Origin of the sequence: Escherichia sp. E4385 (genome assembly GCF_963883145.1) — a bacterium.
Classification (GTDB): Bacteria; Pseudomonadota; Gammaproteobacteria; order Enterobacterales; family Enterobacteriaceae; genus Escherichia.
The window spans coordinates 171,349-229,019 of sequence record NZ_CAWOOJ010000014.1 but is presented as its reverse complement, the minus strand read 5'-3'; the positions used below and the strand labels follow the sequence as shown (position 1 = coordinate 229,019).

The window sequence follows — 57,671 nt, the reverse complement described above, 5'->3', positions numbered from 1 at the left end:
TGGTGCAACAACTACCATACCTTCGACTTCACCAACTCAGGTGAATCCGTCTTCGGCAGTTCCAGCTCCTACGCAATATTAAGCGAAGTTAACCCTCTCCGCCCGGAGAGGGTTAGTAGTTCCAGCGATAACGCTGTAAGTCGATTTGTCCGTTTCCCGATACCATCACGCCTTCTGCCAGTAATGCCTGGCGCTGACGCTGTAAATCTGGTCCGGTTAATGAGATTGTGCCGTGGCGGTTAACCACCCGATGCCAGGGCAAAGTGCTGCCTTCGGGCAGGCGCTTTAACACACCGCCCACCTGGCGCGCGGCACGGGGCGATCCTGCCAGTTTCGCGACATCGCCGTAAGTAGTGACATACCCTTCGGGAATAGCGGCTACGATTTGCCACACGCGTTGGGGAAATGAATCTTCTTTTTCCATCTTTTCTTCCTGAGGTAATTTTTCAGCATAATCTGGAAAAACGTCCGAGTGAAGTCGCATTGCGCAAGAAACCAGCATCTGGCACGCAATGGGTTGCAATTAGCCGGGGCAGCAGTGATAATGCGCCTGCGCGTTGGTTCTCAACGCTCTCAATGGGGGCTCTGTTGGTTCTCCCGCAACGCTACTCTGTTTACCAGGTCAGGTCCGGAAGGAAGCAGCCAAGGCAGATGACGCGTGTGCCGGGATGTAGCTGGCAGGGCCCCCACCCATTTCTGCCTCCCCACCGTTTCGTCAAAAAATCCCAATGTGGCTAAACTTTAACCACGACTGATGCCGCAAGAATTTTCTGGCTGCACGGTACGCTTCGGAGGTATGTCTGATGAAGTATGTTGATGGTTTTGTGGTTGCTGTTCCTGCCGACAAAAAGGATGCCTATCGTGAAATGGCCGCAAAGGCCGCGCCGCTGTTTAAAGAGTTTGGCGCCCTGCGCATTGTTGAATGCTGGGCCAGCGATGTACCGAATGGCAAAGTGACCGATTTTCGTATGGCGGTCAAAGCGGAAGAGAATGAGGAAGTGGTTTTTAGCTGGATTGAATACCCTTCAAAAGAGGTCCGCGACGCTGCCAATCAGAAGATGATGTCGGACCCACGGATGAAAGAGTTCGGCGAGTCCATGCCGTTTGATGGTAAACGAATGATCTACGGTGGGTTCGAGTCAATCATTGACGAGTAGCGTGACGGGCTGTGCGGCGTGCCGCCAGCCCCAAAATTCACAGATGGTGTTCTGCCCAGCGTATAAACTCCTCTTTCGGTAATGCTTTGCTGTACAACCATCCCTGGCCGTAATGCACGCCATGCTGGCGTAGCCACTCTTCCTGTTTGCTGGTTTCGATCCCTTCCGCCACCATTTTAAGTTTCAGCGTTTTTGCCATTTCGATGATATGCGGTGTGACATTTTTATATTCCAGCGCATCAACGAAGGATTTATCGATCTTCAGAATATCGACATCCAGATCCTGCAAATAACTTAAGCTCGAATAACCGGTACCAAAATCATCAAGATAAATTTCATGACCAACCTGTCGATATCGGGAGATTACCGGGGCGCTGATTTTGGGATCAGCAAACTCGCGTTCAGTGAGTTCAAGAGCGATCTGTTTGGGATTGACCTGGTAGTGATTGATCATTTCACGCAGCAATTGCGGGATTTTTTCCGAGGTGAGCACAGTGGATTCAAGATTGATCGAAATATGTTGCTGCGGATGCTGACGCAGCCAGTCGCCCATATCTTCAAAGACCGTTTTGATAATAAGCAGAGTCAGAGATTCTGACAGGCCCGTTTGTTGCGCCAGCGGGATAAAACTATCCGGTGACAACCAGCTACCGTCTGTCTGCGGCCAGCGCGCCAGCGCTTCGGCTCCGACAATCTTTCCATTCGATAAGGAGATAATAGGCTGATAGTGCACGCAAATATCGCGGTTTTCGATAGCATCCTGCAGGCGATGATGCGGTGACTGGATACGGCGTAAAATCCGCAGGACGAACATTGCCGCCAGTAGGCCAATTAACAATCCGACAGGCAACCAGATAAAGACCTGCCGATGCCAACCTTTTTGTAACGTTTTTGTCGAAGCCCAGGTGATTATGGAAATATTCATCTCGGGGAGAGGCAGGATATCGTAAATGATTCCATTCTTTTCGATGTGTTCACCCGGTGTTTTTTGCAGCTGGGTAATAATTCCCTGGGCTATTTCGTCACTGCTGGTAATGATAATGTTATGCACATTGCCAATAATCGCGGCATCAATTTGCCACGAGCTATAAGGAATCACATCTATAAATGAGGCGGGGTCAATCATCACTATGTAATGTGCAGTTCCCATTGCAACCATGTAGCGGGTAATACCTAAATCGTTGTGCGAGGTTAACCATACCCGATAACCATCGTTCGATATTTTACCTGGCTCGGGGAAGGTATCTGGCGGACTTTCATGTTCCAGAGAAGAGCACTGAGGCACGTTGTTATCGACATAGACCACTTCCTGAATATAACGATAACTATAAGATACCCGGCGCATTTCCATTAGATGAGCCTTGCTACAGGCTGCGCCTTGCCATTTTTCCAGTTTTTGTAGTGCATCTTTCCCTTGCGACGCCACTTTGTTGGCGCGAATAGCGACGCGGGATGAGTAGGTATGTAGCTCCTCAACAAATGACGTTTCTACCTGTTGATGAGCCAGCCAGATGCTTAAGCCCACTGGTAGAAGTACGGAAAGGATCAGTACTCCTGAAATTAGGCTGACCAGATGTCGTGTTCTCACCAGCATGTCCTTATTTACGCAGTGTAGGGAAAGTATATCCGATAGCGAATAAGGGCATGCAAAAGATAAGTGATGCGGGGGAGTTTCGTTAAATGAGTTGTGGCAACGATTGTTGTCAATTCACCAGGCGCGGATGTTTACGCCTGGTGAGGGCGATACAACTTATGGTGTCGCTTCGGTGCGGGCGAGAGTGAAAATATCGTAAAAGGACAACTCACCTTTACGAGCGATCATTTTCTGCAACTGTTCTTTGTGGATGTTCGCGACACGCGGCGAGTTCAGAATAGCGTCGACCAATGCAGTTGGAACAAAGCGTGTATTGTACCATTCGCCGTTGTAGCAGACCCGGAAATCAAGAACGTCGATATCTTCGTAATGGTAACGCGGATAAACGTCAAAAAAGAAGAAACCGTTAAGCAGGATGAACAATACCACCAGGAGCCAGACTGAACCAACCAGCGTTTCAGACTGTAACATCACAGCCAGAGTGGCAAAAAAAGCGACATACATACCGATAAACAGCCCCGGATGTTTACGGATAAAACTGATACTAAAGCGAGGTTTATTATCGCGTTTTTCGTGTGCATTTAGTGCATCAATTGTTTCGGTCAGCAGGCGTTGTATTTCAGTCATCTTTTGCCTTTGTGGTATCTGCAACTTTTCAGGGAACACCCTATTTTAACGTGGGAATCATATGATGAAAGTAACAGATTAACCACAATTTTGCATAACAGTTGCAACTATGGTTACAGTTTTTTAATGACAGTGGCCGGGTTACCGCCCACGACAACGTTAGCCGGAACATCTTTTGTGACGACGGCACCAGAGGCCACCACGACGTTATCGCCAATGGTTACACCAGGGTTGATGACAGCACGTCCGCCAATCCAGACGTTATTACCGATAGTCACAGGTTTCCCCAGTTCAGCGCCACCATTACGGGCTACTGGGTCAACAGGGTGCGTTGCGGTATAAATGTGAACACCTGGTGCCAACATGCAATTATCACCGATACGAATTGGGCAGACATCGAGCATCACGCAATCGAAGTTGGCGTAAAATCCTTTGCCCAAAAAAATGTTATAGCCATAGTCGCAGCGAAAAGAGGGTTCAATATAAGCATCTGCTACCTGACCGAATAAATCGGTGAGAATTTTCTGGCGTAATGTTTGTTCTTCCGGTGCGGAGTGATTGTATTGGTGAATAAGCTGACGAGCGCGCAGGCGATCGCGAGATAACTCCTCATCTGCCGAGCGATACAACTCACCAGCAATCATTTTTTCTTTTTCTGTGCTCATTACTGACCTCCCGTTGCTGAAAATGCGGCAACACGGTAATGCGAATAGTCAGTTAAGAGAACGTTCCCGTTTTCCGAATGTGATGAAGGTCACATGCAGTATGCTTTCATTGCGAATAATATAATAATGTTAATAAACAGTCGGTTACATTTTCGAATGTCTGCTATTTAATTACCGAATAAATTTCCATACAGAGGAGGGGATCTTGTCGTACAGTTTATTCATGGTCAATTCTGCGAGGCGGTGATCTGCGGCTGAGTAAAATACCGCCAGTTCATTATCTGATAATTCGTATTTATTTTTCTCGATAACACGCTCTAGCGTGTCAATTGTCTGGCAACGACGCAGACGCATCAAATAATCGGTTTTCGTTAAAGGTTTATCGGACATACTTCTACCCATGGTTGTAATAATTCTAACAAGATAAACTCGCAGGATTCTCTTTAGTGGCATTCACAAAACAACGGAACAGTCGGTTACCTGACTTCCGCCATTTCTGGAGATCCTGCATATTAATACCATAACTACTGAACAACATAAAGGTGTCGTCCAGATATTCATCTATCTGCTCAATGAGCTTATTGTCTTCATTATACTTAATTTTGTAATTAAGTGCGAAGGTTGCTATATGTTCAATGAGTTCATTAAGCTGCAGATTGATGGCCGAGGTAGGGTCGTTAACCCAACCATGGTTACTTTCTTCAAGGTTTGCAAGACAGTCATGATACAAGGTTTCGCAGAGAAATTTAAGCTGCGCGACATCATGTCTTTTTGGTGAGTATTCATCCATAACGCGTCCCCCTTCTTAGCGGTTGAACTAACGGACACCTTTTGGGATGGAAAACTTACAGACCTGGCCTGCCCTCTCACTTGTTAGATTAACTATAAGCTACTCTTTGGCGGTTTTCATCGTATTATTACGAAAAATTACAATTAGGAGGAGGGGAGGGAAAAGACTCTCTTCCTCATTCCAGCGCTGACGACGTAATGGCTAAAGCACTTTGTCTGATGCTATTCATAACATAATGTAATCAGGATGTTTGAGAGTGATAAAATGGTCTGACGATTTGTCACACTAATACCCAGGATTACTCTGATTATGATGTAATTGACATGAACAAATAAAGAATTGCCGCAAATAATTAAGAATAGCCTCTAGATGCCTGGGGGTTATTAAATCCATCGGTACGACTTAATATAAATTAACTAACAATAAGTATTTTTTATGAATTTTATGCGGTGTTAAAACTAACTTACGTTTGAAATCATTAACTATAAACATTTCAACATTAAGATTACGCGTATAAAAAAGGCCGCTTGCGCGGCCTTAGTGATTACGACGTTAATCAATGATGATCGACTGTATGGTTATGTTCGATATCTTCATTTTTGCGGCTAAAGCGGCGGCGAACCACCACGAAGAACACCGGAACGAAGAAGATCGCCAGTACCGTTGCGGTCACCATCCCGCCCATTACACCAGTACCTACTGCGTTCTGCGCGCCGGAACCAGCACCGGTGCTGATAACCAGCGGCATAACACCGAGGATAAATGCCAGTGAAGTCATCAGGATTGGGCGTAAACGCATCCGCACCGCATCCAGAGTTGCTTCAATCAGACCTTTACCTTCTTTATCCATCAAGTCTTTGGCGAATTCGACGATAAGTATCGCGTTCTTCGCCGACAACCCAATGGTTGTGAGCAGGCCCACCTGGAAGTAAACGTCGTTGGTCAGGCCGCGGAAGGTGGCTGCCAGCAACGCACCGATAACCCCCAGCGGCACGACCAGCATAACGGAGAACGGAATCGACCAGCTCTCGTACAATGCCGCCAGACACAGGAACACGACAATCAACGAAATCGCATACAGCGACGGCGCCTGGTTGCCGGAGAGACGTTCCTGATAGGACATCCCCGTCCAGTCGTAGCCAACACCGGTAGGCAGTTTGCTCGCCAGTTGTTCCATCAGCGCCATTGCTTCACCGGTACTCTTACCTGGTGCCGCCTGGCCTAAGATCTCCATGGATGGCAGGCCGTTGTAACGTTCCAGACGCGGCGAACCGTACTCCCAACGCGAAGATGAGAATGCCGAGAACGGCACCATCTGGCCATCAGCAGCACGCACATACCAGTTACCGATATCTTCCGGCAGCATGCGGTATTTTGCTTCTGACATGACGTAAACTTTTTTCACACGACCGCGGTCGATAAAGTCGTTCACGTAGCTGCCGCCCCATGCAGCGCCCAGGGTAGTGTTAATATCGTTAATAGAAACACCCAGTGCCTGAGCTTTCTCCTGGTCGATATCAATCTTGAACTGCGGAGTATCTTCCAGACCGTTTGGACGCACGCTGGTCAACAGATCAGGATGTTTCGCCGCTTCGCCCAGCAGCTGGTTACGCGCTTGAGTCAGTTTTTCGTGACCGAGGCCCGCCTGGTCAATCAGCTCAAAGTCGAAGCCGGTTGCCGTACCCAGTTCCACAATCGCAGGCAGGTTAAAGGCGAAGACCATCGCATCTTTAATCTGCGAGAAAGCGCGCGTTGCACGCGTGGTAATCGCTTCAACTTTGTTTTCATCACCCGGACGGTCAGCCCAGTCCTTCAACGAAACGAACGCAATACCGGTGTTCTGACCACGTCCCGCAAAGCCGAAGCCGTTAACGGCGAATACCGACTCAACGTTGTTCTTCTCTTTGGTCAGATAGTAATCCGTCACCTCATTGAGCACTTTCTGCGTACGTTCCTGCGTCGCACCCGCTGGCAGTTGGACCATGGTCATAAATACACCCTGGTCTTCATCTGGCAAGAAGGAACTTGGCAGACGTACAAACAGATAAGCCATGCCGACCACAATGATCAGATACAGCACCAGATAACGCCCCGTACTGCGCAGAATACCGCCTACGCTGTCGGTGTAGTGGTGCGTGCTCTTCTCGAACATGCGGTTAAACCAGCCGAAGAAGCCTTTTTTGCCTTCGCCGTGATCGCCTTTAGCGATAGGTTTCAGCATAGTGGCACAAAGTGCCGGAGTCAGGATCAACGCCACCAGCACTGACAGCGCCATTGCCGAAACAATGGTAATGGAGAACTGACGATAGATTGCACCAGTAGAGCCGCCGAAGAAGGCCATCGGGATAAATACCGCCGACAGTACCATCGCGATACCCACCAGTGCGCCCTGAATCTGCCCCATCGACTTACGTGTGGCTTCTTTCGGCGGCAGACCTTCTTCCGCCATCACACGCTCAACGTTTTCTACCACGACGATGGCGTCATCCACCAACAGGCCGATGGCGAGCACCATCCCGAACATCGTTAGCGTGTTTATCGAGAAGCCAAAGGCGGCAAGGACAGCAAAGGTCCCCAGCAATACCACCGGTACGGCAATGGTCGGAATCAACGTCGCGCGGAAGTTCTGCAGGAACAGATACATAACCAGGAACACGAGGATGATCGCTTCGACCAGGGTTTTAACCACTTCGTGAATAGAGATTTTCACGAACGGCGTCGTGTCGTACGGATAAACGATTTTCAGACCTGACGGGAAGAATGGCTCCATCTTCGCCAGTTCAGCACGGATTGCCGCAGCAGTTTCCAGCGCGTTCGCACCGGTTGCCAGCTTGATACCCAGACCAGAAGCCGGTTGTCCGTTAAATTCCGCGATGATGTCGTAGTTCTCACCACCCAGCTCAATCTTCGCCACATCACGTAGCAGCACGCGGGAACCATCCTGATTCACTTTCAGCAGAATTTTGCCGAACTCTTCAGTAGAGGTCAGACGCGTCTGAGCAATAATAGAGGCGTTAAGCTGCTGGCCTTTCACCGGCGGTGTACCGCCGAGCTGACCGGCTGCGACCTGGGCGTTCTGTGCTTTGATAGCGGTAATGACATCAACCGGCGTTAGCTGGTATTTGTTCAACTCATTCGGGTTCATCCAGATACGCATCGCGTACTGTGAACCGAACAGCTGAACGTCACCAACGCCCGACGTACGGCTAATGGCATCTTTCATATTTGCCGCTACGTAGTCGGAGATATCTTCCTGCGTCATGGTGCCGTCAGTGTTGATAACACCGACAACCATCAGGAAGCTGCTGGAAGATTTCTCAACGCTCACCCCTTGCTGCTGTACTTCTTGCGGCAGCAACGGCATCGCCAGCTGCAGTTTGTTCTGCACCTGAACCTGCGCGATATCCGCATCAGTACCAGACTCAAAGGTCAGGGTGATCTGCACAGTACCCGTGGAGTCACTGTTAGAGGACATATACATCAGGTTATCGATACCGTTCATATTCTGTTCGATAACCTGTGTCACCGTGTCCTGCACTGTTTTCGCATCAGCGCCGGGGTAGGAAGCGGAGATCGTGACCGCCGGTGGTGCAATCGTAGGATATTGCGCCACCGGCAGTTTGAGGATCGCCAGCCCCCCTGCCAACATGATAATGATGGCGATCACCCACGCAAAAATCGGGCGATCGATAAAGAAATTAGGCATGTCTTAACGGCTCCTGTTTAAGTTAAGACTTGGACTGTTCAGGCTGAGCACCGCTTGCGGCTTGCTGGTTATTATCAGCGGTAACTTCTTGTGCTTTTACCTGGACACCAGGACGCACTTTCTGCAGCCCACTTATTACTACGCGGTCGCCTGCTTTCAGACCTTCTGTCACCAGCCACTTATCGCCAATAGCCTGGCTTGCGACGATTGGGCGGGTTTCCACTTTGTCATCCGCGCCAACCACCAGAACGGTAGCCTCACCGCGTGGTGTACGAGTTACACCCTGTTGCGGAACTAAAATGGCGTTAGGATTAAGCCCTTCTTCCAGACGAGCGCGCACGAACATACCCGGCAGCAGAGTGTGATCCGGGTTCGGGAAGATAGCGCGTAAAGTGATAGAACCGGTGGTCTGATCGACAGTCACGTCAGAGAACTCCAGCGTACCGTCCTGCGGGAACTTAATGCCGTCGCTGGTGATCAGCGAGACTTTGGCCTTGCCGTTCTCTTGCTTCAGCGTACCGTTTGCCAGTTCCTGTTTCAGACGCAGGAAGTCGTTGCTGGACTGGGTAACATCCACATAGATAGGATCAAGTTGCTGCACGGTTGCCAGCGCAGTCGCCTGACCGTTTTGCACCAGGGCGCCTTCCGTCACGTTCGATTTACCAATACGGCCAGTAATCGGAGAGGTGACTTTGGTGTAAGCCAGATTGATCCGCGCGGTTTCAACAGCCGCTTTTGCCGCAGTGACAGCCGCATTTGCCTGTTGCGCATCAGCCAGCGCCTGATCGTACTCTTGCTTACTGATGTACTGAGTACCCAGCAGTTTCTGGTAACGATTAACAGTCAGTTGCGCGATATTGGCTGCCGCCTGCGCTTTCGCCAGATCGCCTTTTGCACTGTCGTACGCCGCCTGGTAGGTAGCAGGATCAATCTGATAAAGAGAGACACCTGCTTCGATGTCGCTACCCTCTTTGAAATTACGCTTCAGGATAATCCCGCTAACTTGAGGACGAACTTCTGCGATCCGGAAAGCACTGGTGCGGCCCGGAAGCTCGGTTGTGATCTGCAGAGGTTCAGTTTTGACTGTTACTACCCCAACGGCGGGCATCTGCTGGCCACCTTGTTGGGCCTGTTTGTCGTCACATCCTGTAAGCGCTAAGCTGCCTGAGAGCATCAGAACGATCGCCAGAGGCGTAAACCCTCTGTTTTTGTTCATATGTAAACCTCGAGTGTCCGATTTCAAATTGGTCAATGGTCAAAAGTCGATAAACCCATTGCTGCGTTTATATTATCGTCGTGCTATGGTACATACATTCATAAATGTATGTAAATCTAACGCCTGTAAATTCACTAACATATGGCACGAAAAACCAAACAAGAAGCGCAAGAAACGCGTCAACACATCCTCGATGTGGCGCTACGTCTTTTCTCACAGCAGGGGGTATCATCCACCTCACTGGGAGAGATTGCAAAAGCGGCAGGCGTTACGCGCGGTGCAATCTACTGGCATTTTAAAGACAAGTCGGATTTGTTCAGTGAGATCTGGGAGCTGTCAGAGTCCAATATTGGTGAACTAGAGCTTGAGTATCAGGCAAAATTCCCTGACGATCCACTCTCAGTTTTAAGAGAAATACTAATTCATGTGCTTGAATCGACGGTGACGGAAGAACGGCGTCGATTATTGATGGAGATTATTTTCCACAAATGCGAGTTTGTCGGAGAAATGGCGGTTGTCCAACAGGCACAACGAAATCTCTGCCTGGAAAGTTATGAACGTATAGAGCAAACGTTAAGACATTGTATTGAAAAAAAATTATTACCAACCAATTTAATGACGCGCCGTGCGGCGATAATTATGCGCGGTTATATTTCCGGCCTGATGGAAAACTGGCTGTTTGCACCACAATCTTTTGATCTCAAAAAAGAAGCCCGCGATTATGTAGCCATCTTGTTGGAAATGTATCTTCTTTGCCCGACTCTTCGTACTCCCACCGCCAACGAAAAATCCTGAATCAGACTCCAGGATTTATCCTGGACATTTTCGCTGTTGCTATTCTGGCTCTCTACACCGTGATATTCTAGCCACCCGACTCGTTCAGGTCGTTCTTCAGGTTCAGAAACCTTCATTCATCATGACTATGTTCCAGTATTACAAACGATCACGGCATTTTGTTTTTTCAGCATTTATTGCTTTTGTTCTTGTCTTGTTATGCCAGAACACGGCGTTTGCGCGGGCGTCATCGAATGGTGATCTACCGACGAAAGCAGACCTGCAGGCACAACTTGACTCACTGAATAAACAAAAAGATCTTTCTGCCCAGGACAAGCTGGTGCAGCAAGATATTACTGACACGTTAGCCACCCTCGAGAAAATCGATCGCATAAAAGACGAAACGGTGCAATTACGGCAAAAAGTTGCCGAAGCGCCAGAGAAAATGCGTCAAGCGACCGCAGCGTTAACTGCGCTCAACGATGTGGATAACGACGAAGAAACCCGCAAAATTCTGAGTACGCTATCGTTGCGCCAGTTGGAGTTACGTGTCTCCCAGGCGCTGGACGATTTGCAGAATGCACAAAATGATCTGGCTTCTTATAACAGCCAGTTAGTTTCGTTACAGACGCAGCCTGAACGCGTGCAAAATGCGATGTATACCGCCTCGCAGCAATTGCAACAAATTCGCAGCCGCCTGGATGGAACCGAGGTCGGCGAAGCCGCCTTACGTCCCAGCCAGAAAGTGTTAATGCAGGCACAGCAGGCTTTGCTGAATGCCGAGATTGACCAACAGCGTAAAAGCCTGGAAGGGAACACAGTCTTACAGGATACCCTGCAAAAGCAGCGTGATTACGTGACGGCGAACAGTACGCGACTTGAACATCAGCTACAACTGTTGCAGGAGGCGGTGAACAGCAAGCGCCTGACATTAACCGAAAAAACGGCGCAGGAAGCCGTTACCCCGGATGAAGCTGCGCGTATTCAGGCTAATCCGCTGGTGAAGCAGGAGCTGGAAATAAACCAGCAATTAAGCCAGCGTCTGATTACCGCTACCGAAAACGGTAATGTCCTGATGCAGCAAAACATCAAAGTCAAAAACTGGCTGGAGCGGGCGCTGCAATCGGAACGTAACATCAAAGAGCAGATTTCTGTCCTGAAGGGCAGTCTGCTGCTTTCACGCATTCTTTATCAGCAACAACAAACGCTGCCCTCGGCGGATGAACTGGAAAATATGACCAACCGCATCGCGGACTTGCGTCTCGAACAGTTTGAAGTCAACCAGCAACGTGACGCGCTGTTCCAGAGCGATGCGTTCGTCAGCAAGCTGGAAGAAGGTCACGCCAACGAAGTCAACAGCGAAGTTCACGATGCGTTATTGCAAGTGGTTGATATGCGTCGCGAACTGTTGGATCAGCTTAACAAACAGTTGGGTAACCAGCTGATGATGGCCATTAACCTGCAAATCAACCAGCAGCAGTTAATGAGCGTATCGAAAAACCTGAAATCCATCCTGACTCAGCAAATTTTTTGGGTGAACAGTAACCGTCCGATGGACTGGGACTGGATCAAAGCGTTCCCGCAAACCCTGAAAGATGAGTTTAAATCGATGAAAATTACGGTGAACTGGGAAAAAGCCTGGCCCGCCGTATTTATCGCTTTCCTTGCCGGTTTGCCGCTGCTGTTGATTGCAGGGCTGATTCACTGGCGTTTAGGCTGGCTGAAAGCATATCAACAAAAACTGGCTTCGGCGGTAGGTTCCCTGCGTAACGATAGCCAGCTCAATACGCCAAAAGCGATTCTTATTGATCTGATCCGCGCACTGCCGGTGTGCCTGATTATTCTCGCTGTCGGCCTGATTCTACTGACGATGCAACTCAACATCAGTGAATTATTGTGGTCGTTCAGCAAAAAACTGGCGATTTTCTGGCTGGTGTTTGGCCTGTGCTGGAAAGTGCTGGAGAAAAACGGTGTTGCCGTGCGTCACTTTGGTATGCCGGAACAGCAGACCAGCCACTGGCGTCGGCAAATTGTCCGCATCAGCCTCGCGTTGCTGCCGATCCATTTCTGGTCTGTGGTGGCAGAACTTTCCCCGCTGCATCTGATGGATGATGTGCTGGGGCAGGCGATGATTTTCTTCAACCTGCTGCTGATTGCCTTCCTGGTGTGGCCGATGTGCCGCGAAAGCTGGCGTGATAAAGAGTCGCACACCATGCGACTGGTCACCATTACCGTGCTGTCGATTATCCCGATTGCGCTGATGGTGCTGACCGCTACAGGTTACTTCTACACCACGCTTCGCCTCTCCGGGCGTTGGATTGAAACCGTTTATCTGGTGATCATCTGGAACCTGCTCTACCAGACAGTATTGCGCGGTTTAAGCGTAGCGGCGCGGCGTATCGCCTGGCGTCGTGCGCTGGCGCGTCGGCAGAATCTGGTGAAAGAGGGCGCAGAAGGTGCCGAACCGCCGGAAGAACCCACCATCGCGCTGGAGCAGGTTAACCAACAGACGCTGCGTATTACCATGTTGCTGATGTTTGCGCTGTTCGGTGTCATGTTCTGGGCAATTTGGTCCGATTTGATCACCGTGTTCAGCTATCTCGACAGCATCACGCTCTGGCATTACAACGGCACTGAAGCTGGCGCTGCGGTGGTGAAAAACGTCACCATGGGCAGTCTGTTGTTTGCGATTATCGTCTCAATGGTGGCCTGGGCGTTGATTCGCAACCTGCCTGGTTTGCTGGAAGTGCTGGTGCTGTCGCGCCTGAACATGCGCCAGGGGGCATCGTATGCCATCACCACTATCCTTAACTACATCATCATTGCCGTTGGTGCGATGATGGTGTTCGGATCGCTGGGCGTCTCGTGGGATAAACTCCAGTGGCTGGCAGCAGCATTATCCGTAGGTCTTGGTTTTGGCTTACAGGAGATCTTCGGTAACTTTGTCTCCGGTTTGATCATCTTGTTCGAACGTCCGGTGCGCATTGGCGATACGGTAACCATTGGTACCTACTCTGGGACGGTCAGTAAGATCCGTATTCGTGCGACAACGATTACCGATTTCGATCGCAAAGAAGTGATCATCCCGAACAAAGCGTTTGTTACCGAGCGTCTGATCAACTGGTCGTTGACTGATACCACCACGCGTCTGGTGATCCGTCTGGGCGTGGCCTATGGCTCCGATCTGGAAAAAGTCCGCAGAGTTCTGCTCCAGGCAGCGACTGAGCATCCAAGGGTGATGCACGAGCCAATGCCAGAAGTCTTCTTTACTGCATTTGGCGCCAGCACGCTGGATCACGAACTGCGCTTGTATGTTCGTGAACTGCGCGACCGTAGCCGCACCGTCGATGAACTGAACCGTACTATCGATCAGTTATGCCGTGAAAACGACATCAACATTGCCTTTAACCAGCTTGAAGTGCATTTGCATAACGAGAAGGGCGATGAAGTGACGGAAGTGAAACGTGACTACAAAGGTGACGATCCGACGCCTGCGGTAGGATAATAACGAAAGGGGCGGCATTTAGTTGCCCCCGAGATTGCTGACAAAGTGCGCGTTGTTCATGCCGGATGCGGCGTGACCGCCTTATCCGGCCTACGAAACCGCGAAAATTCAATATATTGCAGGAGCGGTGTAGGCCTGATAAGCGTAGCGCATCAGGCAGTTTTGCGTTTGCCCGCAATCTTAGGGGACATTTAGCGGCCCCATTTATTTATCACTTTGCGCCTCATCATCGCGCGTTAATTTCTTTTCATAATCACGCTTTACAATATCCAGCGCGCGCAGCACGGTGCTGGCAGGGATTTGATTTTCTTCCAGTAGCACAATTAAATCGACGGCCAGTTTGACATCGTCAGGGGCATTTTCCAGTGACATACTTTCTCCATTGTTAGCGGGTTAAACGCGCTAACCTGTTTTCGATTTTTTCCAACGCATGACGGCAACGCGCCAGGCGCGCTTCATAGGCTTCCACTTCACGATGTAGCGTTTGCTGTTCCACGAGATCGGTCGCCCGCACCAGACGGGCTTTACGTTCGGCAACCATTTCACGTAGCCGTCGTTCAAACTCCTGATGCTGAATACGTTTACGCTGCCAGCGGGCAATTTTTGGTGGTGCGCTATCCCACTCGCGTAGCGACCAGGCTGCGGCTTCACGCGCGATGGCTTCCAGTTGTGCCGCCAGATGTTCTGCCAGCCAGGCGACTTGCGGCAGTTGCTGTTGCTCAACCGCATGGCGAAGCGCTGACAAATTATCTTCCGCTTCTTCCAGGTACGCCTGTAACGTTGTCGCACGGGTCTGAAAAAGGTGCCTGTCGAAACGGGCGCTTAACGTGGCGAACTGCGCCACCGGGGCACAACGCTGGCGCAGCGTGGCGAGCTGACCTTCCAGTTTTTCCAGCAGCAGGGCAGTTTTCACGATAAGACCTCAATGAAAATGATAATTGTTATGCTAAAGTAGCCACTCTGTATGCTGACTACACATAATATGCAACGAATCATTTTAATCATCATTGGCTGGCTGGCGGTAGTGTTGGGTACGCTGGGCGTGGTATTACCAGTATTGCCGACGACGCCATTTATCCTACTGGCCGCCTGGTGCTTTGCCCGTTCATCGCCGCGCTTCCACGCCTGGTTGCTGTACCGCTCATGGTTTGGCAGCTATTTACGCTTCTGGCAGAAATATCATGCGATGCCACGCGGTGCAAAGCCTCGGGCGATATTCATTATTTTACTGACTTTTGCTATTTCACTTTGGTTCGTCCATATGACGTGGGTGCGGATTCTGTTATTGGTGATCCTCGGCTGTTTGCTGATTTTTATGTGGCGAATCCCGGTGATTGATGAAAAGCAATAAAAACGGCAAAGCACAACAATCGCTGTTGCAATTATCGCCCACAGCCAGTACATTCTGGCGTTTTCGAGCACAGGCGCAGGCGGTCAAAGGTTAAACAACTGTTACTTTTGACTCGTTTAAAACGCGCCGTGAGTACCACCGTAACAAGCAGGCATACACTTATGACCGCGACTGCACAGCAGCTTGAGTATCTCAAAAATAGCATCAAAAGCATTCAGGACTACCCGAAACCCGGCATTCTTTTCCGTGATGTCACCAGCTTACTGGAAGACCCGAAAGCTTACGCTCTCAGCATCGATTTACTGGTTGAGCGTTACAAAAATGCGGGCATTACCAAAGTTGTCGGCACTGAAGCTCGTGGCTTCTTGTTCGGCGCTCCGGTAGCACTGGGTCTGGGCGTTGGTTTTGTGCCGGTACGTAAACCAGGCAAACTGCCGCGCGAAACTATCAACGAATCTTATGAACTGGAATACGGCACCGATAAGCTGGAAATCCACGTTGATGCCATTAAACCTGGCGACAAAGTGCTGGTGGTTGATGATTTGCTGGCAACTGGCGGCACCATTGAAGCGACGGTTAAACTGATCCGCCGTTTAGGTGGTGAAGTTACTGACGCTGCGTTCATCATTAATCTGTTCGATCTTGGCGGCGAACAGCGCCTCGAAAAGCAGGGCATTACCTGTTATAGCCTTGTCCCGTTCCCGGGCCATTAATTTTCGCCAGCCCACGTCATGGGCAGCACAAGTTGTACATTCAGCCTCGCCGTTCTGACGGGGCTGTGTTAGCATTACCCCTTCGTGAATCCACCTTCCAGCGTTTCAGAGCCTGCCAATGAGTTATCAGGTCTTAGCCCGAAAATGGCGCCCACAAACCTTTGCTGACGTCGTCGGCCAGGAACATGTGCTGACCGCACTGGCGAACGGCTTGTCGTTAGGGCGTATTCATCATGCTTATCTTTTTTCCGGCACCCGTGGCGTCGGAAAAACCTCTATCGCCCGACTGCTGGCGAAGGGGCTAAACTGCGAAACCGGCATTACCGCGACGCCGTGCGGCGTATGCGATAACTGCCGTGAAATCGAGCAGGGGCGCTTTGTCGATTTGATTGAAATCGACGCCGCCTCGCGCACTAAAGTTGAAGATACCCGCGACCTGCTGGATAACGTTCAGTACGCTCCGGCGCGTGGTCGTTTTAAAGTCTATCTGATCGACGAAGTGCATATGCTGTCGCGTCACAGCTTTAACGCACTGTTAAAAACCCTTGAAGAGCCGCCAGAGCACGTTAAGTTTCTGCTGGCGACGACCGATCCGCAGAAATTGCCGGTGACGATTTTGTCACGTTGTCTGCAATTCCATCTCAAGGCGCTGGATGTCGAGCAAATTCGCCATCAGCTTGAGCACATCCTCAACGAAGAACATATCGCCCACGAACCACGTGCGTTGCAACTGCTGGCGCGCGCCGCTGAAGGCAGCCTGCGAGACGCCTTAAGTCTGACCGACCAGGCGATTGCCAGCGGCGACGGCCAGGTTTCGACCCAGTCAGTAAGCGCGATGCTGGGTACGCTTGACGACGATCAGGCGCTGTCGCTGGTTGAAGCGATGGTCGAGGCCAACGGCGAGCGCGTAATGGCGCTGATTAATGAAGCCGCTGCCCGTGGTATCGAGTGGGAAGCGTTGTTGGTGGAAATGCTCGGCCTTCTGCACCGCATTGCGATGGTACAACTTTCGCCTGCCGCGCTGGGCAACGACATGGCCGCCATCGAGTTGCGGATGCGTGAACTTGCGCGCACCATACCGCCGACGGATATTCAGCTTTACTATCAAACGCTGTTGATTGGGCGCAAAGAATTACCGTATGCGCCGGACCGCCGCATGGGCGTTGAGATGACACTGCTGCGCGCGCTGGCGTTCCATCCGCGTATGCCGCTGCCTGAGCCAGAAGTGCCACGCCAGTCCTTTGCGCCCGTCGCGCCAACGGCAGTAATGACGCCAACCCAGGTGCCGCCGCAACCGCAACCAGCGCCGCAGCAGGCACCGACTGTACCGCTCTCAGAAACCACCAGCCAGGTGCTGGCGGCGCGTCAGCAACTGCAGCGCGCTCAGGGAGCAACCAAAGCAAAAAAGAGTGAACCGGCAGCCGCTACCCGCGCGCGGCCGGTGAATAACGCTGCGCTGGAAAGACTGGCTTCGGTCACCGATCGCGTTCAGTCGCGTCCTGTGCCATCGGCGCTGGAAAAAGCGCCAGCCAAAAAAGAAGCGTATCGCTGGAAGGCGACCACCCCAGTGATGCAGCAAAAAGAAGTGGTCGCCACGCCGAAGGCGCTAAAAAAAGCGCTGGAACATGAAAAAACGCCGGAACTGGCGGCGAAGCTGGCGGCAGAAGCCATTGAGCGCGACCCGTGGGCGGCACAGGTGAGCCAACTATCGCTACCCAAACTGGTCGAGCAGGTGGCGTTAAATGCCTGGAAAGAGGAGAGCGACAACGCTGTATGCCTGCATTTGCGCTCCTCTCAGCGGCATTTGAATAACCGCGGCGCACAGCAAAAACTGGCTGAAGCGTTGAGCACGTTAAAAGGTTCAACGGTTGAACTGACTATCGTTGAAGATGATAATCCCGCGGTGCGTACGCCGCTGGAGTGGCGTCAGGCGATATACGAAGAAAAACTTGCGCAGGCGCGCGAGTCCATTATTGCGGATAATAATATTCAGACCCTGCGTCGATTCTTTGATGCAGAGCTGGATGAAGAAAGTATCCGCCCCATTTGATCGTAAGCACTGCTTACGATCGTCATCCTTAACGTGATTGAGAGAGAAACCTATGTTTGGTAAAGGCGGTCTGGGCAACCTGATGAAGCAAGCCCAGCAGATGCAAGAAAAAATGCAGCAGATGCAGGAAGAAATCGCGAAGCTGGAAGTGACTGGCGAATCCGGCGCAGGTCTGGTGAAAGTGACCATCAATGGCGCTCACAACTGCCGTCGCGTAGAGATCGACCCGAGCCTGCTGGAAGACGACAAAGAGATGCTGGAAGATTTGGTCGCTGCGGCATTCAACGACGCAGCGCGTCGCATCGAAGAAACCCAGAAAGAAAAAATGGCCTCTGTTTCCTCCGGAATGCAGCTGCCGCCAGGCTTTAAGATGCCGTTCTGATGCAAACCAGCCCGCTGTTAACACAGCTTATGGAAGCACTGCGCTGTCTGCCGGGCGTTGGCCCGAAGTCGGCGCAGCGTATGGCGTTCACGCTGCTTCAGCGCGATCGTAGCGGCGGGATGCGTCTGGCGCAGGCGCTCACCCGGGCGATGTCGGAAATCGGCCACTGCGCCGATTGTCGGACCTTCACTGAACAGGAAGTCTGTAACATCTGTTCAAATCCGCGTCGTCAGGAAAACGGTCAAATCTGCGTGGTGGAGAGTCCGGCGGACATCTACGCCATTGAGCAGACGGGGCAGTTTTCCGGTCGTTATTTTGTGTTGATGGGGCATCTGTCACCGCTGGACGGTATTGGCCCGGATGATATCGGACTTGATCGCCTGGAACAGCGTCTGGCGGCAGAAAAAATCACCGAAGTGATCCTCGCCACCAACCCGACGGTCGAAGGTGAAGCCACCGCTAACTACATTGCCGAGCTTTGCGCGCAATATGACGTGGAAGCCAGCCGTATCGCTCATGGCGTACCGGTTGGCGGCGAGCTGGAAATGGTCGATGGCACCACGCTGTCACACTCCCTTGCCGGGCGTCATAAGATTCGTTTTTAAGCAAACGAGAGCAGGATCACCTGCTCTCGCTTGAAATTATCCTTCCTTGTCCCCATTTACCCCTCATCCTGTTTTTAACCTTAAAATGGCATTATTGAGGTAGACCTACATGAAAGGACAAGAAACTCGTGGTTTTCAGTCAGAAGTGAAACAGCTTCTGCACCTGATGATCCATTCTCTGTATTCCAATAAAGAAATCTTCCTGCGTGAGCTTATCTCTAACGCCTCCGATGCGGCGGACAAGCTGCGTTTCCGCGCGCTCTCTAACCCGGATCTGTACGAAGGTGACGGCGAACTGCGCGTTCGTGTTTCTTTCGATAAAGACAAGCGCACGCTGACCATCTCCGATAACGGCGTGGGGATGACCCGCGACGAAGTGATTGACCATCTGGGGACTATCGCTAAATCCGGCACCAAATCATTCCTCGAATCCCTGGGCTCTGACCAGGCAAAAGACAGCCAGCTGATCGGTCAGTTCGGTGTTGGTTTCTACTCTGCGTTTATCGTGGCCGATAAAGTGACCGTGCGTACTCGTGCGGCGGGCGAAAAACCAGAAAACGGCGTGTTCTGGGAATCGGCTGGTGAAGGTGAATACACCGTTGCCGACATCACCAAAGAAGATCGTGGTACTGAAATCACCCTGCATCTGCGTGAAGGCGAAGACGAGTTCCTCGATGACTGGCGCGTGCGTTCCATCATCAGCAAATACTCCGACCATATCGCGCTGCCGGTAGAGATCGAAAAACGCGAAGAGAAAGACGGCGAAACCGTTATCTCCTGGGAGAAAATCAACAAAGCGCAGGCGCTGTGGACCCGTAACAAGTCGGAAATCACCGATGAAGAGTACAAAGAGTTCTACAAACACATCGCCCACGACTTTAACGATCCGCTGACCTGGAGCCACAACCGCGTTGAAGGTAAGCAGGAGTACACCAGCCTGCTGTACATCCCGTCGCAGGCACCGTGGGATATGTGGAACCGCGATCATAAACACGGCCTGAAACTGTACGTCCAGCGTGTGTTCATCATGGACGACGCAGAACAGTTCATGCCGAACTATCTGCGCTTCGTGCGTGGTCTGATTGACTCCAGCGATCTGCCGCTGAACGTTTCCCGTGAAATCCTCCAGGACAGCACCGTAACCCGCAATCTGCGCAATGCGCTGACCAAGCGTGTGCTGCAAATGCTGGAAAAACTGGCGAAAGACGACGCGGAAAAATACCAGACCTTCTGGCAACAGTTTGGCCTGGTACTGAAAGAAGGTCCGGCGGAAGATTTCGCTAACCAGGAAGCGATCGCCAAACTGCTGCGTTTTGCGTCTACCCATACAGATTCTTCTGCGCAGACCGTGTCTCTGGAAGACTACGTTTCCCGCATGAAAGAAGGGCAGGAGAAAATCTACTACATCACCGCAGACAGCTATGCGGCGGCGAAGAGCAGCCCGCACCTGGAACTGCTGCGTAAGAAAGGCATCGAAGTTCTGCTGCTTTCCGACCGCATCGATGAGTGGATGATGAACTATCTGACCGAGTTCGACGGTAAACCGTTCCAGTCAGTGTCTAAAGTTGACGAGTCGCTGGAAAAACTGGCTGATGAAGTCGATGAAAGTGCGAAGGAAGCGGAAAAAGCACTGACTCCATTCATCGACCGTGTGAAAGCCCTGCTCGGCGAGCGCGTGAAAGATGTCCGTCTGACTCACCGTCTGACCGATACGCCAGCGATTGTTTCTACCGACGCGGACGAAATGAGCACCCAGATGGCTAAACTGTTCGCCGCAGCGGGCCAGAAAGTGCCAGAAGTGAAATACATCTTCGAACTGAACCCGGATCACGTACTGGTGAAACGTGCTGCAGATACTGAAGATGAAGCCAAGTTCAGCGAGTGGGTAGAACTGCTGCTGGATCAGGCGCTGCTGGCAGAACGCGGTACGCTGGAAGATCCGAACCTGTTTATTCGTCGTATGAACCAGTTACTGGTTTCCTGATGTAATGCCGGATGAATTTTATCCGGCATACAGCTGAATGTGGTGCCGGATGACCTTCGTGTCATCCGGCATTTTTCTTTTCATCCTCTGCACTTTCCGCAAATTATCTCACCATTAACCGTTTCAGCCCCGGGCGCCTTTCTTGAGGCAATCGCCTGTTGGTGGTATCGTTTATCGCTTTTTCAAAAAATTCGACACAATTTAAGGGGATTTTCGCAATGCGTATCATTCTGCTTGGCGCTCCGGGCGCGGGGAAAGGGACTCAGGCTCAGTTCATCATGGAGAAATATGGTATTCCGCAAATCTCCACTGGCGATATGCTGCGTGCCGCAGTCAAATCTGGCTCCGAGCTGGGTAAACAAGCTAAAGACATTATGGACGCTGGCAAACTGGTCACCGATGAACTGGTGATCGCGCTGGTTAAAGAGCGCATTGCTCAGGAAGATTGCCGTAATGGTTTCCTGTTGGACGGCTTCCCGCGTACCATTCCGCAGGCAGACGCGATGAAAGAAGCGGGCATCAATGTTGATTACGTTCTGGAATTCGACGTGCCGGACGAACTGATTGTTGATCGTATCGTGGGCCGCCGCGTTCACGCGCCGTCTGGTCGTGTATATCACGTTAAATTCAATCCGCCGAAAGTAGAAGGCAAAGACGACGTGACCGGTGAAGAGCTGACTACTCGTAAAGACGATCAGGAAGAAACCGTGCGTAAACGTCTGGTTGAATACCATCAGATGACTGCACCGCTGATTGGCTACTACTCCAAAGAAGCAGAAGCGGGTAACACCAAATACGCGAAAGTTGACGGCACCAAACCGGTCGCTGAAGTTCGCGCGGCTCTGGAAAAAATCCTCGGCTAATCAAGCCGCAGCAGATCTGCTCTCGGGCAGGTCTGCGTATCCTCCTCAGGCCAGGCCTCTCACAGCAATTAGTTCTTCTTCCTCACTTTTCCGCTACAATTATCAACAAGTTGAATCGATAAGAGGCGGTAATGCGTCAGACTAAAACCGGTATCCTGCTGGCAAACCTGGGGACGCCCGATGCCCCCACTCCTGAAGCGGTAAAACGCTATCTGAAACAATTTTTAAGCGATAGACGCGTGGTTGATACCTCACGGCTGTTGTGGTGGCCGTTGCTGCGTGGTGTGATTTTGCCGCTGCGCTCACCGCGCGTGGCGAAGCTGTACGCCTCGGTCTGGATGGAAGACGGCTCGCCACTGATGGTTTACAGCCGCCAGCAACAGCAGGCGCTGGCACAACGTTTACCGGAAACGCCAGTGGCGCTGGGCATGAGCTACGGCTCGCCATCACTGGAAAGCGCCGTCGATGAACTACTGGCAGAACATGTTGATCATATTGTGGTGCTGCCGCTCTATCCGCAATACTCCTGTTCTACGGTTGGCGCTGTGTGGGATGAACTTGCACGCATTCTCGCGCGCAAGCGTAGCATTCCGGGGATTTCGTTTATTCGTGATTACGCCGATAACCACGATTACATTAATGCGCTGGCGAACAGCGTGCGGGCCTCTTTCGAAAAACATGGCGAGCCGGATCTGCTGCTGCTCTCTTATCATGGCATTCCTCAGCGTTACGCGGATGAAGGTGATGATTACCCGCAGCGTTGCCGCACAACGACTCGCGAACTGGCCTCCGCACTGGGGATGGCACCGGAAAAAGTGATGATGACCTTTCAGTCGCGCTTTGGTCGGGAACCCTGGCTGATGCCTTATACCGACGAAACGCTGAAAATGCTCGGAGAAAAAGGTGTCGGTCATATTCAGGTGGTGTGTCCGGGCTTTGCTGCGGATTGTCTGGAGACGCTGGAAGAGATTGCCGAGCAAAACCGTGAAGTCTTCCTCGGCGCTGGCGGGAAAAAATACGAATATATTCCGGCGCTTAATGCTACACCGGAGCATATCGAAATGATGGCTAATCTTGTTGCAGCCTATCGCTAAAGAATTGAGCACCGTCGCGTAGAGCATCGTCGGCGGTTTTCATCATCCGTGAATAATGCAAAAAGGCGTGCAGCGTACCGGAGTAGAGTTTGAACTCACAAGGTTGCTGATGCGCCGCTAACGTCTGGTAAAGCAGGCGACTGTCATCCAGCAGCGGATCGAACTCCGCTCCGGCGATATAACAGGGCGGCACATTTCGAGTGAGATCATTATTAAACAGGCAGTAATACGGCGACTCGCGATCCGCTTCGCTGCCTAAATATGCCTCTTCATACATCTGTAAATCCTGTTGCGTTAAGCCATCCCAGGTACCGCCCAGCAGGCGACGAGTCACGGAATCCCGTAACCCATAAAGTCCATACCACAGCAAAACGCCCACAACCTTACCGCAATCGATCTGTTTATCCCGCAGCCACAAGGCGCTGGCGAGCGCCAGCATTGCGCCAGCGGAATCACCGGCAAAGCCAATATGTGACATATTAATTTGATAATCGCCCGCCTGCTGGTGGAAGTGACAACAGGCGGCCACGATTTCCTCTATCGCCTGCGGAAAACGCGCTTCTGGCGAAAGGGTGTAATCAATGCCAATCACCGTACACTGAGTGTAGATTGCCAGCAGGCGCATGATGCGATCGTGAGTATCGAGATTGCCGAGAATAAAACCACCGCCGTGAAGATAAAATAGCGTCGCTGGGCTATCTGAATTTGGACAAAATAAACGGGCCTCCACTTGTCCATATTTTGTCGGAACTGCGTAATCCCTGGTTTCCATTTCTGGAGCGCCCGCATTCCAGAATCGCCGCTCGAGCGTGTAATGCTGACGCTGCTCGGCAAGTGTTCCTTCTGCGGGCCAGGGCGGTAAATCAGGCTGAAGCGTATTAACAACGGCCCTCATTTCGGCAGAAATCAGTTCCAGTGCGGGTAATTTGTTTTCCATCTTCATAGAAAAACTCCTTTCAAATTACGCCATTGTAAGGAAGCTCTGCCATGATAATGCGATCTCGTCTGCTGATATTGAAACTGGCTGCATCTCGCGCGTTCCCGTGAGATTGTGTTAACATTCGCCGCTCAGTTAACCACCCGTAAAAACAACCATGAAATTTCCCGGTAAACGTAAATCCAAACATTACTTCCCTGTAAACGCACGCGATCCGCTGTTGCAGCAAATCCAGCCAGAAAACGAAACCAGCGCTGCCTGGGTGGTGGGTATCGACCAGACGTTGGTAGATATTGAAGCAAAAGTGGATGATGAATTTATTGAGCGTTATGGATTAAGCGCCGGGCATTCACTGGTGATTGAAGATGATGTTGCCGAAGCACTCTATCAGGAACTTAAAGAGAAAAACCTGATTACCCATCAGTTTGCGGGTGGCACTATTGGTAACACCATGCATAACTACTCGGTACTGGCGGATGACCGCTCGGTACTACTGGGCGTGATGTGCAGCAATATTGAAATTGGCAGCTACGCCTATCGCTATTTGTGTAATACCTCCAGCCGTACCGATCTTAATTATCTGCAAGGCGTAGACGGCCCGATTGGACGCTGCTTTACGCTGATTGGTGAGTCTGGCGAACGCACTTTTGCCATTAGCCCTGGCCACATGAACCAGCTACGGGCAGAAAGCATTCCGGAAGATGTGATTGCCGGAGCGTCGGCGCTGGTACTCACCTCATATCTGGTGCGCTGCAAGCCGGGCGAACCGATGCCGGAAGCGACCATGAAAGCCATTGAGTACGCGAAGAAATATAACGTGCCGGTGGTGCTGACGCTGGGGACTAAATTTGTCATCGCCGAGAATCCGCAGTGGTGGCAGCAATTCCTCAAAGAACACGTTTCCATCCTTGCGATGAACGAAGAAGAAGCCGAAGCGTTGACCGGAGAGAGCGATCCGCTGCTGGCGTCTGACAAGGCGCTGGACTGGGTGGATCTGGTGCTGTGTACCGCCGGGCCAATCGGTTTGTATATGGCGGGCTTTACTGAAGACGAAGCGAAACGCAAAACCCAGCATCCGCTGCTGCCGGGCGCTATCGCGGAATTTAACCAGTATGAGTTTAGCCGCGCTATGCGCCACAAGGATTGCCAGAATCCGCTGCGCGTCTATTCGCACATTGCGCCGTATATGGGCGGACCAGAAAAAATCATGAACACCAACGGTGCCGGAGATGGGGCGCTGGCGGCGCTGTTGCATGACATTACCGCTAACAGTTATCACCGTAGCAACGTACCAAATTCCAGCAAACATAAATTCACCTGGCTGACGTATTCGTCATTAGCGCAGGTGTGTAAATACGCCAACCGTGTGAGCTATCAGGTACTGAACCAGCATTCTCCACGCTTAACGCGCGGGCTGCCGGAGCGTGAAGACAGCCTGGAAGAATCTTACTGGGATCGTTAAGTTATCGTCGGTTCGTAGGCCAGATAAGGCGTTCACGCCGCATCTGGCATTTGGCGCTCGATGCCTGATGCGACGCTGGCCGCGTCTTATCAGGCCTACATATCCGCGCCTATTATCCGGTAATCACCGTTTACCCCGTCACCACTTCACCCGCCGGTGGCGTTTCCAGCAGTTCCAGCATGGTGCGGGCAATTTCACGCTCGCCCATCACCACCTGATTCGCGCCACGTTCGGTGATATACGCCACCTCGTCGTCATAATGGGCGCGGGCGATAATCTCAATATCCGGGTTTTTCGCGCGAGCAGACGCCACAATCTCGCCGGCTTCGTAACCGTTGGGAATCGTCAGGATCAGCCATTTTGCGCATTCCAGATGCGCCAGTTGCATGATCTCTTCGTTAGCCGCGTTGCCTAATACCGCCCGGACTCCGCGCTCACGCAGTTCGTCGACGCGAGTACGTGACGTCTCAATCACCACTAAAGGAATATCAGATGCGAGCAATTTCTCCCCCAGCAGGCTGCCCACACGACCATAACCTACCAGCAGCGCATGGTTGCAGATATCAACCGGAATCTGCTTCTCTTCTTCGATAGCTTCCTCCAGCGTCTGTTCTTCCAGCGTTTCGGTTTTCGCCAGGTATTTCTCCAGCAGCGCGAACAGCACCGGGTTGAGCATAATCGACAAAATCGCCCCCGCCAGCACCAGGTTTTGCCCCGCCTGCGGCAGCAGATTCAACGCCATCCCCAGACCCGCCAGAATAAAGGCGAACTCACCAATTTGCGCCAGGCTGGCGGCGATGGTTAACGCCGTGCGCTGGGAGTGACCAAACAACCGGACGAGGAAAAGCGCCGCGACCGATTTACCAAACAGAATAATCGCCAGCGTAGCCAGCACTGCCAACGGCTGCTGAATCAGGATTAACGGATCAAACAACATCCCGACAGAGACGAAGAACAACACTGCAAACGCATCACGTAATGGCAGTGTATCGTGGGCGGCACGGTGGCTAAGTTCGGACTCATTCAGCACCATCCCGGCAAAGAACGCGCCGAGTGCAAAGGAGACGTCAAACAGCTCCACCGCGCCAAAAGCAATCCCTAACGCCAGCGCCAGCACCGACAAGGTAAACAGCTCGCGCGAACCCGTTGCCGCGCTACGTGCCATAATCCACGGCACCAGACGGCGACCTACCAACATCATAATGGCAATAAACGCGACGACTTTGCCGATGGTGATACTCATATCCAGCGCCAGCGTCGCAAAGCCCACATCGCCCTGTTCCAGCATTCCGGCTACCGCTGGCAGCAACACCAGCGTCAGGACCATCACCAGGTCTTCCACAATCAGCCAGCCAATGGCGATTTGCCCTCGCTGGCTGTCTATCAACTGCCGTTCTTCAAGTGCGCGCAGTAACACCACGGTACTGGCGGTGGAAAGACACAGGCCGAACACGATGCCGGTCATCAACGACCAGCCGATCACGGCAGAAAGAGCCATACCCAGCAACGTCGCCACGGCTATCTGGGCAATTGCGCCGGGAATGGCGATAGACTTTACCGCCATCAAATCCTTGAGTGAAAAATGCAGGCCGACGCCGAACATCAACAGAATAACGCCCAGTTCCGCCAGTTCAGGCGCAAGTTTTGTATCGGCAACAAAACCTGGGGTAAAGGGGCCTGCCAGCACACCCGCTAACAGATATCCCACCAGAGGAGAAATACGCAGTTTATTGGCCAGCATGCCGAGGATAAAGGCAAGCACAAGGCCGCCAACAATTGTGGTGATAAGCGGGGTGGCGTGATGCATTCCGTCTCCTTTTCCTGGTGGTGGTTGTCCATATTTTGGCCGGGAAAACCAAAATTACAGGTAATAGTTTATGACAATTTCATAGATGATGTTTATGAATAATTATTGAATTTTGCAGAAAAATGGAATTAGCCGCAAAAAAGGCACGGATCGGAAAAGTGATGAGGTGTATGAAGAGGAAAGGCTTATGGTTACTGCAAAATGAAGCAGCCAAAGTTTACCTTTGGCTGCCGGGAATTCAGGATTTATGCCGATTATCAGGTAAGAATATGGTCAACATGCCAAGAAGCGGCAGGAAAGCACAGATTTTATAAACTAACTCGATACTGGTATGGTCGGCAATAAGCCCCAGAACTGCGGCTCCAAGGCCACCCATGCCAAAAGCAAAACCGAAAAAGAGCCCGGAAACCATGCCGATACGCCCCGGCAACAGCTCTTGCGCATAAACCAGAATGGCAGAAAACGCAGAGGCGAGGATAAATCCAATAATCACCGTCAAAACCCCCGTCCAGTGCAGGCTTGCGTACGGTAAAATAAGCGTAAAAGGTGCAACGCCGAGGATAGAGCCCCAAATTACATATTTTCGACCAATCTTATCGCCAACAGGCCCGCCAATCACCGTCCCCGCCGCAACGGCAAACAGGAAGGCAAACAGATGAAGTTGGGCATTCTGGATGGATAATCCGAATTTTTCCATCAGATAAAAGGTGTAATAGCTGCTGATGCTCGCCATATAGAAATATTTCGAGAAAATCAGCACTAACAGTACGCAAACAGCCAGCACGACCTTATTTCGTGGCAGCGGATTGATTATTGGCGCTTTCGGCTTGCCTTTACTCATTCGGTGCTGCGCAGAGTACCAGCGGCTGATTTGCGCCAACACCACGATTGCCAGCAGTGCCGCCAGTACAAACCACGCAACGTTGCCTTTGCCATAGGGGGCGATGAGTACCGCCGCCAGCAAAGGCCCCAACGAACTGCCAAAGTTACCGCCGACCTGGAAGATGGATTGCGCCAGACCATGACGTCCGCCAGACGCCATACGTGCCACGCGGGAAGATTCTGGATGAAATACCGACGAACCGGTACCGACCAGCGCCGCCGCCAGCAACACCGAGCCAAAACTGCCCGCCAGCGCCAGCAGCACCAGGCCGCTTAAGGTAAAGCACATGCCAATTGGCAACGACCACGGCATTGGGTATTTATCTGTCCAGTAACCGACCACTGGTTGCAGCAGCGAAGAGGCGAGCTGGAAGGTGAGGGTTATCAGCCCAATCTGCATAAATGTCAGGGAAAACTCTGACTGTAATAGCGGATAAATCGCCAGAATCAGCGATTGGATCATGTCGTTCAGCAGATGCGAAAGGCTGATAGCGCCTAAAATGCCAAACGATGTGTGAGCCTTAGTGGTCGATGCAGCCGCGCCCGCCACAGGCTGGGTTTGTTCACTCATTGCCATAGGAAAGTCACTTTTTTAGGGTTGCGATGTAAAGAATGATCTTATTTGTGATTATTACCCGACTAACATACCTGTATGCGCTGATTGAAGGAAGTCTCAATGTGGAAAACAGAATTTCCAATCTGGATGTAGATTTATCGTAACCGAACGCAGACTTGTCTATGATGTCGCGTCATACTAATTTTCAACACGTTATTATCTGGTCAGGGAGAGAAGTATGAAATTATTGCAGCGGGGTGTGGCATTAGCACTGTTAACCACATTGTCACTGGCGAGTGAAACTGCGTTGGCCTATGAGCAGGATAAAACCTATAAAATTACGGTTCTGCATACCAACGACCATCACGGTCATTTCTGGCGCAATGAATATGGCGAATACGGTCTGGCGGCACAAAAAACGCTGGTGGACGGTATTCGTAAAGAGGTCGCCGCTGAAGGCGGGAGCGTGCTGCTACTTTCTGGTGGCGACATTAATACCGGTGTGCCGGAGTCTGACTTACAGGACGCAGAGCCAGATTTTCGCGGCATGAATCTGGTGGGCTATGATGCAATGGCGATTGGCAATCATGAATTTGATAACCCGCTCACCGTATTAAGCCAGCAGGAAAAGTGGGCAAAGTTCCCGTTGCTCTCTGCCAATATCTATCAAAAAAGTACCGGCGAGCGCCTGTTTAAACCCTGGGCGCTGTTTAAACGCCAGGATCTGAAAATCGCCGTTATCGGTTTAACAACTGATGAAACAGCGAAATTAGGTAACCCAGAAAACTTCACCGACATTGAATTCCGTAAACCTGCCGACGAAGCCAAACTGGTGATCCAGGAGCTGCAACAGACAGAAAAGCCGGACATTATTATCGCGGCGACCCATATGGGGCATTACGACAACGGTGAGCACGGTTCTAACGCGCCGGGTGATGTAGAGATGGCGCGCAGTTTGCCTGCCGGATCGCTGGCGATGATTGTCGGCGGACATTCGCAAGATCCAGTCTGTATGGCTGCGGAAAATAAAAAGCAGGTAGATTACGTTCCTGGTACGCCATGCAAACCGGATCAACAAAACGGCATCTGGATTGTACAAGCGCATGAGTGGGGCAAGTACGTTGGTCGGGCCGACTTTGAGTTTCGCAACGGCGAAATGAAAATGGTCAACTACCAGCTGATTCCGGTGAACCTGAAGAAAAAAGTCACCTGGGAAGACGGGAAAAGCGAGCGTGTGCTGTACACCCCGGAAATCGCCGAGAATCAGCAAATGATCTCGCTGTTATCGCCGTTCCAGAACAAAGGCAAAGCGCAGCTGGAAGTGAAAATAGGCGAAACCAACGGTCGTCTGGAAGGCGATCGTGACAAAGTGCGTTTTGTACAGACCAATATGGGGCGGTTGATTCTGGCAGCCCAAATGGATCGTACTGGTGCTGACTTTGCGGTGATGAGCGGAGGCGGGATTCGTGATTCTATCGAGGCAGGCAATATCAGCTATAAAAACGTGCTGAAAGTGCAGCCGTTCGGCAATGTGGTGGTGTATGCCGACATGACCGGTAAAGAGGCGATTGATTATCTGACTGCCGTCGCGCAGATGAAGCCGGATTCCGGTGCCTACCCGCAATTTGCCAACGTCAGCTTTGTGGCGAAAGACGGCAAACTCAACGACCTGAAAATCAAAGGCGAACCGGTCGATCCGGCAAAAACCTACCGCATGGCAACATTAAACTTTAATGCTACTGGCGGTGATGGTTACCCGCACCTTGATAACAAACCGGGCTATGTGAATACCGGCTTTATTGATGCCGAAGTGCTGAAAGCGTATATCCAGAAAAACTCGCCGCTGGATGTGAGTGTCTATGAACCGAAAGGTGAGGTGAGCTGGCAGTAATCTGAAAGTGCCGGATGCTCACATCCGGCACAATGCTTAATCGCGACGGGCGATATCAGCAAATTTAGCATCGAGGATCTTCGCCAAGTCGCCTGCCGCCAGTTCGATATCCAGCCCGCGTTTACCGCCGGAAACATAAATAGTGGCAAATTCTTGTGCGGGGGCGTCGATAATCGTCGGCAGACGTTTTTTCTGCCCTAACGGGCTAATTCCCCCAACCAGATATCCCGTTGAACGCTGCGCGACCATCGGATCGGCCATCTCTACTTTCTTGGCACCCAGCGCCTTTGCTACTTTTTTGAGATCTAATTGACCTGCGACTGGCGTGACGGCCACGGCAAGGTGTTTCATATCGCCATTCACTGCGACCAGCAGCGTTTTGTAGACCTGATCCGGATTCAAACCTAATTTTTTGACGACTTCATCGCCAAAATTGGTTTCTGCCGGATCGTGTTCGTAGGTATGAACCTGAAAAGAAATTTTGTTTTTTTCGAGTAATTTAACTGCCGGTGTCATCGTAATTTTCCTGCCTTAAACAAAAAAACGAAGCAAGCATACGCCTGATGGTGGTCCAAAAAAAAGTGCCATCTTGCCTAAGAGTATTGGCAGGATGGTGAGATTGAGCGACAATCGACTTACACCGTCGTTTAAAGCGACGGCATAATAATAAAAATATGAAATTCCTCTTTGACGGGCCAATAGCGATATTGGCCATTTTTTTAGCGCAACATTTGCGGCAAATTTCCTTCTCCATACAGATGTAAAGCACCGACCGCGACCACATAGCGCCCTGGCGGCATGGCATGCAGTTTATCCCGCCAGGCGAGATTTCTCTGGTGCATCAGGACATCGTACAGCGACTGACTGAACGTATTGGGCAGCGTTATTTCATTATTTTGTGGCGGTGCATTCAGCCACCAGCTCATCATTTGTTGCAGCAACCGTGCGTTGGTATGCCAGTGGGTCAGCGTATCGTCCAGCAGCGCCTGTCCTTTGTCGGGAAGCTGGAGCAACATGGCAATCTGGTTTTCTGCCCCTTCCAGTTCAATCACGGGTTTATGTTGTTGCTTCGCCACCTGCAATAGCTGGTAATCGATACCATATTCTGCCCGCAGCCCCAGTTTTTGCGCCTGTGTCGCCTGAAGAACCATCGCGATTTGCCACAACGGTTGGGTAGAAAACAGCGAAGGGGAAATGCCCATCTCCTGGCTGATATGTTGCAGGTTTTGCAATTGCTCCTCGCTGATACGCTCTTCCAGCGCCTCGCAGGCGGGCAAATTGGCGAATGGGGTATCGCTGGTGGAAACATCCGCCTCGACGATCAGCGCATCGGCGTTTTTGAGCTTTTTGAGCAAACGGGGGGGCAGGGGAGCCATATCGTGACTCCCCATATGAATACTGCCAATCAGATGAAAATGGCGATTGCCGGGGAGGGTTATATCGATGGCAGGCCAGGTGTAATGATTACCGCGCAGCGCGGCCCAAAGCGTTTTTACCCGGTACAACAGATCCATACGACCTCCCTTTGTGAAATATCATGCTAGCGCGCGGGGAGGGATGGCGCAAATAGAGTTATGAGGCTTGTTCAGTGGTAGCTTAAATATGATCGAAAAATTGTTTTTGCTTTGAAACGAAAGACTGCACGGGTGTTGGTGGCGTCAAAATCGCCGAGGCGTTCCCTGAAGGCCGGGGCAGCCCACATGGATGTGGGCTGAGGGCGCGTTTTACAGGGATGTTACCTCGCGCCCGACCCGGTAGCCGCAAGGGATAAGCTGAGGGTACCGCGCAGCGGCGATTTTGTTCGCCAGAGCCCGGGGGTGCAGGGGGCGGCGGCGATTGGCCGCCCCCTGCGCGCTCCCTGCGCCAGTCACTTTATATGGCATTACTCATAAAAGGAGCGCAACAAGAACTGGATCTCACAAACGCATTAAGTAAATACCAATCATTCCTTCGGTTTAAACCGCAGCAACCGGTTGGCGTTACTCACTACGGTAATCGACGAGAGCGCCATTGCCGCTCCGGCGACTACCGGGTTAAGCAGTGTTCCAGTGAATGGCCACAAAATACCGGCGGCGACCGGAATACCGATACTGTTGTAGATAAACGCGCCGAGCAGGTTCTGCTTCATGTTGCGCAGCGTTGCACGGGAAATCGCGAGCGCATCCGCAACACCCATAAGGCTATGGCGCATCAGGGTAATCGCCGCGGTTTCAATGGCAACATCACTGCCGCCCCCCATCGCAATACCGACATCCGCCTGGGCCAGCGCTGGCGCGTCGTTAATGCCGTCGCCCACCATTGCCACCTGACGTCCTTCACTTTGCAGACGTTTGATCGCTTCGGCTTTACCGTCCGGCAGCACCCCGGCAATCACTTCATCAATTCCAGCTTCTTTGGCGATTGCTTTGGCGGTGGTTGGGTTATCCCCGGTCAACATCACCAGACGATATCCCGCTTTATGCAGACGTTGCAGCGCCGCCACGCTATCATTACGCAACGGATCGCGTACTGCCAGTAAGGCCACCGCTTTCCCGTCAACCGCCAGCAGCACAGGCGTTGCGCCTTGCGATGCCTGAGCTGAAATATCTGCTTCAATCGCTTTAGTATCGACTTGCTGGTCATTTAGCAACGCCTGATTACCCAGCAATAACGCATGACCTTCTGCTTCACCGCTCACGCCCAGCCCGCGCAATGTGCGGAAACCGTTGACCTGCGGTAGCTGCATATCGCCTGCTTTATCGAGGATCGCTCGAGCCAGCGGATGGCTGGAACCTTGCTCCAGCGCCGCCGCCAGACGCAATGCCTGCGCTTCATCAACATCAGCAAATGTTTTTACCGCGACAACCTGCGGCTTCCCTTCGGTCAGCGTCCCGGTTTTATCGAACACGACGGTATCAAGCGTACTGGCGCGTTGCAGTGCGTCGGCGTCCCGCACCAGCACACCAAACTCAGCCGCCCGCCCGACGCCGGAAATAATCGACATCGGCGTCGCCAGCCCCAGCGCACACGGACAGGCGATAATCAGCACCGTGGTGGCAATCACCAGGGTATAGACAATCTGCGGTGCCGGACCAAAGAAATACCAGATTGCCGCACTGATCAGCGCAATAACCACCACTACCGGCACAAATACGGCAGAGATTTTATCCGCCAGCTGACCGATTTCTGGCTTACTGCTCTGGGCCTGGCGCACCATACGAATAATCCGCGACAGCGTGGTATGGCTGCCAACCGCACTGGCACGAAACAGCACGCTACCGTCCTGAACCACTGTCCCGGCATGGACGCTATCGCCTTCGCCCTTTTGCTGCGGGATAGGTTCGCCCGTCAGCATCGCTTCATCCAGCCACGCTTCGCCTTGGGTAATTTCACCATCTACCGGCACGCGGTCGCCCGTCGTCAGGCGCAGTAGCATGCCTGGCTGAACTTCCGCCAGCGGCACGCTTTTTTCACCTTCGTCAGTAACCAGTCGTGCCGTTGGCGGCGTTAAATCGAGTAATTTCTCCAGCGCCTTAGAAGAACGCTGACGTGCGCGCGCTTCCAGCATATGACCGAGATTGATCAGACCGATAATCATCGCGCTGGCTTCGTAATAAAGATGTCGCGCTTCCATTGGGAACCACTGCGGCCACAGGTTGACGCTCATCGAATAGAGCCACGCCACACCCGTACCCAGCGCCACCAGCGTATCCATCGTCGCCGCACCGTTTAGCAGGCTTTTCCATGCACTGCGGTAAAAATGGCCGCCGGCGAAAACCATTACCGCCAGGGTTATCAGGCCGATAACTAACCACAGGCTGCGGTTATCGGGGGTGACCATCATGTTATCGCCGATCATCCCCCAGACCATCACCGGGATACCCACCGCCAGTGCGACAATCGCCTGCCAGCGGAAGCGCTTCATCGTAGCGACGGCGGTTTCCTGCTGGCGCTCACGGCGTTTCGCGTCATCTTCAATCGCTTCCGCACCGTAGCCCGCTTTTTCCACCGCCTGGACTAAATCTTGTGGGGAGGCACTGCCCATCACCAGCGCAGTACGCTCCGCCAGGTTTACCCGTGCCTGGGTGACGCCCGGTACGCTTTGCAGCGCATTTTGTACGCGGGTGACACAGCTGGCGCAGCTCATGCCGCTCAGCAGCAACTGCTGGCTGTCATCGTCATCGGCGGTCGCTGCCGGAAGCTCATCAGAAACCGCTGTCAGTGCTTCCGACGGGATTGATGACTCCGCCAGCGGTTTAGCCTTTGGGTGGCTTACAGATGCGTCATAACCCGCTTGTTTGATGGTTTCGATCAGCTGTTCTGCACTGGCAGTGCCGGTAACGTGTGCTTCAGTGACAGACACATCCGCCTGCTCAACGTCCGGGCGCTGTTCGAGACTTTCTTTCACGCGTTTAACGCAGTGACCGCAGGACAGGCCGTCCAGGGTCAGGTCGATAGTTTGTGACATAACGTACTCCTTTAAGACAGTGTTGACTGACTGTGATAAAGGGTAAACCTTCCAGCAAGGGGAAGGTCAAGAAATTATTTATCAGCGAAATGAAAAGTCGGCAGAGATTAAAAAATTGGCGCAATTAGCATCAGAATTAGACATTTATCTCTTTGTTTTCCTTTATCTAAAGTACGGGTGCTAAGTTAAATCAGGATGCCTGAAAACTGGCATCGGGGTGAGGAAATACCTCCCGCATCTATAAAAAGGAGTTAACAAAAGATGTTAGATGCAAACAAACTACAACAAGCAGTGGATCAGGCGTATACCCAATTTCACTCACTTAGCGGCGGACAAAACGCCGACTACATCCCCTTTCTGGCGAATGTCCCCAGCCAACTGGCGAGCGTCGCTATCGTAACCTGCGATGGCAATATCTATAGTGCCGGTGACAGTGATTACCGCTTTGCGCTGGAATCCATCTCCAAAGTCTGTACGTTAGCCCTCGCGTTAGAAGATGTCGGCCCGCGGGCTGTACAAGATAAAATTGGCGCAGATCCCACCGGACTTCCCTTTAACTCGGTCATTGCCTTAGAGCTTCATGGTGGCAAACCGTTATCACCGCTGGTTAATGCGGGGGCTATCGCCGCCGTCAGTCTGATTAAAGCCGAGAATGCAGAACAACGCTGGCAGCGAATTTTACATATTCAACAACAGCTTGCAGGAGAACAAGTCGCGCTCTCTGACGAAGTCAACCAGTCGGAACAAACAACCAACTTCCATAACCGCGCTATTGCCTGGCTGCTGTACTCCGCCGGATATCTCTATTGCGATGCGATGGAAGCCTGTGATGTCTACACTCGCCAATGTTCCACGCTCATCAATACCGTGGAACTGGCGACGCTTGGCGCGACGCTGGCGGCGGGCGGTGTTAATCCGCTAAGTCAAAAACGCATTCTGCAGGCCGACAACGTGCCATACATTCTGGCCGAAATGATGATGGAAGGGCTGTATGGTCGTTCCGGTGACTGGGCGTATCGCGTTGGTTTGCCAGGAAAAAGCGGCGTTGGCGGCGGCATTCTGGCGGTAGTACCTGGCGTGATGGGGATTGCCGCGTTCTCCCCGCCGCTGGATGAAGACGGTAATAGTGTTCGGGGTCAGAAAATGGTGGCATCTGTTGCTAACCAACTCGGCTATAACGTGTTTAAGGGCTGATCATGATGAACGCGGAAGGTGATAACGGTAACAAGCCCCTCGGGCTATGGAACGTCGTTTCCATTGGCATCGGGGCAATGGTGGGGGCAGGGATCTTTGCCCTGCTGGGGCAGGCGGCGTTGTTAATGGAAGCCTCAACCTGGGTCGCCTTTGCCTTTGGCGGCATAGTGGCGATGTTTTCCGGTTATGCCTATGCGCGACTTGGGGCGAGTTATCCCAGTAATGGCGGGATTATTGACTTCTTTCGCCGGGGATTAGGGAACGGCGTCTTTTCACTGGCATTATCCTTGCTTTACCTGATGACGCTGGCGGTGAGTATTGCTATGGTTGCCCGCGCATTTGGTGCTTATGCCGTGCAGTTTCTGCATGAAGGCAGCCAGGATGAGCATCTTATTTTGCTGTACGCGCTGGCTATCATTGCGCTGATGACTCTCTTCAACTCTTTAAGCAACCACGCGGTAGGTCGACTGGAAGTTATCCTTGTTGGCATCAAAATGATGATCCTGTTGTTGTTGATCATTGCGGGTGTCTGGTCGCTACAACCTGCGCACATTTCTGTCTCCGCGCCCCCCTCTTCCGGCGCGTTCTTCTCTTGTATCGGGATTACCTTCCTTGCCTACGCGGGCTTTGGCATGATGGCGAACGCGGCGGATAAAGTAAAAGATCCGGCGGTCATTATGCCACGGGCGTTTCTGGTGGCGATTGGCGTTACTACGCTGCTTTACATCGCACTAGCGCTGGTACTGCTTAGCGATGTTTCGGCATTAGAGTTAGAAAAATATGCCGATACCGCGGTAGCGCAGGCCGCTTCTCCGCTGCTCGGGCATGTGGGGTATGTGATTGTGGTGATCGGCGCTTTACTGGCGACGGCTTCAGCCATTAACGCTAACCTGTTCGCGGTATTTAATATCATGGACAACATGGGCAGCGAGCATGAACTGCCGAAGCTAATGAATAAATCCCTGTGGCGGCAGAGCACATGGGGCAACATCATCGTGGTGGTGTTGATCATGCTGATGACGGCGGCGTTGAATTTAGGCTCGCTCGCCAGCGTCGCCAGTGCCACTTTTTTGGTCTGTTACCTGGCGGTGTTTATGGTCGCTATCCGCCTGCGTCATGATATCCACGCCTCGTTGCCAATCCTCATCGTTGGCACGCTGGTTATGTTGTTGGTGATCATCGGTTTTATTTACAGCCTGTGGTCCCAGGGCAGCAGTGCGCTGATGTGGATTATAGGCGCACTATTACTAAGCCTTATTGTGGCAATGGTAATGAAACGGAATAAAACGGTATAAACCTTCTTGTGCGCAGTGCTTTCTGCACTGCGCTTTTATTTTTTATCCTTAATTTAATCCCTTGCTTATGCTTTTAATAAATAATTCACACCAAAAAGATATATAGACGATAAAACTGTGATTTCTATCACTTCTTATCGTGGATTATTCTTAACGAGGATGATGGTAAACTAAAAGCCGTAGTGTATTCTTAATAAATAACGTATAAGCTTTTTCACTGCATTTCTTTTAATGGGGGAAGTAAAAACAAAAGAGATGCACAAGTTATTACCCTTCTTAAATAAAATGATGCTGGTTATAAAGATCAGTTAAAATAATGACCTGGAAGGAAGTGACTTATCTATGGCACGATTACAATTAAAAAACCGTAAAAATAAAGGTCTGATATTTTTAATCAGTTTTATTGTGATGGGTGGAGACGCGCTTGCTGCGCCATTACCGCAATGGGCCAATGCTCCTGCGGTTACGCCGGTTGCCAGTTTATCGTTACAGGAAAGCATATTGCGTGCCTTTGCGCGAAACCCCGACGTCACCCAACAGGCGGCGCAGATAGGTATTGGTGAAGCGCAAATCGATGAAGCCAAAAGCGCCTGGTATCCGCACATCGGTTTAACGGGTAATGCGGGGCCTTCCCGGCAAACGGACTCCAGCGGCAGGCTGGATAACAACGTTTCTTATGGCATAACCCTGACGCAGCTGGTGTATGACTTTGGTAAAACCAGTAACGATATCAAACTGCAAACTGCTGCTCGTGACAGCTACCGCTTTAAATTGATGGCAACCTTAACCGACGTAGCCGAAAAGACGGCGACGACCTATATGGAAGTCAGTCGTTATCAGGCTTTGTGCGACGCAGCGCAACGTAACATTCACTCTCTGGAAAACGTCTACAACATGGCCGCACTACGCGCCAACGCCGGGCTTAATTCATCATCCGATGAGTTACAGGCGCAAACGCGTATAGCGGGAATGCGCTCGACGCTGGAACAATATCAGGCACAGATGACAAGCGCCAAAGCACAGCTGGCGGTGCTCACAGGCGTACAGCCGGAGGCGATAGCTTCGCCGCCAGCCGCATTAGCCGAACAGCCAGTGTCGCTAAAAAATATCGACTATCAGTCCATCCCGCTGGTACTGGCGGCAGAAAACTTACGCCAGTCTGCCCAGTACGGCGTGGAGAAAACCAAATCGCAATACTGGCCTACGCTCAGTATTCAGGGCGGCAAAACGCGCTACCAGACCAGCGACCGCTCGTATTGGGATGATCAGTTACAACTGAACGTCAACGCGCCGCTGTATCAGGGCGGCGCGGTTTCAGCCCAGGTGCAACAGGCCGAAGGGCAACAAAAAATCTCTGCTTCGCAGGTTGAGCAGGCAAAACTGGACGTGCTTCAACGAGCGTCGGTGGCGTATGCCAACTGGACTGGCGCACGGGGTCGTGAAGAGGCTGGGTTAGCGCAATCTGAAAGTGCGCACAAAACGAGAGATGTGTACCAAAATGAATATAAATTGGGTAAACGCAGCCTGAATGATCTATTAACCGTCGAGCAAGATGTCTTTCAGGCGCAATCGGCTGAAATAAATGCCAATTATGATGGCTGGGTCGCCGCAGTGAATTATGCCGCTGCGGTTAATAACCTTATTCCATTAGCGGGAATTAAACAGGGCTTATACAACGACTTACCCGACTTGAAATAATCCTGCCATTATTAATATCAGGTATGCATCGTTGTTGAGTGATTACCTTTGTCTTATTTAGATAAATGGACTCGCTAAGGATGTGCGCCATTTATCAGGAATGCCATTATGAGCCTGATTATTGATGTTATTTCGCGAAAAACATCCGTCAAACAAACGCTGATCAATCCTGGCGACGTTACGGTTGTCATTTATGAGCCCTCTGTGGTGCAGGTTCATGCTCAGGCAACTGCCGTTGCGCGTTATGTTCGTGACGGAAATGACTTGTTGATCTATATGCAGGACGGCACGGTGATCCGCTGCAACGGTTATTTCCTGCAAGCGGCAAATACCAGCGAACAATCCGAACTGGTGTTTGCCGATGGTCAACAGCTGACTCATGTCACCTTTGCCGATACCGCGGCAGGTGGATTAGCGCCTGTGGAGCTGACCGCTCAGACCACCGCAATTGAAAGCATTGCGCCGTACCTTGATATCGTCGGCCAGACGACGGCTTTCCCGTGGGGATGGCTGGCGGGGGCGGCGGTAGGTGGCGGCGCGCTTGGCGCTTTACTGGCAAGCGGTGGCGATGATGGCTCAAAAACTGAAGTGGTTAACAACCCACCGCCAGCCGAACCCGGCAACGCCACGCCATCGTTTTTGGTAACCGATAATCAGGGCGATCAACGCGGTATTCTTTCCGCCAACGATACCACCGATGACACTACGCCAACCTTTAGCGGCAGCGGGCAGGCGGGGGCGACCATCCAGATTAAAGACAGCAATGGTGACACCATCGCCAGTACTCAGGTCGGTAGCGATGGACGCTGGAGCGTCGATTTGCCCACGCAAAGCGCGGGCGAACATACCTGGTCAGTGGTGCAGATCGTCGGTAGCACCATTACCAACGCCGGGTCGATAACGTTAACCATCGACAATAGTCAGGCCGCCATACAGCTCGCCACCACCGCAGGCGATAACATTATTAACGCCAGCGAACAGGCCGCTGGATTTACGCTTTCTGGCACCAGTAGCCATCTGGCACAGGGAACAGAACTCACCGTTACGCTAAACGGCAAAACCTACACCACCACCGTTGGGGCTAACGGTGTCTGGAGCGTACAAGTACCGACCGCCGATGCACAGGCGTTAGGCGAAGGGAATCAGGCGGTGCTGGTCAGTGGGAAAGATGCCACGGGTAATACGGTCACTGGCGCGCAACTGTTAACGGTCGATACCCAACCGCCGACACTTGCTATCAACACCATCGCCCAGGACAACATTGTCAGTGCCGCGGAACATAACGCCGCGCTGGTGTTAAGCGGTACATCGAATGCGGAAGCGGGGCAAATCGTAACCCTGAACCTGAACGGCGTCACCCACACAGCAACCGTCGGTAGCGACGGAACCTGGCAAGTGACGCTGCCTGCCGCAGAAGTGCAGGCGCTGGCCGATGGCAACTACGCCGTAAATGCCAGCGTCAGCGACCGGGCAGGAAATACCACCAGTAACAATGCGAATTTCACGGTAGACACCACTGCGCCAGTGGTCAGCGTTAACACCATCGCTGGCGACGATATTCTTAACACCGCTGAACAGATTGTGGCGCAGATTATTTCCGGTCAGGTCAGTGGGGCTTCTCCGGGGGATATCGTCACCGTGAAGTTAGGTGCCACTGTTCTGACAGGCGTAGTGCTGGCGGACGGCACATGGAATGTGGCGCTGGATCCGGCGGTAACCCGCACCCTGGCGCGTGGCCCTAACGACATCATCGTCACGGTTACCGATGCCGCTGGAAATACCGGTACAGCGACCCATAACATCACGCTGGCAGGCGTCGCGCCGCAGGTGGCAATAGATACTATCAGCGGTGATAACGTACTGAATGCGCTGGAATCTCAGCAGCCGCTCACGTTAAGTGGCACCAGCAATTTACCTGACGGCGGCACGGTTAACGTGACGCTGAATAATGTCACGTATAGCGCTCAGGTCAGCGGCGGCGTCTGGTCGCTGAATGTTCCGGTGAGCGATGTCCTGAATCTGGCAAACACCAATTACACCGTTACCGCCAGCGCCACCGATGTGACCGGCAACACCGGCACCGCGCAGAGCAATTTGCTGGTCGATACGGTGCTGCCGCAGGTGATCATCAACACCTTTGCAGGCGACAACATTGTTAACAACGCCGAAGCAGCGGCAGATCAAACCCTCAGTGGGCGCGTCGTGGGTGCGGTGCAGGGCGATACCGTCACTATTGAACTGGGCGGTCATACCTACACGGCGACGGTGGGCAGCAACCTTACCTGGAGCGTGAACGTACCGACGGCGGATTTACAAGCGCTGGGCGATGGGGCGTTAACGATAAATGCCTCTGTGACGAACGGGCATGGCAACACTGGTAATGGTGAACGTGATATCACCATCAGCGCCACGCTACCGGGACTGCGTATCAATACTGTCTCCGGCGATGACGTTATTAACGCTCTCGAACAGCAGCAGGATTTGGTCATTTCTGGCAGCAGTAGCCATTTACCTGCGGGCACTACCGTGACGGTAACACTCGGCAACGAAAGCTATCAGGGCGTGACCGACAGCAACGGCAACTGGCAGGTGGGTGTTCCAGCTGCGGACTTGCAGGCGCTCACTGCGGGCACGGTTATTGTTACCGCCAGTGCGGAAGATCCGGCAGGTAACCCGGTTTCTATCAACCATAATGTGCTGGTTGATGCGGGTAGCGTGGCGATTGTTATCAATACCGTCTCCGGCGATGACATTATCAATGCCGCAGAAAAAGGTGCGCCGCTGACGCTGACCGGCACCACTCAAGGAGTAGAGGCCGGGCAAACGGTAGTCGTGAAATTTGCCGGGCAAACCCTGACGACCACTGTTCAGAATGACGGTTCCTGGAGCCTGACCGTTCCCGCCAGTGCGGTAAGCAGCCTGCCCGATGGCGCAGCAGAAATCACCGCGACCGTCACTAATATCAGCGGTAACACTGGCGACACCTCCCGCACCATTACCGTCGACAGTCAGGCGCCAGCCTTAAGTATCGATTCGCTGACCGCCGATAACGTCATCAACGCCGCCGAAAGTGGTCAGGATCTGCAAATCACTGGCACCACTGACGCCCAGCCGGGGCAGACGGTGACCGTCACGCTGAATGGGCAGACGTATCAGGGCGTCGTGCAGGCAGACGGCACCTGGAGTGTGACCGTACCTGCCGCCAACGTTGGCGCACTGGCTGACGGCAACGCCACGGTCACCGCCAGCGTGAACGATGTCGCAGGTAACCCGACCAGCGTCTCACGTGTGGCGCTGGTGGATGCCACGCCGCCCGTGGTGACCATTAATCCGGTGGCGAGCGATAACGTCATCAACACGCCGGAACACACTCAGGCGCAAATTATCAGCGGCACGGTCACTGGCGCACAGGCGGGCGATATCGTCACTGTGACGCTGAATAATGTGAATTACACCACGGTGGTGGATGCTTCCGGCAACTGGAGTCTGGGCGTTCCGGCCTCGGTGGTCAGTGGGCTGGTGGACGGCAGTTATCCGATCAATGTTTCAGTGACTGACCGTGCCGGAAACACGGGCAGCCAGTCAGTGACCGTCACGGTCGATACCGCCGCGCCAGTAATTGGTATTAACACCATTGCTGGCGATGATGTGATAAACGCCAGCGAAAAAGGGGCCGATGTCCAGATTACCGGTACCAGCGATCAGCCAGCCAATACCGCCATCACCGTGACGCTGAACGGGCAAAATTACACCACCACGACCGACGCCTCCGGCAACTGGAGCGTAACGGTTCCGGCATCGGCGGTAACCGCACTGGGCCAGGCCAACTACACGGTAACGGCGGCGGTGACCAGCGGTATCGGCAACAGCGCCACCGCCAGCCATAACGTACTGGTCGACAGCGCGCTGCCCGGTGTGACCATTAATCCGGTGGCAACCGACGATATTATTAACGCCGCCGAAGCGGGCGTAGCGCAAACCATCAGCGGGCAGGTTACCGGAGCCGCCGTTGGCGACACGGTAACGATTACGCTGGGCGGCAATACTTACACCACCACCGTCCAGCCGGGATTAAGCTGGAGCGTGAGCGTTCCGGCGGCAGATATTCAGGCGCTGGGTAATGGTGATTTGACGGTGAGCGCCTCGGTCACCAATCAAAACGGCAACACCGGCAGCGGCACGCGGGATATCACCATCGACGCTAATCTGCCCGGTCTGCGGGTCGATACGGTGGCGGGCGATGATGTGGTCAATATCATCGAACACGGGCAGGCGCTGGTTGTCACCGGCAGTAGCTCGGGGCTGGCAGAAGGCACACCGCTTACCGTCACGATTAACAACGTCGACTACACCACTGCGGTGCAGGCCGATGGTAGCTGGAGCGTGGGCGTCACGGCGGCGCAGGTTAGCGCCTGGCCTGCGGGGACGGTTAATATTGCCGTTTCCGGGGAAAGTAGCGCCGGAAATCCGATAAGCATTACGCATCCGGTAACGGTGGATCTCACTCCGGCGGCTATCACCATCAACACTATCGCCACGGACGATGTGATTAACGCCGCAGAAAAAGGCGCTGATTTAACGCTTTCCGGCACCACCACGAATGTAGAAGCCGGGCAAACGGTCACCGTGACCTTTGGCGGTAAAAACTACACCGCTACCGTGGCGAGCGATGGTAGCTGGACCGCCACCGTTCCCGCCGCCGATCTGGCGTCATTAACCGATGGCAGCGCCTCCGCGCAGGCCAGCGTCAGCAATATCAATGGCAATAGCGCCTCGGCGGTGCATAACTACAGCGTCGACAGCAGCGCGCCAACCATCATTATCAATACCGTTGCCAGCGACAATATCGTTAACGCCAGCGAAGCTGACGCGGGCGTGACGGTGAGCGGCACCACCACCGCTGAAGCGGGGCAGATTGTTACGATAACGCTCAATAGCCCGACCGTGCAGACGTATCAGGCAACGGTACAGGCCGACGGCAGCTGGAGTATTAATATTCCGGCGGCAGATCTTGAGGCATTGACGGATGGCAGCCACACCCTGACGGCGACGGTCAATGACAAAGCGGGCAACCCGGCGAGCACCACGCATAATCTGGCGGTGGATCTCACCGTTCCGGTGCTGACCATCAACACCATTGCGGGCGACGATATTATTAACGCCACCGAGCACGGGCAGGCGCTGGTGATTTCCGGTTCCAGCACAGGCGGAGAGGCGGGAGATGTCGTCAGCGTCACGTTAAACAATAAAACCTACACCACTACCCTGGATGCCTCCGGCAACTGGAGCGTCGGCGTTCCGGCAGCGGACGTCACGGCGCTGGGCAGCGGCCCGCAAACCGTGACGGCGACCGTTACCGATGCGGCAGGCAACAGTGACAGCGAGACGCACACGGTTACCGTTAACCTTACCGCGCCGACCATTGACATCAACACCATCGCCACCGATGACGTGATTAACGCCACCGAAAAAGGCGCGGATCTGCAAATTTCCGGCACCAGTAATCAGCCCGCTGGCACCACGATTACGCTGACGCTTAACGGGCAAAATTACACCGCCACGACGGACGCCGCAGGCAACTGGAGCACCACGGTGCCAGCCTCTGCCGTCGGTGCGCTGGGCGAAGCCAGTTACACGGTGACGGCGAACGTCACCGACAGCGCGGGCAACAGCAATTCCGCCAGCCATAACGTGCAGGTCAATACCGCGCTGCCTGGCGTCACCATTAATCCGGTCGCGACCGACGATATTATTAACGCTGCCGAATCGGGCAATGCGCAAACCATCAGCGGTCAGGTAACGGGCGCGGCGGCGGGCGATACGGTTACCGTGACGCTTGGCGGGAAAACCTACACCGCTACCGTGCAGGGCAATTTAAGCTGGAGCGTGGACGTTCCGGCGGCGGATATTCAGGCCATCGGTAATGGCGACCTGACGGTTAATGCCTCGGTGACCAACGGCGTTGGCAATACCGGCAGCGGTTCGCGCGATATAACTATCGATGCCAACCTGCCAGGTCTGCGCGTTGATACCGTGGCGGGCGATGATGTGGTCAACAGCATCGAGCACGGTCAGGCACTGGTGATAACTGGTAGCAGCAGCGGGCTGGCGGCGGGCGCGGCGCTGACGGTGGTGATAAACACGGTCACTTACGCTGCGACAGTATTAGCCGATGGCACGTGGAGCGTTGGTGTTCCGGCGGCAGATGTGGGCAACTGGCCTGCGGGGACGGTGAATATCACGGTTTCAGGTGCTACTAGCGCAGGAAACCCGGTCACCATCACCCATCCGGTCACCGTCGATCTGGCGGCGGTGGCGATTTCCATTAACGCCGTTTCCGGCGACGATGTGATTAACGCCGCCGAAAAAGGGGCCGATTTAACCCTTTCCGGCAGCACTTCCGGCGTTGAAGCGGGGCAAACCGTCACCGTCACCTTTGGCGGTAAAACCTACACCGCCACCGTAGCGGGCGATGGTAGCTGGACAACCACCGTACCCGCCGCCGATCTCAGCGCGTTACGCGACGGCGACGCCACGGTTCAGGCCAGCGTCAGCACTATTAATGGCAATACGGCTTCGGCAACCCACGCCTACAGCGTCGACGCCACGGCACCGACGCTTGCCATTAACACCATTGCCACAGACGATATTCTCAACGCCGCCGAGTCGGGCAATCCGTTGACCATCAGCGGCAGCAGTAGCGCCGAAGCGGGGCAGACGGTAACCGTCACACTTAATGGCGTGACTTACACCGGAACCGTTCAGGCGGACGGCAGCTGGAGCGTCAGCGTGCCGACGGCAGATCTCGGCAATCTGACCGCCAACCAGTACACGGTCAGCGCCTCGGTGAACGACAAAGCGGGTAACCCGGCGACCGCGACTCACGGTCTGGCGGTGGATCTCACCGTTCCGGTGCTGATCATCAACACCGTCTCCGGCGATGACATTATTAACGCCGCCGAACACGGGCAGGCGCTGGTGATCTCCGGTTCCAGCACTGGCGGCGAAGCGGGCGATGTCATCACCGTCACGTTAAACAGTAAAACCTACACCACCACGCTGGACGCTTCCGGCAACTGGAGCGTCGGCGTTCCGGCGGCAGATGTCACTGCGCTGGGCAGCGGCCCGCAAACCATCACTGCCACCATTACCGATGTAGCAGGTAATAGCGATGACGCCAGCCGCACGGTCACTGTGAATCTCACCTCGCCAACCATTGGCATCAACACTATCGCCAGCGATGACGTCATTAACGCCACGGAAAAAGGCGCGGATCTGCAAATCACCGGCACCAGTAATCAGCCCGCAGGCACCACCATTACGGTGACGCTGAACGGGCAAAATTACACCGCCACCACAGATGCTTCCGGCAACTGGAGCGCCACGGTGCCAGCCTCAGCGGTTAGCGCGCTGGGTGAGGCCAACTACACGGTAACAGCAAACGTCACTGACACGGCAGGCAACAGCAATTCCGCCAGCCATAACGTGCTGGTCAACAGCGCCTTGCCTGCCGTCACCATTAACGCGGTGGCAACCGACGATATTATTAACGCCGCTGAATCCGGTAACGCCCAGACCATCAGCGGCCAGGTCACGGGTGCAGCGGCGGGAGATACGGTTACCGTGACGTTGGGCGGCAACACCTACACCGCCACCGTACAGGCTAATTTAAGCTGGAGTGTCAGCGTGCCGGCGGCGGATATTCAGGCGCTGGGCAACGGTTCTCTGACGGTTAACGCCTCGGTCACCAATGGCGTTGGCAACACGGGCAGCGGCTCGCGAGACATCACTATCGACGCCAATCTGCCTGGCCTGCGTGTCGATACCGTAGCGGGTGATGATGTTATTAACAGCATTGAGCACAGTCAGGCGCTGGTGATTACCGGGAGCAGCACTGGACTGACGGCAGGAACGGCGTTAACGGTTGTGATCAACAACGTCACTTACGCTGCCACGGTTTTAGCCGATGGCACATGGAATCTCGGCGTTCCGGCGGCCGACGTCAGCAACTGGCCTGCGGGTACGGTGGATATTACGGTAAGCGGCACTAACAGCGCCGGAACAACCTCCACCATTACCCATTCGGTTACCGTCGATCTGGCGGCAGTCGCCATCACCATTAACACTCTCTCCGGCGATGATGTGATCAACGCCGTGGAGAAAGGCGAAACGCTGGTGGTGAGCGGCAGCACCAGCGGCGTGGAAGCCGGACAGACGGTGACCGTCACCTTTGGCGGTAAAAATTACACCACCACCGTGGAAGCCAACGGTAGCTGGACGGTGAATGTACCGCCTGCAGATCTCGCTGCGTTGCCAGACGGCGCGGGCAACGTGCAGGCGAACGTCAGCAATATTAACGGCAACAGCGCCCAGGCGACTCATGCTTTCAGCGTCGATGGCACCGCGCCGATCATTACCATCAACACCATCGCCAGCGACGATATTCTTAATGTGAGCGAAGCGGGCGCGGGGATCACCATCAGCGGCACCACCACGGCGCAGGCCGGGCAGACGCTGACCGTCACGCTCAATAACAACACGTACCAGACCACCGTCCAGGCCGATGGCACCTGGAGCGTGAATGTTCCGGCAACGGATTTAAGTGGATTAACCGCCAGCAGCTATACCGTGACTGCGACGGTGAGCGACAAAGCAGGCAACCCGGCAAGCGCCGACCACGCGCTGGCGGTGGATGTTACCGCGCCGGATCTCACCATTAACACCGTTTCGGGCGATGACATCATCAATGCCATCGAACACGGGCAGGCGCTGGTGGTGAGCGGCACCAGCACGGGCGCGGAACCCGGCGATGTGGTGACCGTCACGCTCAACGGCAAAAACTACACCACCACGCTGGACGCTTCCGGTAACTGGAGCGTCGGTATTCCGGCGGCGGATGTCACGGCACTGGCGACCGGCAGCCAGACCATCACCGCCAGCCTGAGCGATCGCGCGGGCAACAGCGACAGCACGACTCACGATGTGACCGTTGATCTCAGCGGCCCGACGCTGACCATCAACACCGTCTCCGGTGATGACATTATTAATAATGCAGAGAAAACCCAGGATCTAATCATCAGCGGCGGCTCCAGTGGCCTGGCGACGGGCTCCACGGTCACCGTGATGTTGAACGGCCTGGCTTACAGCGCCACCACCGACGGTTCCGGCAACTGGAGCGTTACCGTGCCAGCTTCGGCAGTCGGTGCCTTGGGCGAGGCAGTGTATCAAATTAGCGCCAGCGCCACCGACAGCGCAGGCAACAGCGGCAGTACCACCCATACGGTGAATGTCGAATCACTCCTGCCTGGGGTAATCATTAACACCGTAGCAGGTGATGACATTATCAACGCCGCTGAAATTGCCGTTAACCAGACCATCAGCGGTCAGGTTACAGGGACGGCAGCAGCAGGGGACACGGTCACTATCACGCTCGGCGGTAATCAATACACCGCCACCGTGCAGCCAGATTTAAGCTGGAGCGTCAGCGTGCCTGCGAACGTTTTGCAAGCGCTGGGCAACGGTGAACTGACCATCAGCGCCTTGGTGACTAATGGCGTGGGTAATACCGGCACCGCCACACACGACATCGTGATAGACGCCAACCTGCCAGGTCTGCGCGTCGATACCGTAGCAGGCGATGATGTGGTCAATATTATCGAGCACGGTCAGGCGCTGGTGGTAACCGGCAGCAGTACCGGACTGGCGGTGGGAACGCCACTGACAGTGGAAATCAACAACGTCACCTACGGCGCAACGGTACTCGCCGATGGCAGCTGGAGCGTCGGCGTTCCGGCGGGAGATGTCGCAAACTGGCCTGCGGGGACGGTTAATATTGCCGTCTCTGGCACTAATACTGCTGGAACCACAACCAGCATCAGCCATCCAGTTACGGTCGATCTCGCTGCCGTCGCTATCACCATCAATACCCTTTCCGGCGACGATGTAATTAATGCCACCGAGAAAGGCAGCGATTTGCAGCTCTCCGGCACCACCTCCGGCGTGGAAGCGGGGCAGACCATCACCGTTATTTTCGGCGGCAAAAGCTACACCACCACGGTTGCCGCGGATAATACCTGGGGGCTGACGATCCCAGCCGCCGATCTCGCAACCTTGCCGGACGGCGCAGCAAACGTACAAGCCAGCGTCAGCAACGTAGCTGGCAACATCGCCCAGGCAACACATGCTTACAGCGTTGATGCCACCGCGCCATCCGTTACTATCAACACCATCGCCTCGGACGATATTCTTAATGCCGCTGAAGCCGGAACGGCGCTGACCATCAGCGGCACCAGTACGGCAGAAGCCGGGCAGACGGTGACCGTGACGCTAAACGGCGTCAGTTACAGCGGGAACGTACAGGCTGACGGTAGCTGGAGCGTCAGCGTACCAACTGGCGATTTAGCCAACCTCACCGCAAGCCCCTATACGGTGAGCGCGGCGGTCAGCGACAAAGCCGGAAATCCGGCCTCGGCAACGCATAATCTGACGGTAGATCTCGTTGCCCCAGTCGTCACCATTAACACGGTGGCGGGCGATGACATCATCAACGCCACGGAACATGCTCAGGCGCAGATTATCAGCGGCTCGGCAACGGGCGCGACGACGGGTAACACGGTTTCCGTGACGATTGGCACGACCACCTACACCACCGTGCTGGACGCCAACGGCAACTGGAGCGTCGGTGTGCCTGCCAGCGTGATTTCCGCGCTGGCGCAGGGTGATGTAACCATTACCGCCACGGTCACCGACTCCGCAGGCAACAGCGGCACAGCCTCGCACACTGTCAGCGTGGCGCTCGGCGCACCCGTGCTCGGCATCAACACCATTGCCGTCGATGACATTATCAACGCCACGGAGAAAGGCGCGGATCTGGCGATTTCCGGCAGCAGCAACCAGCCTGCGGGCACGCAGGTAACCGTTACGCTCAACGGGCAAAATTACACCACCACCGCCGATGCTTCCGGTAACTGGAGCGTGACCGTTCCGGCGTCTGCGGTTGGTACGCTCGGTGAAGCCACTTACACGGTGACCGCCGCCGCGACTGACTCCGCTGGCAACAGCGGTTCCGCCAGCCATAACGTGCAGGTCAATACTGCGCTGCCGGGCGTCACCATTAACGTTGTGGCGAGCGACGATATTATTAACGCTGCCGAAGCGGGCGCGGGCCAGACCATCAGCGGTCAGGTCACAGGTGCTGTGGCAGGCGACACGGTGACCGTCACGCTCGGCGGGGCGACTTACACCGCCACGGTGCAGGCGAATTTAAGCTGGAGCGTCGATGTTCCGGCCTCCGCGCTACAGGCGCTGGGCAACGGCGAGCTGACCATTTCGGCTTCGGTGACGAACAGCGTAGGCAATACCGGAAATGGCACGCGGGAAATCACCATCGACGCGAATCTTCCCGGTCTGCGGGTCGATACTGTCGCTGGCGATGATGTGGTCAATATCATCGAGCACGGGCAGGCGCTGGTGATTTCTGGCAGCAGTTCCGGCCTGGCGGCGGGCAGCAACGTCACGCTGACCATTAACGGGCAAACCTATGTTGCGGCGGTACTGGCGGATGGCACCTGGAGCGTCGGCGTTCCGGCGGTGGATGTCAGCGCCTGGCCTGCGGGGACGGTCACAATTACGGCGAGCGGTAGCACCACCGCCGGAAACCCGGTCAACGTTACGCATCCGGTGACTGTCGATCTCTCGGCGATTGCCGTCAGCATCAACGCCATTACCGCCGATGATGTGATTAACGCCGCTGAAAAAGGCGCGGCGTTAACGCTCTCCGGTAGCACTTCCGGCGTCGAAGCCGGGCAAACGGTCACCGTGACCTTTGGCGGCAAAACATATAGCGCAAGTGTCGCGGCGAATGGTTCCTGGAGTACCACGGTTCCAGCGGCGGATATGGCAGCCCTGCGTGATGGCGATGCCAGCGCACAGGCCAGCGTCAGCAATGTTAACGGCAACAGCGCCACCACGACCCACGCTTACAGCGTCGATGCCAGCGCGCCAACGGTGACCATCAACACTATCGCGGGCGACGATATTCTTAACGCTACCGAAGCGGGTACGGCGCTGACCATCAACGGCAGCAGCACGGCGGAAGCGGGGCAGACGGTGACCGTCACGCTCAATGGCGCAAACTATACCGGCACTGTACAGACGGACGGCAGCTGGAGCGTCAGCGTGCCGCCAGCCGACTTAAGCGCGCTGACCGCCAGCAACTACACCGTTAGCGCGGCGGTGAGCGACAAAGCCGGAAACCCGGCTTCGGTTAATCACAACCTGACGGTGGATACTTCCGTTCCGGTCGTCACCATCAACACGGTGGCGGGCGATGATGTAATCAACGCGACGGAACACGCCCAGGCGCAGATTATCAGCGGCTCCGCTACTGGCGCGGCAACCGGTAGCACCGTGACGGTGACTATCGGCACAAACACCTTTACCACCGTGCTGGATGCCAGCGGTAACTGGAGCGTCGGCGTTCCGGCAAGCGTCGTCTCGGCGCTGGCGAACGGCACGGTGACCATTAACGCCAGCGTCACCGACGCCGCCGGAAACAGCGGCAGCACCACGCATCAGGTGACGGTCAATACTGGCCTGCCGTCAATTACCTTTAACGCCATCAGCGGCGATAACGTCCTGAACGCCGATGAAAAAGGCCAGCCGTTGGCCATTAGCGGTAGCAGTACGGGGCTGGCGACAGGCGCACAGGTTACCGTCACGCTCAACGGTCATAACTACAGCGCCACCACCGACGCAGCAGGCAACTGGACCTTAACCGTTCCGGTGAGCGATCTGGCGGCTTTAGGCCAGGCAAACTATACCGTCAGCGCCAGCGCCACCAGTCCGGCAGGCAACACCGCCAGTAGCCAGGCGAATTTACTGGTCGACAGCGGCCTGCCGGGCGTCACCATCAATACTGTGGCGGGTGACGATATTATCAACGCCGCTGAAGCGGGGGCCGATCAAACCATCAGCGGGGTAGTGACCCGCGCCGCCGCTGGCGATACGGTCACCGTGACGCTGGGCGGCAACACTTACACCGCTACGGTACAGGGCAACTTAAGCTGGAGCGTCAGCGTTCCGGCAGCCGATTTACAGGCGTTGGGCAATGGTGATTTGACCATTACCGCCTCGGTCACCAACGCGAATGGCAATACGGGTAGCGGCACGCGGGATATCACCATTGACGCCAACCTGCCGGGGCTGCGCGTGGATACGGTAGCGGGCGATGATATCGTCAACAGTATCGAACACGGGCAGGCGCTGGTAATCACTGGTGGCAGTAGCGGCCTGAATGCAGGCGCAGCGCTGACGGTCACCATCAACGGTGTGGCCTATGCCGCCACGGTACAGGCGGATGGGAGCTGGAGTGTTGGTATTCCGGCGGCAAACGTCAGCGCCTGGCCTGCGGGGCCGTTAACCGTTGACGTGGCCGGCCAGAGCAGCGCCGGAAATCCAGTCAACGTCAGCCATCCATTCACCGTCGATTTAACGGCGGTGGCGATCAGCATCAATACGGTCGCCAGCGATGACGTAATTAACGCGGCGGAAAAAGGTGCCGGGCTGACCCTTTCCGGCACCACCAGCGGGATTGAAAGCGGGCAAACCGTTACCGTTACCTTTGGCGGCAAAACCTACACCACCAGCGTTGCCGCCAACGGTAGCTGGAGCGTGAATGTTCCAGCGGCGGATCTGGCAACCCTGCCAGACGGTGCGGCGAATGTGCAGGCCAGCGTCAGCAGTACGAGCGGCAATAACGCGTCGGCCACTCATGCGTACAGCGTAGATGCCAGCGCGCCGACGCTTACCATAAACACCCTCGCCAGCGACGATATTCTTAACGCCACCGAGGCCGGAAATCCGCTCACCATCAACGGCACCAGCTCCGCAGAAGCGGGGCAAACGGTCACGGTCACCCTTAACGGTGCAACGTATACCGGCAACGTACAGGCGGACGGCACCTGGAGTGTCAGCGTCCCCACGTCAGCCTTAGGCGCGCTGACCGCAAGCCAGTACACCGTGAGCGCCACAGTCAATGACAAAGCGGGTAACCCAGGTAGCGCCAGCCATAATCTGGCGGTAGACACTACCGCGCCGGTTCTCACCATTAACACCGTGGCGGGCGATGACATCATCAACGACGCCGAACACGGGCAGGCGCTGGTGATTTCCGGCACCAGCACGGGCGGGGAAGCGGGCGATGTGGTGAGCGTTGTGCTCAACGGCAAAACCTACACCACCACCCTGGATGCCTCCGGCAACTGGAGCGTCGGCGTCCCGGCGGCGGATGTTACGGCACTCGGTAGCGGTGCGCAGACGATCACCGCCAGCGTCAGCGATCGGGCGGGCAACAGCGACGACGCCAGCCGCACCGTGACCGTCAGCCTCACCGCGCCAGTGATTAGCATCAACACCATCGCGGGCGATGATGTGATCAACGCGACGGAAAAAGGATCGAACCTACAACTGACTGGCACCAGCGATCAACCTGTGGGTACGGCGGTCACCGTCACGCTGAACGGACAAAACTACCGTGCCACCACCGATGCTTCCGGCAACTGGAGCGTTACCGTGCCCGCCTCGGCGGTCAGTGCGCTGGGCGAAGCGACCTACAGCGTCACGGCGAGCGTCACCAACGCCCAGGGCAACAGCAGCACCGCCAGCCATAACGTGCAGGTCAATACCGCGCTGCCGGGTGTGACCATTAATCCGGTGGCGACGGACGATATTATCAATGCCGCCGAAGCAGGCAGCGCACAAACCATCAGCGGTCAGGTAACCGGGGCGGCGGCGGGCAGCACCGTCACCGTTGAACTGGGCGGTAAAACTTACACCGCCACCGTCCAGCCAGATTTAAGCTGGAACGTGAGCGTACCAGCCGCCGACTGGCAGGCGCTGGGTAACGGTGAGTTAACGGTTAACGCCTCGGTGACCAACGCCGTTGGCAACACCGGTAGCGGCACGCGCGATATCACCATTGACGCCAGTCTGCCAGGTCTGCGAGTCGATACCGTTGCAGGCGATGATGTGGTCAATATTATTGAACACGCTCAGGCGCAGGTGATCACCGGCAGCAGTTCCGGCTTTGCGGCAGGGACGGCATTGACGGTGGTGATTAATAACCAAACTTACGCCGCCACGGTGCTGGCAAACGGCACCTGGAGCGTCGGCGTTCCGGCTGCGGATGTCAGCAACTGGCCTGCGGGAACGCTGAATATTAGCGTTAGCGGCGCGAACAGTGCCGGAACGCAAACCAGCATTACCCATCCGGTCACGGTTGATCTCACTACCGTCGCCATCAGCATGAACAGCATCACCAGCGATGATGTGATTAACGCCGCCGAAAAAGGCGCGGCGCTAACGCTCTCCGGCAGCACGTCCGGCGTCGAAGCGGGGCAAACCGTTACCGTCACCTTTGGTGGCAAAACCTACACCACCACGGTGGCAGCAAACGGTAGCTGGAGCACCACCGTTCCGGCTGCGGATATGGCGACGTTGCGTGACGGTGATGCCAGCGCTCAGGTGCGGGTGACCAACGTTAATGGCAACAGCGCCACGGCAACACATGAATACAGCGTCGATAGCGCCGCGCCGATCGTCACCATCAACACGATAGCCAGCGATAACATCATCAACGCCAGCGAAGCCGCGGCGGGCGTAACGGTGTCTGGCACCAGCACGGCGGAAACAGGGCAAACGCTCACCGTCACGCTCAACGGCAGCAACTACCAGACCACGGTGCAGGCGGACGGTAGCTGGAGCTTAACGCTGCCTGCCAGCGCCTTAACCACGCTTGCTAATAACGGCTACACCCTGACCGCCACGGTCAGCGATCTGGCGGGTAACCCCGGCAGCGCCAGCAAAGGCGTGACCGTCGATACCACCGCGCCCGTCATCAGCTTTAACACCGTGGCGGGCGATGATGTGATTAACAACGTCGAACACACTCAGGCGCAGATTATCAGCGGCACCGCCACGGGCGCGGTAGCGGGCGACCGCCTGGTGGTGACCATCGCCGGGCAGCAGTATGTCACCAGCACCGATGCCAGCGGCAACTGGAGCGTCGGCGTGCCTGCCAGCGTGATTTCCGGCCTTGCGGACGGCACGGTGACCATCAGCGCCACCATCACCGATAGCGCAGGTAACAGCAGCACTCAGACGCACAACGTGCAGGTCAATACGGCGGCAGTGTCACTTTCGGTCAGCACCATCAGCGGCGATAACCTTATTAATGCCGCCGAAGCAGGCAGTGCGCTGACCCTGAGCGGCACTGGCACTAATTTTGCGACAGGCACAGTGGTGACCGTGTTGCTTAACGGCAAAGGCTACAGCGCCACTATTCAAAGCAACGGGAGCTGGAGCGTGAACGTGCCAGCGGCAGACGTCGCGGCGCTGGCGGATGGTACCAGCTACACGGTCAGCGCTTCCGCTCAGGACAGCGCCGGAAACAGCGCCACGGCCTCGCGCAGCGTAGCGGTGGATCTCACCGCACCGATTATCAGCATTAACACCGTTTCGACGGACGACCGACTTAACGCCGCAGAACAACAGCAGCCATTAACCCTTAACGGCTCGACCAGCGCGGAAGTGGGGCAGACGGTCACCGTCACCTTTGGCGGCAAAACCTACACCGCCACGGTTGCTGCCAATGGCACCTGGGCGCTGAACGTGCCTGCGGCGGATCTGGCAGCGCTCGGGCAGGGCGCGCAGACCATTACCGCCAGCGTGAACGATCGCGCGGGCAACCCCGGACAGGCCACGCACGCTCTGACCGTTGACACCGTTGCGCCAACGGTGACCATCGCCACCGTGGCGGGTGACGATATTATCAACAACGCCGAGCAGCTTGCCGGGCAGACCATCAGCGGCACCACCACCGCCGAAGTGGGGCAGACGGTGACCGTCACCTTTAACGGTCAGAGCTGGACCGCCACGGTCGGCAGCGGCGGAAGCTGGTCAGTGTTTATTCCGGCGCAGCAGTTTGCCGGATTAAGCGACGGCAGCTACACCATCAGCGCGACGGTCAGCGATCAGGCCGGAAACCCCGGTAGTGCCAGCCGTGGCGTGACGTTGAACGGCGATGTGCCTACCGTCACCATCAACACTTTTGCGGGCGACGATGTAGTGAACGCGGCGGAACATGGCTCGTCGCTGGTGATCAGCGGCACCACCACCGCCCCAGTCGGGCAGACGCTGACCCTGACCTTAAACGGCAAAACCTACACCACCACCGTGCAGACGGGCGGTAACTGGAGCTACACGCTCGGCAGCGCCGATGTCACTGCGCTGGCGGACGGCAATGCCTATGTGATTAACGCCTCGGTGAGCAACGCCATTGGCAACACCGGTAACAGTAATCACACCATTACCATCGATCTCAGCGCTCCGGCGATGGGCATTAATATCGATTCCCTGCAAGCTGACACCGGTCTTAGCGCCAGCGACTTTATCACCAGCGTCAGCCCGGTGGTGGTCAACGGCTCGCTCACCGCTGCGCTTACCAGTAACGAGACGGCGCAAATCAGTATCGACGGTGGCGTAACCTGGACCACGCTTACCGTTACCGGCACGACCTGGCGCTATAACGACAGCCGCACCCTGACCGATGGCAACTATCTCTATCAGGTGCGGGTGATTGATGCGGCGGGCAACGTTGGCGCGACCGACAGCCAGAACGTGATGATCGACACCATCGCGCCAGATCCAGCGGTGAAAACCATCGCCATCAGCGCGATCACCACCGATACCGGCTTGATCACTAACGATTTTGTCACCAGCGACACGACGCTTGCGGTAAGCGGCACGCTGGGCGCGGCGCTTTCTGCCGGTGAGTTCGCGCAAATCAGCATCGACGGCGGTACAACCTGGCAGAATCTTTCCGTAAGCGGTTTGACCTGGACGTACCTTGACGGGCGCACGCTGAGCGACGGCAACTACAACTATCAGGTGCGGGTTATCGACACTGCCGGAAATATCGGCGCGACCGCCAGCCAGATTGTCACCGTTGACACCACCGCGCCGCTGGCGAGTAAAACCATCGCCATTGCGGGCATCAGCGATGACACCGGGTTAAGCAGCAGCGATTTTGTTACTCGCGACACCACGCTGACCGTGCGCGGGACGCTCGGCGCGGCGCTGGCCGCCGATGAACGGGCGCAAATCAGCCTCGACGGCGGTGTCACCTGGACAACCTTAACCGTTATCGGCACCAGCTGGAGCTATGCCGATGGTCGCTCACTGACCGACGGCACCTGGAACTACACGGTGCGGGTGGTGGATCTGGCGGGGAATGTTGGGCAGACCGCAACGCAAAACGTGGTGGTCGACACCACCAGCCCGGAAGCGGCGAAAAGCATCACCATTACCGGCATCAGCGATGACACCGGAGCCAGCAGCAGCGATTTTATTACCAGCGACACCTCGCTT

At 54.5% G+C, this 57,671-nt stretch carries 34 protein-coding genes, 1 other RNA gene and 1 other annotated feature (2 of these 36 only partly in view); of the genes, 19 read left to right on the top strand and 16 right to left on the bottom strand.

What is annotated here, in order from left to right; translation table 11 throughout:
• Positions 1-82, top strand: partial view of a YbaY family lipoprotein gene (locus AACS80_RS15515; protein WP_131160985.1) — the 3' end only. The gene continues 491 nt to the left of window position 1, outside the view; the window shows 82 of its 573 coding nt (coding positions 492-573); the start codon falls outside the window, past its left edge; the stop codon is at positions 80-82.
• Between the two features lie 30 nt (positions 83-112).
• On the opposite strand, the gene AACS80_RS15510 is transcribed toward AACS80_RS15515, so the two are convergent.
• Positions 113-424, bottom strand: a complete 312-nt coding sequence (locus AACS80_RS15510) for an MGMT family protein (RefSeq protein WP_130215477.1) — start codon at positions 422-424, stop codon at positions 113-115.
• Between the two features lie 162 nt (positions 425-586).
• Here AACS80_RS15510 and ffs point away from each other — a divergent pair.
• Together ffs and AACS80_RS15500 are read left to right on the top strand one after the other, a co-directional pair.
• Positions 587-683, top strand: an RNA gene (ffs, locus tag AACS80_RS15505) — signal recognition particle sRNA small type.
• 120 nt (positions 684-803) lie between these two features.
• On the top strand, positions 804-1,157 hold the full coding sequence (locus AACS80_RS15500; RefSeq protein WP_064529090.1) for a DUF1428 domain-containing protein: 354 nt from the start codon (positions 804-806) through the stop codon (positions 1,155-1,157).
• Between the two features lie 37 nt (positions 1,158-1,194).
• Here the strand turns inward: AACS80_RS15500 and AACS80_RS15495 are convergent, their stop codons facing one another.
• The 7 genes from AACS80_RS15495 to acrA all read right to left on the bottom strand — a co-directional run bounded on the left by AACS80_RS15495 (position 1,195) and on the right by acrA (position 9,755).
• Complete coding sequence (locus AACS80_RS15495; protein WP_135492535.1) at positions 1,195-2,745, bottom strand: EAL domain-containing protein; 1,551 nt, start codon at positions 2,743-2,745, stop codon at positions 1,195-1,197.
• 162 nt (positions 2,746-2,907) lie between these two features.
• The gene (locus AACS80_RS15490; RefSeq protein ID WP_130206287.1) at positions 2,908-3,378 is read right to left on the bottom strand and encodes a YlaC family protein; all 471 of its coding nucleotides are present in this window, start codon (positions 3,376-3,378) and stop codon (positions 2,908-2,910) included.
• Between the two features lie 113 nt (positions 3,379-3,491).
• Positions 3,492-4,043, bottom strand: a complete 552-nt coding sequence (maa, locus tag AACS80_RS15485; RefSeq protein ID WP_138183864.1) for a maltose O-acetyltransferase — start codon at positions 4,041-4,043, stop codon at positions 3,492-3,494.
• Positions 4,044-4,214: 171 nt separating this feature from the next.
• The gene (locus tag AACS80_RS15480; protein ID WP_001280991.1) at positions 4,215-4,433 is read right to left on the bottom strand and encodes an HHA domain-containing protein; all 219 of its coding nucleotides are present in this window, start codon (positions 4,431-4,433) and stop codon (positions 4,215-4,217) included.
• 25 nt (positions 4,434-4,458) lie between these two features.
• Positions 4,459-4,833, bottom strand: a complete 375-nt coding sequence (gene tomB, locus AACS80_RS15475; protein WP_021532618.1) for an Hha toxicity modulator TomB — start codon at positions 4,831-4,833, stop codon at positions 4,459-4,461.
• Positions 4,834-5,389: 556 nt separating this feature from the next.
• Entirely contained in the window at positions 5,390-8,539 is a 3,150-nt protein-coding gene (gene acrB, locus AACS80_RS15470) for an efflux RND transporter permease AcrB (RefSeq protein ID WP_130206291.1), read from the bottom strand.
• 22 nt (positions 8,540-8,561) lie between these two features.
• Positions 8,562-9,755, bottom strand: coding sequence for a multidrug efflux RND transporter periplasmic adaptor subunit AcrA (gene acrA / locus AACS80_RS15465; protein WP_130206293.1), 1,194 nt, complete (start codon positions 9,753-9,755; stop codon positions 8,562-8,564).
• Between the two features lie 141 nt (positions 9,756-9,896).
• Between acrA and acrR the strand changes: the two genes are divergently transcribed.
• A complete protein-coding gene (acrR, locus tag AACS80_RS15460; RefSeq protein WP_135409618.1) occupies positions 9,897-10,550 on the top strand; it encodes a multidrug efflux transporter transcriptional repressor AcrR in 654 nt (217 codons plus the stop codon).
• A 121-nt stretch (positions 10,551-10,671) separates the two neighbouring features.
• The gene (gene mscK / locus AACS80_RS15455) at positions 10,672-14,034 is read left to right on the top strand and encodes a mechanosensitive channel MscK (protein WP_131160988.1); all 3,363 of its coding nucleotides are present in this window, start codon (positions 10,672-10,674) and stop codon (positions 14,032-14,034) included.
• 204 nt (positions 14,035-14,238) lie between these two features.
• Here mscK and rsmS read toward each other — a convergent pair whose 3' ends face one another.
• Together rsmS and priC are read right to left on the bottom strand one after the other, a co-directional pair.
• Positions 14,239-14,406, bottom strand: coding sequence for a pleiotropic regulatory protein RsmS (gene rsmS, locus AACS80_RS15445; protein ID WP_130206299.1), 168 nt, complete (start codon positions 14,404-14,406; stop codon positions 14,239-14,241).
• A 13-nt stretch (positions 14,407-14,419) separates the two neighbouring features.
• A complete protein-coding gene (gene priC, locus AACS80_RS15440) occupies positions 14,420-14,947 on the bottom strand; it encodes a primosomal replication protein N'' (RefSeq protein ID WP_135409619.1) in 528 nt (175 codons plus the stop codon).
• A gap of 69 nt (positions 14,948-15,016) precedes the next feature.
• On the opposite strand from priC, the gene AACS80_RS15435 reads away from it, so the two are divergent.
• The 8 genes from AACS80_RS15435 (at position 15,017) to hemH (ending at position 23,076) form a co-directional block, all read left to right on the top strand.
• Entirely contained in the window at positions 15,017-15,385 is a 369-nt protein-coding gene (locus tag AACS80_RS15435) for a DUF454 family protein (RefSeq protein WP_064529099.1), read from the top strand.
• A gap of 161 nt (positions 15,386-15,546) precedes the next feature.
• Positions 15,547-16,098: an adenine phosphoribosyltransferase gene (gene apt, locus AACS80_RS15430; protein WP_064529079.1), complete on the top strand. Its 552-nt coding sequence runs from the start codon at positions 15,547-15,549 to the stop codon at positions 16,096-16,098.
• Between the two features lie 118 nt (positions 16,099-16,216).
• Positions 16,217-18,148: a DNA polymerase III subunit gamma/tau gene (gene dnaX / locus AACS80_RS15425; RefSeq protein WP_130206303.1), complete on the top strand. Its 1,932-nt coding sequence runs from the start codon at positions 16,217-16,219 to the stop codon at positions 18,146-18,148.
• Positions 17,481-17,545 (top strand) — a sequence feature (DnaX frameshifting element). (Overlaps the previous gene by 65 nt.)
• Before the next feature lie 52 nt (positions 18,149-18,200).
• On the top strand, positions 18,201-18,530 hold the full coding sequence (locus AACS80_RS15420) for a YbaB/EbfC family nucleoid-associated protein (RefSeq protein WP_001515903.1): 330 nt from the start codon (positions 18,201-18,203) through the stop codon (positions 18,528-18,530).
• Positions 18,530-19,135, top strand: coding sequence for a recombination mediator RecR (recR, locus tag AACS80_RS15415; protein ID WP_130206305.1), 606 nt, complete (start codon positions 18,530-18,532; stop codon positions 19,133-19,135). Before AACS80_RS15420 ends, recR begins: the two co-directional genes overlap by 1 nt.
• A gap of 109 nt (positions 19,136-19,244) precedes the next feature.
• Positions 19,245-21,119 (top strand): molecular chaperone HtpG, encoded by a 1,875-nt coding sequence (htpG, locus tag AACS80_RS15410; RefSeq protein WP_000678201.1) that lies wholly within the window; start codon positions 19,245-19,247, stop codon positions 21,117-21,119.
• A 218-nt stretch (positions 21,120-21,337) separates the two neighbouring features.
• Entirely contained in the window at positions 21,338-21,982 is a 645-nt protein-coding gene (adk, locus tag AACS80_RS15405; protein WP_001313630.1) for an adenylate kinase, read from the top strand.
• A gap of 131 nt (positions 21,983-22,113) precedes the next feature.
• The gene (hemH, locus tag AACS80_RS15400; protein WP_135409621.1) at positions 22,114-23,076 is read left to right on the top strand and encodes a ferrochelatase; all 963 of its coding nucleotides are present in this window, start codon (positions 22,114-22,116) and stop codon (positions 23,074-23,076) included.
• On the opposite strand, the gene aes is transcribed toward hemH, so the two are convergent.
• The gene (aes, locus tag AACS80_RS15395) at positions 23,051-24,019 is read right to left on the bottom strand and encodes an acetyl esterase (RefSeq protein WP_135409622.1); all 969 of its coding nucleotides are present in this window, start codon (positions 24,017-24,019) and stop codon (positions 23,051-23,053) included. The genes hemH and aes overlap by 26 nt on opposite strands.
• Positions 24,020-24,170: 151 nt before the next feature.
• On the opposite strand from aes, the gene gsk reads away from it, so the two are divergent.
• The gene (gene gsk, locus AACS80_RS15390; protein ID WP_130206313.1) at positions 24,171-25,475 is read left to right on the top strand and encodes an inosine/guanosine kinase; all 1,305 of its coding nucleotides are present in this window, start codon (positions 24,171-24,173) and stop codon (positions 25,473-25,475) included.
• Between the two features lie 130 nt (positions 25,476-25,605).
• Here gsk and ybaL read toward each other — a convergent pair whose 3' ends face one another.
• Positions 25,606-27,282, bottom strand: a complete 1,677-nt coding sequence (ybaL, locus tag AACS80_RS15385) for a YbaL family putative K(+) efflux transporter (RefSeq protein ID WP_135494281.1) — start codon at positions 27,280-27,282, stop codon at positions 25,606-25,608.
• Positions 27,283-27,520: 238 nt separating this feature from the next.
• On the bottom strand, positions 27,521-28,741 hold the full coding sequence (gene fsr, locus AACS80_RS15380) for a fosmidomycin MFS transporter (protein WP_135409623.1): 1,221 nt from the start codon (positions 28,739-28,741) through the stop codon (positions 27,521-27,523).
• Between the two features lie 217 nt (positions 28,742-28,958).
• Between fsr and ushA the strand changes: the two genes are divergently transcribed.
• Positions 28,959-30,611 (top strand): bifunctional UDP-sugar hydrolase/5'-nucleotidase, encoded by a 1,653-nt coding sequence (gene ushA / locus AACS80_RS15375; RefSeq protein ID WP_138183863.1) that lies wholly within the window; start codon positions 28,959-28,961, stop codon positions 30,609-30,611.
• Positions 30,612-30,647: 36 nt separating this feature from the next.
• On the opposite strand, the gene ybaK is transcribed toward ushA, so the two are convergent.
• From ybaK to copA, 3 genes are all read right to left on the bottom strand, one after another.
• Positions 30,648-31,127 (bottom strand): Cys-tRNA(Pro)/Cys-tRNA(Cys) deacylase YbaK, encoded by a 480-nt coding sequence (gene ybaK / locus AACS80_RS15370; protein WP_130260288.1) that lies wholly within the window; start codon positions 31,125-31,127, stop codon positions 30,648-30,650.
• A gap of 203 nt (positions 31,128-31,330) precedes the next feature.
• Complete coding sequence (locus AACS80_RS15365; protein WP_138183862.1) at positions 31,331-32,125, bottom strand: TraB/GumN family protein; 795 nt, start codon at positions 32,123-32,125, stop codon at positions 31,331-31,333.
• 428 nt (positions 32,126-32,553) lie between these two features.
• Positions 32,554-35,058 (bottom strand): copper-exporting P-type ATPase CopA, encoded by a 2,505-nt coding sequence (gene copA / locus AACS80_RS15360; protein WP_135409625.1) that lies wholly within the window; start codon positions 35,056-35,058, stop codon positions 32,554-32,556.
• A 261-nt stretch (positions 35,059-35,319) separates the two neighbouring features.
• On the opposite strand from copA, the gene glsA reads away from it, so the two are divergent.
• From glsA to AACS80_RS15340, 4 genes are all read left to right on the top strand, one after another.
• Complete coding sequence (gene glsA, locus AACS80_RS15355) at positions 35,320-36,252, top strand: glutaminase A (protein ID WP_130206327.1); 933 nt, start codon at positions 35,320-35,322, stop codon at positions 36,250-36,252.
• Positions 36,253-36,254: 2 nt separating this feature from the next.
• The gene (locus tag AACS80_RS15350; RefSeq protein ID WP_135409626.1) at positions 36,255-37,547 is read left to right on the top strand and encodes an APC family permease; all 1,293 of its coding nucleotides are present in this window, start codon (positions 36,255-36,257) and stop codon (positions 37,545-37,547) included.
• Between the two features lie 342 nt (positions 37,548-37,889).
• Positions 37,890-39,245 carry a TolC family outer membrane protein gene (locus AACS80_RS15345; RefSeq protein ID WP_130215513.1) on the top strand — a complete coding sequence of 452 codons (1,356 nt, stop codon included), beginning with the start codon at positions 37,890-37,892 and terminating at the stop codon, positions 39,243-39,245.
• Positions 39,246-39,353: 108 nt separating this feature from the next.
• Positions 39,354-57,671, top strand: partial view of an Ig-like domain-containing protein gene (locus AACS80_RS15340; RefSeq protein WP_135409627.1) — the 5' portion only. The gene runs 3,351 nt beyond the window's last position; 18,318 of the gene's 21,669 nt are visible here — the first part of the coding sequence; the start codon lies at positions 39,354-39,356; the stop codon falls past the right edge of the window.

Coding starts and splice junctions, on each gene's coding strand:
- AACS80_RS15510 (WP_130215477.1), bottom strand. CDS start 424: ATGGAAAAAGAAGATTCATTTCCCCAACGCGTGTGGCAAATCGTAGCC.
- AACS80_RS15500 (WP_064529090.1), top strand. CDS start 804: ATGAAGTATGTTGATGGTTTTGTGGTTGCTGTTCCTGCCGACAAAAAG.
- AACS80_RS15490 (WP_130206287.1), bottom strand. CDS start 3,378: ATGACTGAAATACAACGCCTGCTGACCGAAACAATTGATGCACTAAAT.
- maa (WP_138183864.1), bottom strand. CDS start 4,043: ATGAGCACAGAAAAAGAAAAAATGATTGCTGGTGAGTTGTATCGCTCG.
- AACS80_RS15480 (WP_001280991.1), bottom strand. CDS start 4,433: ATGTCCGATAAACCTTTAACGAAAACCGATTATTTGATGCGTCTGCGT.
- tomB (WP_021532618.1), bottom strand. CDS start 4,833: ATGGATGAATACTCACCAAAAAGACATGATGTCGCGCAGCTTAAATTT.
- acrB (WP_130206291.1), bottom strand. CDS start 8,539: ATGCCTAATTTCTTTATCGATCGCCCGATTTTTGCGTGGGTGATCGCC.
- acrA (WP_130206293.1), bottom strand. CDS start 9,755: ATGAACAAAAACAGAGGGTTTACGCCTCTGGCGATCGTTCTGATGCTC.
- acrR (WP_135409618.1), top strand. CDS start 9,897: ATGGCACGAAAAACCAAACAAGAAGCGCAAGAAACGCGTCAACACATC.
- mscK (WP_131160988.1), top strand. CDS start 10,672: ATGACTATGTTCCAGTATTACAAACGATCACGGCATTTTGTTTTTTCA.
- rsmS (WP_130206299.1), bottom strand. CDS start 14,406: ATGTCACTGGAAAATGCCCCTGACGATGTCAAACTGGCCGTCGATTTA.
- AACS80_RS15435 (WP_064529099.1), top strand. CDS start 15,017: ATGCAACGAATCATTTTAATCATCATTGGCTGGCTGGCGGTAGTGTTG.
- apt (WP_064529079.1), top strand. CDS start 15,547: ATGACCGCGACTGCACAGCAGCTTGAGTATCTCAAAAATAGCATCAAA.
- dnaX (WP_130206303.1), top strand. CDS start 16,217: ATGAGTTATCAGGTCTTAGCCCGAAAATGGCGCCCACAAACCTTTGCT.
- AACS80_RS15420 (WP_001515903.1), top strand. CDS start 18,201: ATGTTTGGTAAAGGCGGTCTGGGCAACCTGATGAAGCAAGCCCAGCAG.
- recR (WP_130206305.1), top strand. CDS start 18,530: ATGCAAACCAGCCCGCTGTTAACACAGCTTATGGAAGCACTGCGCTGT.
- htpG (WP_000678201.1), top strand. CDS start 19,245: ATGAAAGGACAAGAAACTCGTGGTTTTCAGTCAGAAGTGAAACAGCTT.
- adk (WP_001313630.1), top strand. CDS start 21,338: ATGCGTATCATTCTGCTTGGCGCTCCGGGCGCGGGGAAAGGGACTCAG.
- hemH (WP_135409621.1), top strand. CDS start 22,114: ATGCGTCAGACTAAAACCGGTATCCTGCTGGCAAACCTGGGGACGCCC.
- aes (WP_135409622.1), bottom strand. CDS start 24,019: ATGAAGATGGAAAACAAATTACCCGCACTGGAACTGATTTCTGCCGAA.
- gsk (WP_130206313.1), top strand. CDS start 24,171: ATGAAATTTCCCGGTAAACGTAAATCCAAACATTACTTCCCTGTAAAC.
- ybaL (WP_135494281.1), bottom strand. CDS start 27,282: ATGCATCACGCCACCCCGCTTATCACCACAATTGTTGGCGGCCTTGTG.
- fsr (WP_135409623.1), bottom strand. CDS start 28,741: ATGGCAATGAGTGAACAAACCCAGCCTGTGGCGGGCGCGGCTGCATCG.
- ushA (WP_138183863.1), top strand. CDS start 28,959: ATGAAATTATTGCAGCGGGGTGTGGCATTAGCACTGTTAACCACATTG.
- ybaK (WP_130260288.1), bottom strand. CDS start 31,127: ATGACACCGGCAGTTAAATTACTCGAAAAAAACAAAATTTCTTTTCAG.
- AACS80_RS15365 (WP_138183862.1), bottom strand. CDS start 32,125: ATGGATCTGTTGTACCGGGTAAAAACGCTTTGGGCCGCGCTGCGCGGT.
- copA (WP_135409625.1), bottom strand. CDS start 35,058: ATGTCACAAACTATCGACCTGACCCTGGACGGCCTGTCCTGCGGTCAC.
- glsA (WP_130206327.1), top strand. CDS start 35,320: ATGTTAGATGCAAACAAACTACAACAAGCAGTGGATCAGGCGTATACC.
- AACS80_RS15350 (WP_135409626.1), top strand. CDS start 36,255: ATGATGAACGCGGAAGGTGATAACGGTAACAAGCCCCTCGGGCTATGG.
- AACS80_RS15345 (WP_130215513.1), top strand. CDS start 37,890: ATGGCACGATTACAATTAAAAAACCGTAAAAATAAAGGTCTGATATTT.